General features: G+C 54.0%; 57 protein-coding genes and 1 tRNA gene (2 of these 58 cut by a window edge). 36 read left to right on the forward strand and 22 right to left on the reverse strand.

The window, feature by feature from the left end; all coding sequences use genetic code 11:
• The 3 genes in view from V9K95_RS07735 to V9K95_RS07745 are tightly spaced (at most 32 nt apart) and all read left to right on the forward strand, a layout consistent with a single transcriptional unit that may run on beyond the window.
• Nucleotides 1–419, forward strand: the end of a protein-coding gene (locus V9K95_RS07735; protein WP_115054595.1) for a class I fructose-bisphosphate aldolase. The gene continues 424 nt to the left of window position 1, outside the view; 419 of the gene's 843 nt are visible here — the last part of the coding sequence; its start codon lies beyond the left edge, outside the window; it ends in the stop codon at nucleotides 417–419.
• A gap of 32 nt (nucleotides 420–451) precedes the next feature.
• Nucleotides 452–1,981: an FGGY-family carbohydrate kinase gene (locus V9K95_RS07740; RefSeq protein ID WP_307281747.1), complete on the forward strand. Its 1,530-nt coding sequence runs from the start codon at nucleotides 452–454 to the stop codon at nucleotides 1,979–1,981.
• 2 nt (nucleotides 1,982–1,983) lie between these two features.
• Complete coding sequence (locus V9K95_RS07745) at nucleotides 1,984–3,606, forward strand: GMC family oxidoreductase (RefSeq protein ID WP_336440489.1); 1,623 nt, start codon at nucleotides 1,984–1,986, stop codon at nucleotides 3,604–3,606.
• 17 nt (nucleotides 3,607–3,623) lie between these two features.
• On the opposite strand, the gene V9K95_RS07750 is transcribed toward V9K95_RS07745, so the two are convergent.
• Both V9K95_RS07750 and V9K95_RS07755 read right to left on the reverse strand, forming a co-directional pair.
• Nucleotides 3,624–4,592 carry a complex I NDUFA9 subunit family protein gene (locus tag V9K95_RS07750; RefSeq protein ID WP_115054598.1) on the reverse strand — a complete coding sequence of 323 codons (969 nt, stop codon included), beginning with the start codon at nucleotides 4,590–4,592 and terminating at the stop codon, nucleotides 3,624–3,626.
• 131 nt (nucleotides 4,593–4,723) lie between these two features.
• Nucleotides 4,724–5,752, reverse strand: coding sequence for a substrate-binding domain-containing protein (locus tag V9K95_RS07755; RefSeq protein WP_115054599.1), 1,029 nt, complete (start codon nucleotides 5,750–5,752; stop codon nucleotides 4,724–4,726).
• A 403-nt stretch (nucleotides 5,753–6,155) separates the two neighbouring features.
• Here V9K95_RS07755 and V9K95_RS07760 point away from each other — a divergent pair, with 403 nt between their 5' ends.
• Nucleotides 6,156–6,743, forward strand: coding sequence for a hypothetical protein (locus tag V9K95_RS07760; protein ID WP_336440252.1), 588 nt, complete (start codon nucleotides 6,156–6,158; stop codon nucleotides 6,741–6,743).
• Nucleotides 6,744–6,818: 75 nt separating this feature from the next.
• Here V9K95_RS07760 and rpsA read toward each other — a convergent pair whose 3' ends face one another.
• From rpsA to aroA, 4 genes are all read right to left on the reverse strand, one after another.
• The gene (gene rpsA, locus V9K95_RS07765; protein WP_115054601.1) at nucleotides 6,819–8,519 is read right to left on the reverse strand and encodes a 30S ribosomal protein S1; all 1,701 of its coding nucleotides are present in this window, start codon (nucleotides 8,517–8,519) and stop codon (nucleotides 6,819–6,821) included.
• Nucleotides 8,520–8,657: 138 nt separating this feature from the next.
• The gene (gene cmk / locus V9K95_RS07770; RefSeq protein WP_336440488.1) at nucleotides 8,658–9,296 is read right to left on the reverse strand and encodes a (d)CMP kinase; all 639 of its coding nucleotides are present in this window, start codon (nucleotides 9,294–9,296) and stop codon (nucleotides 8,658–8,660) included.
• A 341-nt stretch (nucleotides 9,297–9,637) separates the two neighbouring features.
• Nucleotides 9,638–9,955: a hypothetical protein gene (locus tag V9K95_RS07775; RefSeq protein WP_336440251.1), complete on the reverse strand. Its 318-nt coding sequence runs from the start codon at nucleotides 9,953–9,955 to the stop codon at nucleotides 9,638–9,640.
• 7 nt (nucleotides 9,956–9,962) lie between these two features.
• Complete coding sequence (gene aroA / locus V9K95_RS07780) at nucleotides 9,963–11,318, reverse strand: 3-phosphoshikimate 1-carboxyvinyltransferase (protein WP_336440250.1); 1,356 nt, start codon at nucleotides 11,316–11,318, stop codon at nucleotides 9,963–9,965.
• 344 nt (nucleotides 11,319–11,662) lie between these two features.
• Between aroA and V9K95_RS07785 the strand changes: the two genes are divergently transcribed.
• Both V9K95_RS07785 and V9K95_RS07790 read left to right on the forward strand, forming a co-directional pair.
• On the forward strand, nucleotides 11,663–12,043 hold the full coding sequence (locus V9K95_RS07785; protein WP_115054805.1) for a TIGR02300 family protein: 381 nt from the start codon (nucleotides 11,663–11,665) through the stop codon (nucleotides 12,041–12,043).
• Between the two features lie 165 nt (nucleotides 12,044–12,208).
• Nucleotides 12,209–12,284, forward strand: a tRNA-Ala gene (locus V9K95_RS07790).
• An 11-nt stretch (nucleotides 12,285–12,295) separates the two neighbouring features.
• Here V9K95_RS07790 and V9K95_RS07795 read toward each other — a convergent pair.
• A complete protein-coding gene (locus V9K95_RS07795; protein ID WP_336440249.1) occupies nucleotides 12,296–13,033 on the reverse strand; it encodes an NIPSNAP family protein in 738 nt (245 codons plus the stop codon).
• 143 nt (nucleotides 13,034–13,176) lie between these two features.
• Here V9K95_RS07795 and V9K95_RS07800 point away from each other — a divergent pair, with 143 nt between their 5' ends.
• Nucleotides 13,177–13,773: a TetR/AcrR family transcriptional regulator gene (locus tag V9K95_RS07800; RefSeq protein WP_115054605.1), complete on the forward strand. Its 597-nt coding sequence runs from the start codon at nucleotides 13,177–13,179 to the stop codon at nucleotides 13,771–13,773.
• Here the strand turns inward: V9K95_RS07800 and V9K95_RS07805 are convergent.
• Nucleotides 13,759–14,130, reverse strand: a complete 372-nt coding sequence (locus tag V9K95_RS07805) for a hypothetical protein (RefSeq protein ID WP_336440248.1) — start codon at nucleotides 14,128–14,130, stop codon at nucleotides 13,759–13,761. The genes V9K95_RS07800 and V9K95_RS07805 overlap by 15 nt on opposite strands.
• Before the next feature lie 193 nt (nucleotides 14,131–14,323).
• On the opposite strand from V9K95_RS07805, the gene V9K95_RS07810 reads away from it, so the two are divergent.
• A complete protein-coding gene (locus tag V9K95_RS07810; RefSeq protein ID WP_336440247.1) occupies nucleotides 14,324–15,274 on the forward strand; it encodes a DMT family transporter in 951 nt (316 codons plus the stop codon).
• Between the two features lie 10 nt (nucleotides 15,275–15,284).
• Here V9K95_RS07810 and V9K95_RS07815 read toward each other — a convergent pair whose 3' ends face one another.
• Both V9K95_RS07815 and V9K95_RS07820 read right to left on the reverse strand, forming a co-directional pair.
• Nucleotides 15,285–15,482, reverse strand: coding sequence for a glutathione S-transferase (locus V9K95_RS07815; protein ID WP_336440246.1), 198 nt, complete (start codon nucleotides 15,480–15,482; stop codon nucleotides 15,285–15,287).
• A 22-nt stretch (nucleotides 15,483–15,504) separates the two neighbouring features.
• Nucleotides 15,505–15,966 (reverse strand): OsmC family protein, encoded by a 462-nt coding sequence (locus V9K95_RS07820; RefSeq protein WP_115054608.1) that lies wholly within the window; start codon nucleotides 15,964–15,966, stop codon nucleotides 15,505–15,507.
• 95 nt (nucleotides 15,967–16,061) lie between these two features.
• Between V9K95_RS07820 and V9K95_RS07825 the strand changes: the two genes are divergently transcribed.
• Complete coding sequence (locus V9K95_RS07825; protein WP_336440245.1) at nucleotides 16,062–16,844, forward strand: SDR family oxidoreductase; 783 nt, start codon at nucleotides 16,062–16,064, stop codon at nucleotides 16,842–16,844.
• 161 nt (nucleotides 16,845–17,005) lie between these two features.
• A complete protein-coding gene (locus V9K95_RS07830) occupies nucleotides 17,006–17,296 on the forward strand; it encodes a Dabb family protein (RefSeq protein WP_115054610.1) in 291 nt (96 codons plus the stop codon).
• A 2-nt stretch (nucleotides 17,297–17,298) separates the two neighbouring features.
• Here V9K95_RS07830 and cueR read toward each other — a convergent pair whose 3' ends face one another.
• From cueR to V9K95_RS07850, 4 genes are all read right to left on the reverse strand, one after another.
• Nucleotides 17,299–17,688 carry a Cu(I)-responsive transcriptional regulator gene (gene cueR / locus V9K95_RS07835; protein ID WP_115054611.1) on the reverse strand — a complete coding sequence of 130 codons (390 nt, stop codon included), beginning with the start codon at nucleotides 17,686–17,688 and terminating at the stop codon, nucleotides 17,299–17,301.
• 7 nt (nucleotides 17,689–17,695) lie between these two features.
• Nucleotides 17,696–20,191: a heavy metal translocating P-type ATPase gene (locus tag V9K95_RS07840; RefSeq protein WP_336440244.1), complete on the reverse strand. Its 2,496-nt coding sequence runs from the start codon at nucleotides 20,189–20,191 to the stop codon at nucleotides 17,696–17,698.
• 97 nt (nucleotides 20,192–20,288) lie between these two features.
• Nucleotides 20,289–21,188: a bifunctional helix-turn-helix domain-containing protein/methylated-DNA--[protein]-cysteine S-methyltransferase gene (locus tag V9K95_RS07845; RefSeq protein WP_337345100.1), complete on the reverse strand. Its 900-nt coding sequence runs from the start codon at nucleotides 21,186–21,188 to the stop codon at nucleotides 20,289–20,291.
• A 76-nt stretch (nucleotides 21,189–21,264) separates the two neighbouring features.
• Entirely contained in the window at nucleotides 21,265–21,771 is a 507-nt protein-coding gene (locus V9K95_RS07850; protein ID WP_115054614.1) for a DUF2244 domain-containing protein, read from the reverse strand.
• Between the two features lie 22 nt (nucleotides 21,772–21,793).
• Between V9K95_RS07850 and nth the strand changes: the two genes are divergently transcribed.
• A complete protein-coding gene (nth, locus tag V9K95_RS07855; RefSeq protein WP_115054615.1) occupies nucleotides 21,794–22,552 on the forward strand; it encodes an endonuclease III in 759 nt (252 codons plus the stop codon).
• Here the strand turns inward: nth and V9K95_RS07860 are convergent.
• The gene (locus V9K95_RS07860) at nucleotides 22,549–23,265 is read right to left on the reverse strand and encodes a sulfate transporter family protein (protein ID WP_336440243.1); all 717 of its coding nucleotides are present in this window, start codon (nucleotides 23,263–23,265) and stop codon (nucleotides 22,549–22,551) included. The two genes, nth and V9K95_RS07860, sit on opposite strands and share 4 nt — an antisense overlap.
• A 173-nt stretch (nucleotides 23,266–23,438) precedes the next feature.
• Here V9K95_RS07860 and V9K95_RS07865 point away from each other — a divergent pair, with 173 nt between their 5' ends.
• Nucleotides 23,439–24,431 (forward strand): adenosine kinase, encoded by a 993-nt coding sequence (locus tag V9K95_RS07865; RefSeq protein WP_115054617.1) that lies wholly within the window; start codon nucleotides 23,439–23,441, stop codon nucleotides 24,429–24,431.
• Between the two features lie 2 nt (nucleotides 24,432–24,433).
• On the opposite strand, the gene V9K95_RS07870 is transcribed toward V9K95_RS07865, so the two are convergent.
• The 3 genes from V9K95_RS07870 to hrcA form a co-directional block, all read right to left on the reverse strand.
• Nucleotides 24,434–25,087 (reverse strand): trimeric intracellular cation channel family protein, encoded by a 654-nt coding sequence (locus V9K95_RS07870; protein ID WP_115054618.1) that lies wholly within the window; start codon nucleotides 25,085–25,087, stop codon nucleotides 24,434–24,436.
• 108 nt (nucleotides 25,088–25,195) lie between these two features.
• Nucleotides 25,196–25,909 carry a nucleotide exchange factor GrpE gene (gene grpE / locus V9K95_RS07875; protein ID WP_115054619.1) on the reverse strand — a complete coding sequence of 238 codons (714 nt, stop codon included), beginning with the start codon at nucleotides 25,907–25,909 and terminating at the stop codon, nucleotides 25,196–25,198.
• Nucleotides 25,910–25,985: 76 nt separating this feature from the next.
• A complete protein-coding gene (gene hrcA, locus V9K95_RS07880; protein WP_307281808.1) occupies nucleotides 25,986–27,053 on the reverse strand; it encodes a heat-inducible transcriptional repressor HrcA in 1,068 nt (355 codons plus the stop codon).
• Between the two features lie 124 nt (nucleotides 27,054–27,177).
• On the opposite strand from hrcA, the gene rph reads away from it, so the two are divergent.
• Genes rph through V9K95_RS07910 form a run of 6 tightly spaced genes read left to right on the forward strand, consistent with a single transcriptional unit; the run spans nucleotide 27,178 to nucleotide 31,412 of the window.
• Nucleotides 27,178–27,894, forward strand: a complete 717-nt coding sequence (gene rph / locus V9K95_RS07885) for a ribonuclease PH (protein WP_336440242.1) — start codon at nucleotides 27,178–27,180, stop codon at nucleotides 27,892–27,894.
• A gap of 11 nt (nucleotides 27,895–27,905) precedes the next feature.
• The gene (locus V9K95_RS07890; RefSeq protein ID WP_307281813.1) at nucleotides 27,906–28,313 is read left to right on the forward strand and encodes a VOC family protein; all 408 of its coding nucleotides are present in this window, start codon (nucleotides 27,906–27,908) and stop codon (nucleotides 28,311–28,313) included.
• Complete coding sequence (rdgB, locus tag V9K95_RS07895) at nucleotides 28,310–28,957, forward strand: RdgB/HAM1 family non-canonical purine NTP pyrophosphatase (RefSeq protein WP_307281816.1); 648 nt, start codon at nucleotides 28,310–28,312, stop codon at nucleotides 28,955–28,957. Before V9K95_RS07890 ends, rdgB begins: the two co-directional genes overlap by 4 nt.
• The gene (gene hemW / locus V9K95_RS07900; RefSeq protein WP_336440241.1) at nucleotides 28,954–30,120 is read left to right on the forward strand and encodes a radical SAM family heme chaperone HemW; all 1,167 of its coding nucleotides are present in this window, start codon (nucleotides 28,954–28,956) and stop codon (nucleotides 30,118–30,120) included. The genes rdgB and hemW overlap by 4 nt, the downstream gene beginning before the upstream one ends.
• Nucleotides 30,121–30,174: 54 nt before the next feature.
• Nucleotides 30,175–31,038, forward strand: coding sequence for a 16S rRNA (cytidine(1402)-2'-O)-methyltransferase (gene rsmI, locus V9K95_RS07905; protein ID WP_440808464.1), 864 nt, complete (start codon nucleotides 30,175–30,177; stop codon nucleotides 31,036–31,038).
• 8 nt (nucleotides 31,039–31,046) lie between these two features.
• Nucleotides 31,047–31,412 (forward strand): YraN family protein, encoded by a 366-nt coding sequence (locus V9K95_RS07910; RefSeq protein WP_336440239.1) that lies wholly within the window; start codon nucleotides 31,047–31,049, stop codon nucleotides 31,410–31,412.
• A gap of 107 nt (nucleotides 31,413–31,519) precedes the next feature.
• On the opposite strand, the gene V9K95_RS07915 is transcribed toward V9K95_RS07910, so the two are convergent.
• The gene (locus tag V9K95_RS07915; protein ID WP_115054625.1) at nucleotides 31,520–31,918 is read right to left on the reverse strand and encodes a VOC family protein; all 399 of its coding nucleotides are present in this window, start codon (nucleotides 31,916–31,918) and stop codon (nucleotides 31,520–31,522) included.
• Nucleotides 31,919–32,266: 348 nt separating this feature from the next.
• On the opposite strand from V9K95_RS07915, the gene cysG reads away from it, so the two are divergent.
• From cysG to V9K95_RS07950, 7 genes are read left to right on the forward strand one after another with little or no spacing between them, the layout of a single operon-like run.
• Nucleotides 32,267–33,727, forward strand: coding sequence for a siroheme synthase CysG (gene cysG / locus V9K95_RS07920; RefSeq protein ID WP_336440238.1), 1,461 nt, complete (start codon nucleotides 32,267–32,269; stop codon nucleotides 33,725–33,727).
• A gap of 18 nt (nucleotides 33,728–33,745) precedes the next feature.
• Nucleotides 33,746–34,060: a DUF2849 domain-containing protein gene (locus V9K95_RS07925; RefSeq protein ID WP_115054809.1), complete on the forward strand. Its 315-nt coding sequence runs from the start codon at nucleotides 33,746–33,748 to the stop codon at nucleotides 34,058–34,060.
• A gap of 20 nt (nucleotides 34,061–34,080) precedes the next feature.
• On the forward strand, nucleotides 34,081–35,751 hold the full coding sequence (locus tag V9K95_RS07930; RefSeq protein ID WP_115054627.1) for a nitrite/sulfite reductase: 1,671 nt from the start codon (nucleotides 34,081–34,083) through the stop codon (nucleotides 35,749–35,751).
• Nucleotides 35,741–36,496, forward strand: coding sequence for a phosphoadenylyl-sulfate reductase (locus V9K95_RS07935; protein WP_307281835.1), 756 nt, complete (start codon nucleotides 35,741–35,743; stop codon nucleotides 36,494–36,496). The genes V9K95_RS07930 and V9K95_RS07935 overlap by 11 nt, the downstream gene beginning before the upstream one ends.
• 5 nt (nucleotides 36,497–36,501) lie before the next feature.
• The gene (locus V9K95_RS07940) at nucleotides 36,502–37,029 is read left to right on the forward strand and encodes a DUF934 domain-containing protein (RefSeq protein WP_370878847.1); all 528 of its coding nucleotides are present in this window, start codon (nucleotides 36,502–36,504) and stop codon (nucleotides 37,027–37,029) included.
• Nucleotides 37,030–37,068: 39 nt separating this feature from the next.
• Nucleotides 37,069–38,097, forward strand: coding sequence for an NAD(P)/FAD-dependent oxidoreductase (locus V9K95_RS07945; RefSeq protein ID WP_336440237.1), 1,029 nt, complete (start codon nucleotides 37,069–37,071; stop codon nucleotides 38,095–38,097).
• On the forward strand, nucleotides 38,098–38,442 hold the full coding sequence (locus V9K95_RS07950; protein WP_307281840.1) for a 2Fe-2S iron-sulfur cluster-binding protein: 345 nt from the start codon (nucleotides 38,098–38,100) through the stop codon (nucleotides 38,440–38,442).
• Nucleotide 38,443: 1 nt separating this feature from the next.
• Here V9K95_RS07950 and V9K95_RS07955 read toward each other — a convergent pair whose 3' ends face one another.
• Nucleotides 38,444–39,382 (reverse strand): nucleoside hydrolase, encoded by a 939-nt coding sequence (locus V9K95_RS07955; RefSeq protein ID WP_336440236.1) that lies wholly within the window; start codon nucleotides 39,380–39,382, stop codon nucleotides 38,444–38,446.
• Nucleotides 39,383–39,515: 133 nt separating this feature from the next.
• Between V9K95_RS07955 and V9K95_RS07960 the strand changes: the two genes are divergently transcribed.
• Nucleotides 39,516–39,938 carry an Hsp20 family protein gene (locus tag V9K95_RS07960; protein WP_115054633.1) on the forward strand — a complete coding sequence of 141 codons (423 nt, stop codon included), beginning with the start codon at nucleotides 39,516–39,518 and terminating at the stop codon, nucleotides 39,936–39,938.
• A gap of 55 nt (nucleotides 39,939–39,993) precedes the next feature.
• Complete coding sequence (locus V9K95_RS07965; RefSeq protein ID WP_115054634.1) at nucleotides 39,994–40,239, forward strand: DUF1150 family protein; 246 nt, start codon at nucleotides 39,994–39,996, stop codon at nucleotides 40,237–40,239.
• A 73-nt stretch (nucleotides 40,240–40,312) separates the two neighbouring features.
• On the opposite strand, the gene pncB is transcribed toward V9K95_RS07965, so the two are convergent.
• On the reverse strand, nucleotides 40,313–41,620 hold the full coding sequence (gene pncB / locus V9K95_RS07970; protein ID WP_115054635.1) for a nicotinate phosphoribosyltransferase: 1,308 nt from the start codon (nucleotides 41,618–41,620) through the stop codon (nucleotides 40,313–40,315).
• A gap of 265 nt (nucleotides 41,621–41,885) precedes the next feature.
• Between pncB and V9K95_RS07975 the strand changes: the two genes are divergently transcribed.
• The 4 genes from V9K95_RS07975 to preA all read left to right on the forward strand — a co-directional run bounded on the left by V9K95_RS07975 (nucleotide 41,886) and on the right by preA (nucleotide 49,340).
• Nucleotides 41,886–43,055, forward strand: coding sequence for an efflux RND transporter periplasmic adaptor subunit (locus V9K95_RS07975; RefSeq protein ID WP_336440235.1), 1,170 nt, complete (start codon nucleotides 41,886–41,888; stop codon nucleotides 43,053–43,055).
• A gap of 7 nt (nucleotides 43,056–43,062) precedes the next feature.
• Nucleotides 43,063–46,200, forward strand: a complete 3,138-nt coding sequence (locus tag V9K95_RS07980) for an efflux RND transporter permease subunit (protein ID WP_115054637.1) — start codon at nucleotides 43,063–43,065, stop codon at nucleotides 46,198–46,200.
• A gap of 360 nt (nucleotides 46,201–46,560) precedes the next feature.
• On the forward strand, nucleotides 46,561–48,018 hold the full coding sequence (locus tag V9K95_RS07985; RefSeq protein ID WP_336440234.1) for an NAD(P)-dependent oxidoreductase: 1,458 nt from the start codon (nucleotides 46,561–46,563) through the stop codon (nucleotides 48,016–48,018).
• A gap of 11 nt (nucleotides 48,019–48,029) precedes the next feature.
• A complete protein-coding gene (gene preA / locus V9K95_RS07990; protein ID WP_115054639.1) occupies nucleotides 48,030–49,340 on the forward strand; it encodes an NAD-dependent dihydropyrimidine dehydrogenase subunit PreA in 1,311 nt (436 codons plus the stop codon).
• 205 nt (nucleotides 49,341–49,545) lie between these two features.
• On the opposite strand, the gene rutR is transcribed toward preA, so the two are convergent.
• A complete protein-coding gene (gene rutR, locus V9K95_RS07995; protein WP_115054640.1) occupies nucleotides 49,546–50,199 on the reverse strand; it encodes an HTH-type transcriptional regulator RutR in 654 nt (217 codons plus the stop codon).
• A gap of 223 nt (nucleotides 50,200–50,422) precedes the next feature.
• On the opposite strand from rutR, the gene V9K95_RS08000 reads away from it, so the two are divergent.
• The 5 genes in view from V9K95_RS08000 to V9K95_RS08020 are tightly spaced (at most 57 nt apart) and all read left to right on the forward strand, a layout consistent with a single transcriptional unit that may run on beyond the window.
• Nucleotides 50,423–51,748, forward strand: a complete 1,326-nt coding sequence (locus V9K95_RS08000; RefSeq protein ID WP_115054641.1) for an aminotransferase class III-fold pyridoxal phosphate-dependent enzyme — start codon at nucleotides 50,423–50,425, stop codon at nucleotides 51,746–51,748.
• 10 nt (nucleotides 51,749–51,758) lie between these two features.
• A complete protein-coding gene (locus V9K95_RS08005; protein ID WP_336440233.1) occupies nucleotides 51,759–53,006 on the forward strand; it encodes a Zn-dependent hydrolase in 1,248 nt (415 codons plus the stop codon).
• 57 nt (nucleotides 53,007–53,063) lie between these two features.
• Nucleotides 53,064–54,530 (forward strand): dihydropyrimidinase, encoded by a 1,467-nt coding sequence (gene hydA / locus V9K95_RS08010; protein WP_307281862.1) that lies wholly within the window; start codon nucleotides 53,064–53,066, stop codon nucleotides 54,528–54,530.
• On the forward strand, nucleotides 54,530–55,369 hold the full coding sequence (locus tag V9K95_RS08015; RefSeq protein ID WP_115054811.1) for an ABC transporter ATP-binding protein: 840 nt from the start codon (nucleotides 54,530–54,532) through the stop codon (nucleotides 55,367–55,369). The genes hydA and V9K95_RS08015 overlap by 1 nt, the downstream gene beginning before the upstream one ends.
• Nucleotides 55,369–55,903: the 5' portion of an ABC transporter permease gene (locus V9K95_RS08020; RefSeq protein ID WP_336440232.1), read on the forward strand. Its footprint extends 362 nt past the window's final position; 535 of the gene's 897 nt are visible here — the first part of the coding sequence; it begins with the start codon at nucleotides 55,369–55,371; its stop codon lies beyond the right edge, outside the window. The genes V9K95_RS08015 and V9K95_RS08020 overlap by 1 nt, the downstream gene beginning before the upstream one ends.

Here is a 55,903-nt window from a genome sequence, read left to right on the forward strand (position 1 = left end):
CCGATTGCGACAAATACGGGTTGCCATTGATGATTGAGCCGCTGGTCATGCAGCCGGTCACCGAGCGGGGAGGCTATATGGTTGATGGCGATGCGGATAAGATCGTAACGCTGACACGGCTTGCCCGCGAGATGGGGGCCGATATCGTCAAGGCTGATCCGACAACCAATGCAGAGGATTTTCATCGCGTTGTTGAAGCCGCCCGCTGCCCGGTTCTTGTGCGCGGTGGCGGCAAAGAAGACTTGAAGAACGTGTTCGTCAAATCGGCAGCTTTAATGCAGCAGGGCGCGATGGGTATGGTCTATGGCCGCAATATCTACCAGCATGCAAATCCGGGGGCTGTGGTTCGTGGACTAATGGCCATAATCCATGACGATGCCAGCGGCGAGGATGCCTACGCGCTTTATCAAGAGGGCTGAGCATAAGCATAGAACCTGAGGAGGGGTTCCGGATGGGAGAATATCTATTAGGGCTCGATGCTGGCAACACGATCATCAAGGCGGTGATCTTTGACAGGCAAGGCCGTGAAATCGCTTCAGCTGCACAGGAAGGGCACAGTGCGATGCCCTTTCCCGGGCATGTGGAGCGGGGTCTCGGGGAACTTTGGGAGAATGCCAAGCTTGTCATCAGAACCTGCATCGAACAGGCCGGGATCGAGCCTGAAGATATCGCAGCAATCGGCTGTGCGGGACATGGCAATGGGCTTTATACGCTGGATCATTCCGGTGAACCATTGTTTGCAATCCAGTCGCTGGACACACGTGCAGCACCACTTGTCGAGTCATTATTGGCTGAAGGCGTCGGAGATCGCACCTATCCGATAGGTTTGCAACGTCCCTGGCCATCCCAAACCCCAACCCTGCTGGCGTGGATCAAGCGTAATCGACCGGAAACCTTTCGTAAGATCGGGACAGTGTTTCTGTGCAAGGATTTCGTGGTCAATCGCTTGACGGGTGCGCGGGTCAGTGAAGTGTCCGACATGACCGGCTGCGGATTGTTGAATGTTGCCGAACGCCGCTATGACCAAGACCTTCTGGACGCGTTCGGTTTGGGCGACTGCATGGACATGCTGCCGCCTTTGATCGAAAGTGCGGACATTGCGGGAACGGTCACGGCGAAGGCGGCTGCTGAAACCGGATTGGCCGCTGGAACGCCAGTCATTGGCGGATTCTTTGACGTGATCGCTTCCGCCATCGGGTCCGGGGTCACGCGCACGGGTGCCGCTTCCATCATTGCTGGAACATGGAGTATTAACCAGGTGATCATTGATCGCCCGCGCCTGGAAGGCCCGGTGTTCATGTCATCGACCTTTGATCGCGATCGCTATATGGCGATTGAATCGAGTGCTACTTCAGCAGCCAATCTTGAATGGCTGGTGCGTGAATTCTTCCATGGCGAGCAGCCGGATGGTCAATCACCATTCGATGTCTGCTGCGAATTGGCATCATCAATTGAGCCAGCGGCAAATGATCCAATCTACCATCCCTTTCTTTATGGCGCGCAACAGGACGGTAATGCGCGGGCGGGTTTCTACGGTGTTGCAGGCTGGCATACAAAAGGCCATATGGTTCGAGCATTGCTGGAAGGCGTAGCTTTCGGCCATCGCCAGCACATCGAAATGATGCGCGCCGCCGGAGCGAGCTTCAACGAGGCCGTGCTCTCCGGTGGCGGTTCGCGCAGCTTGATCTGGCCGCAAATATTCGCCGATGTGCTGGGTTTGCCTGTATCCATTGCCCGCTCAAGCCAGACGGGTGCGCTGGGGGCTGCCATCGCGGCAGGAACGGGAATTGGCATATTCGCAGATTTTTCTGCTGGTGCTGAAGCAATGGTCACCAGTGAGCGGCACTACAAGCCCGATGCAAAACGAGCAAAGCATTATGAACGTCGCTACCAATTATACCTCGAGATTGCCGCAGCTATGGCTCCAATCTGGCGGCAAATGGCGGAAAGCGATGCAGTCGCGACCGAGGTGGCAGCGTGAATATGCATCGCAGCGAGCAAGCCTTCGATGAGGGCGTCTACGACTTTATCATCGTCGGGGCTGGTTCGGCGGGGTGCGTTCTTGCCAACAGGCTTTCTGCCAATCCAAAGCATCGCGTTCTCTTGCTTGAGGCTGGCGGAAACGACCGATACCACTGGATACACGTGCCAATCGGCTATCTCTTTTGCATGGGGAATCCCAGAACCGACTGGATGATGAAGACCGCTGCTGAAGCAGGTTTGAATGGCCGGACGCTACCCTATCCACGCGGCAAGGTGCTGGGTGGCTGTTCGTCGATCAATGGCATGATTTATATGCGCGGACAGGCAGCCGATTACGATGGCTGGCGTCAGGCAGGCAATACTGGCTGGGGCTGGGATGACGTGCTGCCCTATTTTCTCAAGTCTGAAGACAATTATCGTGGAAAGTCCGCCTTGCATGGAGCTGGCGGTGAATGGCGGGTGGAACGTCAAAGATTATCCTGGCCCATTCTCGATGCATTTCGGGATGCGGCGGAAGAGCTTGGCATTCCCAAAACGGAAGATTTTAATACCGGCGATAATGAGGGCTCGGGCTATTTCGAAGTTAATCAGCGTGGCGGCTTACGCTGGAATACCACCAAGGCGTTTCTTCGCCCTGCCATGAAGCGACGCAACTTGCGGGTCGTGACCGGGGCAGAAGTGGAGCGGGTGGAATTCGAAGGCAAGCGGGCCGTGCGGATCGGTTATCGTTTGCAGGGCCGAGCCTGCATTGCACGCGCTTCGGGCGAAATTATTCTGTCGGCAGGCGCAATCAACTCTCCGAAAATCCTGGAACTGTCCGGCATCGGAAACCCTGCCATTTTGAAAGATGCAGGCGCTGCGCCCTTGCACGATCTGCCTGGGGTGGGTGAAAATCTGCAGGACCATCTTCAAATCAGGACAGTGTTTCGCATCGAAGGTGCGCGAACATTGAACCAACTTTATCACAATCTCTTCTCGCGGGCTGCCATGGGGTTCGAATATGCGCTACGCCGCTCAGGACCTTTGTCCATGGCCCCGAGTCAGCTCGGCATTTTTGCAAAAAGCGATCCCGGACTCCTAACGCCTGATATTGAATACCACGTGCAACCGCTCAGCACAGATCGGCTGGGCGAACCTCTGCATCGCTATCCCGCTGTTACCATCTCGGTTTGCAATTTGCGGCCAGAAAGCAGAGGTACAGTCCATATAAGCAAGGCTGATTCCAGCCTTCCACCCAATATCAAGCCGAACTACCTGTCGACGGTGGGCGACAGGCTGCTTGCAGCCCGGTCAATTCGTCATGCCCGAAATCTGATGGCGACCAAGGCTGCAATGAAATACCACCCACAGGAAATGCTGCCTGGAACGCAATATCAAAGCGATGACGAGTTAATTCATCGCGCAGGTGATATTGCGACGACGATTTTTCATCCGGTGGGTACGTGCCGGATGGGCAGTGACAATATGGCGGTCGTCAATACGGACTTGCAGGTGCATGGGCTGGAAAGGTTGCGGATTGTGGATGCATCGGTGATGCCATCCATCGTCTCTGGCAATACAAACTCGCCGGTTATCATGATCGCAGAAAAAGCTGCTGACCTAATTCTGGCAGCAGCCCGCTAGGGCAAACTTTGCTCTAATCAAGCAGGCTTCTGGCTGGAATACTGACCCTGCACGCGGAAGCGCCAAAGATATGACGGCAAAATCGTCTCAATGGTTTGCGGACGAATGCCGAGGCCTTCAAGCGTGCGCCCTTCTGCCTTTGCTTGTTCGGAAACGACATTGTCATTTCTAAGCTGGATCACCTGATCGGAAGTAATCATCGGCTTTGGCAATAGCCCAAGGATCGAGCCTTGTATGGATGCTACCCAGAATGGAATGGGGAGGAATGCCCGCTTGCGGCCAATAACACGGAGCATTTCTTCCATGCACTGGCGGAACGTCAGAACTTCTCCGCCGCCTAATTCGTAAATTCTGCCCTGCTGCAAGGCACCGTCGACAGAACGCGCGATCACCTCGGCCACATCGCCGACATAAACCGGTTGAAACTTTGTATGACCACCGCCGACCAACGGCAGGAACGGGGATATGCGCGCCATGCCCGCAAACTTGTTGAAGAATCCATCCTCCGGTCCAAAAATAACGGACGGGCGGATAATATACGCCTCCGGCAGAATTTTCAGAACGGCTTCTTCAGCGCGCCCTTTCGTACTGGCATATGCGGATTGCGATTGCGAATGAGCACCCAGCGCCGACATATGGGTGAGGGGAACGCCTGCTGCACGGGCAGCTTCAGCAACAGCACGCGCGCCAAAATCATGTACCGTGCTGAAACGCTGGCTGCCCCCCTCATAAAGGATGCCAACCAGATTGATGACATGGTCAGAACCGGCGACTGCGCGATCCACCGACCAACGGTAGCGCAGATTGGCTTGAACTGCCTGAATTTGACCAACGCCACCCAATGGCTGCAGATGAAATGCAAGATCAGGGCGTCGAACCGCGACCCGAACCCGGTAGCCGCGTTTGGCGAGCGCGCGAACCACGTGACGACCGACAAAGCCAGAGCCTCCAAAAACAGTAACCAGTTTTGGTTTGGTGATTGTCATTGAACTCTCCTGAGCAGTCAAAACGTACAACAGCTATTTCTATGCTGTTTAATGCGTTTTGATGTCGACGCAAAGGCCTGTTGTCTCACGAATCTCGCGGCGCGTTGCCGCGCTTTGAACCATATAGATCGTCAGGCCGACATGCGCAGCATGATTTCGGCGTTTAAAAGAATGCGCTCATTTGCCGGTAATACTGTTTTGGTGTCACGCGTTTCGCCGAGCTTCTGAAACATCAATTCGACCGCCAGCCGACCGATTTCCTTATGGTTTTGCGCAACAGTGGTGAGCGGCGGGCACATATAACGAGCAAAGGGCTGGTCATCGTGCCCTGCCAAGCGAAGGTCATCATTCTGACGCCGGCCAATCTTCAGTCCCGCTTGATAGGCCGCGGCCGAAAGGCCTGCCGCTATGCGGTCATTGCCGCATAGCACGGTCTTGGTCGGAAAAGATCCGTTTCGCAGGATTCGAACAGCGGCATCAAAGGCGAATTTTTCAAGGTTCCATGTGTTTTCTGGATCTACGGGCACAAAAAGCGGCTCCAAGCCCAGATCATCCATTGCCGCGACATAGGCGCTCCTGCGACCCTGCACATTATTGTTAAGCGGCGGCATGCCAAAATAACATGGAGCGTCGCCTGATCTGGTTAGATAATCCACGATGAGCTTGACGCTCTGCCTGTTATCGGTTCCCACGAAGGGGGACGTATCATCAAGCGAGGAGTCAATATACACAATGGGTACTGACTCAGCGGCTTTTGCCAGTTTTTCCTGATGTGATGACGAGCCGAGCGCGCCTATGATAACGCCAGCTACATTCATGGATTGGAATGTTTCAAGCGCGCGCTGCTCAAGCTCCGGTCGTCCTTCGGAGCTTTGCATGAAAACCATATAGCCTGCCAAACCCGCCAAATCCTGTATGCGACGTGTCAGCGACATATAGAATGGATCGTTGGAATTAGGCACGATCACGCCAAGAATATGCGTTCTTCGATTGCTGGCAAAAAGGTTGGGCTTGTAACCGGAGCGAAGGATCGCGGCTTCGACAATTTTGCGCGTGCTTTTGCGGACAGACGATGGATCGTTAAAGTATTTCGACACTGTCGGGCGCGAAAGACCAGCAAATTCGGAAAAGTCTTCCATAGTTTTGATGTCTTTGGGCATCGGTTAAATTCCTTTTTGGACCACAGGCAATCCGAAAAAAAGAATTGCAGGCTGAGTCCTGATAAATGAATGAGGTCAAAACTGTGCAACTTTCAGTTGCACAAATATTCGTAAAAGTAGCAATTAAGCGTATAGTGAGATGATATTCATTTGCTAAAGATCTAATGTTAATTCATTGATTGCAAAAAACCATATAAATACTTTTCCGGCCGATTAATGCACGTATCTGAACCAATAGGTTTTAATAATCTATGCTGGAATAAATTTCTAGCTGCCAGATTCGATATTGTTGAAATAGTATTCAAATCCAGACTGCTAAGGAGTGAATATGACATTTGCGCCCATACCATCGCAGCACTACGCAAATGTCGATTTCGTAGAGACATGGCATGGAGATTGACTGATGGAAGGCGCAATACCAAATCCGGAAGTATTCACACACGTACGGGTCATCATAGGCATTATTCTCGGACTCAGCGTATCGCGTCTGCTTACCGGTGTTGCCCGGATCATCCAGCATCCGCAGCACAGAAATATCTATGTCGTTCATTTGGGCTGGGTGCTTTTTACCCTGCTTACGGTGGTCCATTTCTGGTGGTTTGAGTTCTATCTTCACCAGCTGGTGCTATGGAAATTTGAGGCCTATCTCTTCGTCATCTTTTTCGCCAGCTTGCACTTTCTGGCATGCGCTATGCTGTTTCCGGACAGTATGGAGGGCTATGACGGCTATGAAGATTACTTCATGTCCCGCAGAGCCTGGTTTTTCGGCATTATGATATCGATATTTGTTTTCGATTTTATCGATACCGCAATGAAGGGGCACGCCCACTTCCTCTCTCTCGGGCCTGAATATCCCTTGCGTAATCTGGCGCTGATAGGGCTGCTCAGTGCCGGGATTTACTTCAGCAACCGAAGAGCCCGATTTGCAATTCTGGTCGCAGCTCTAATCATTCAAATGGCTTTCATCCTCGTTCAGTTCGATACGATCTAGTTTAGGAACAAGCCCTTGCAACAAAAAACCCGCCGGCGAACCGGCGGGTTTTTTAACTCAAGTCCGAAAGTGGACTTAGTTCTTTTCGCGGTTCTTCAGGGCTGCGCCGAGAATGTCGCCGAGCGAAGCGCCGGAGTCTGTCGAACCATACTGGGCAACAGCTTCCTTCTCTTCAGCGATTTCAAGCGCCTTGATGGAAACCTGCAGCTTGCGGGTCTTCTTGTCGAAAGCGATGACGCGCGCGTCTGCCTTCTGACCAACAGTGAAGCGCTCTGGACGCTGTTCGTCGCGGTCACGGGACAGATCAGCACGGCGGATGAAGGTGTCGAGGTCGTGATCGACCAGACGCACTTCAAGGCCACCATCGGTGATCGCCGTAACTTCTACGGTTACAACGGCGTTCTTGCGCAATTCACCCGAAGTCGCTGCTTCGCCGACCTTGTCGCCGGTAAGCTGCTTGATGCCAAGCGAGATGCGCTCTTTCTCGACGTCAACGTCGAGAACTTGCGCCTTGACCATGTCACCCTTGTTGTACTCTTCGATGACCTGTTCGCCTGGACGATTCCAGTCGAGATCGGAGAGGTGAACCATGCCGTCTACATCGCCATCGAGGCCAATGAACAGGCCAAACTCGGTCTTGTTCTTGACTTCGCCTTCGACGATCGTACCGACAGGGAACTTTTCAGCAAAAGTGGTCCAAGGGTTGTCGAGTGTCTGCTTGAGACCGAGGGAGATGCGGCGCTTGACCGGATCCACTTCGAGAACAACGACTTCGACTTCCTGTGTTGTCGAGAGCAGCTTGCCCGGATGCACGTTCTTCTTTGTCCAGGACATTTCAGAAACGTGGATAAGGCCTTCGATGCCTGGCTCTATCTCAACGAATGCACCGTAATCAGTGATGTTGGTAACCGTACCGGTGATCTTTTTGCCGATTGGGTACTTCGCACCGATACCATCCCAAGGATCGCTTTCGAGCTGCTTCATGCCGAGCGAAATACGATGTGTTTCCTGGTTGATACGGATGATTTGAACCTTGACCGTCTGGCCAATGCTCAGGATCTCCGAAGGATGGTTCACACGGCGCCATGCCATGTCTGTTACGTGCAGAAGACCGTCAATACCGCCGAGATCAACGAACGCACCGTAATCGGTGATGTTCTTGACAACGCCTTCAACAACCTGACCTTCTTCGAGGTTCTGGACGATTTCAGAACGCTGTTCCGCACGGCTCTCTTCGAGAACTGTACGACGCGATACAACGATGTTGCCGCGACGCTTGTCCATCTTGAGGATTTCGAAGGGCTGCGGATTGTGCATAAGCGGGGTAACATCGCGGATCGGACGGATGTCAACCTGTGAGCGCGGCAGGAAGGCTACGGCGCCATCGAGATCGACAGTGAAACCACCCTTGACCTGATTGAAGATCACGCCATCGACACGTTCGCCGCGGTTGAACTTCTCTTCCAGGCGAACCCAGCTCTCTTCGCGGCGTGCTTTTTCGCGCGACAGAACAGCTTCACCCAGCGCATTTTCGATGCGCTCAACATAAACTTCAACGATATCGCCTGGCTTGAGCGAACCGTCCTTGGCTTTCGCGCCGAATTCCTTCAGCGGAACGCGGCCTTCAACCTTGAGACCGGCATCAATGATCGCCATGTCTTTTTCGATGGCAACAACACGGCCCTTTACAACATAACCTTCTGCAAGGTCGTTGGTGGCAAAGGACTCGGCGAGAAGAGCTTCGAAATCTTCGCGCGATGGATTGGCTTGAGACATATATACTCCTGAAGTGTCCGGCTTTCCGCTTTTAGGAAAGGTTTTTGGACACAGGCACCGGTGGTTCGAGTTACGGATCATTCACATGCCAACCCGCCCTATGAGGGCAATCCGGTGCGAGGGCTGACTGCAAATGTATTACTTGGTATTACGGGCTTCCCGCGCCAAGGCCTGATCGATCAGAGTTTTGGCATTAAGAAACGCGGTCTCTATATCCATTTCTGTCGTATCAAGCAAGTGCGCGTCCGCTGCCGGCTTCAACGGAGAGTCTGTGCGCCCCATGTCACGCGCGTCGCGACGGGTAAGGTCGTCGAGAACATCCTGATAATTTACGTCCTTGCCGCTGGCTTTGATTTCATCATGCCGCCGCTTGGCGCGCGCTTCCGGCGAGGCAGTAATGTAAAGCTTCACGGGAGCATCAGGGCAGACAACGGTACCGATATCGCGCCCATCCAGCACTGCACCCGGCGATAGCAAGGCAAATCCCTGCTGTGCCGAGACTAGCGCCCGGCGTACGGCCGGCATGACGGCGACTTTTGATGCTGCTTCACCAACATCGTGTGCGGACAGAACGGTACGATCCAATGTCGACAGATCGATTGAACGTGCGGCTTTCTCGGCCAAAAACTCATCGTCGAGCGGCATGCCCTGATCGAGCAAGGTTTTGGCCACCGCGCGGTAGGTAAGACCCGTGTCGAGATGATGATATCCGTAAAATTGGGCGAGACGCCGTGCAAGCGTGCCCTTGCCTGAGGCCGCTGGACCATCAATGGCGATGGTGAAATGTTTCGGCGGCGATAATTCGAGTTCATCCTTGTCGAAGAACCACTGCCAGAGCGCAAAAAGCAGATAGGCTGCGGCCAGAACCAGCGTGATGAGCGGTGTAATGCCGATGGTTACAAAGGCAAAGCCGCCAAGTGTCGTCATCATCGATTCGAGCCACTCGGGCAGATAAGTGGCCAGATTTTGCAGGAATGTATCAATTGCGAGGATGAGAAACAGCTGGAAAACAAATAGCCAGAATAGCAGCGCGAACAGCCCGAAGCGAACTTTGAGTCCGATGCGCTCTATAGCGTAGGGGATAGCCGTAATCGCAATTGATGCCAGCAGGAAATACATCAGTTGGTTGTCCTGTTGCCTGTAAAGAACCCTATACCGTAACCGGCTATCGACCCAAGTGCTGGTGGCAGCAGGAGAAACTGGTAAGGCATCCACTCGCTCGCAACTGCAGCTTCGGAGATGTTCCACGCATAGAGGAAGATCAGCAGTAAAGGAAGAACGATACGAAAAATCGTACAGCTTATACCCGGCCACCGCCGGTCGGACCTGCTGGCGAGCGTGCCGGCATGGGCATTCTTTGCGGCCCACACGATGAATGGGATACTGGACATTCCGTAAAGCCCATAAACTGTAATAGCCGAAAAAAATGAATTCATTGGGTCGTCATGCTGGCGCAGCAAGTTCAGTGATCTGTGCCCCCATGCCAGCCATCATCGCCATGAATTCAGGGAAACTTGTCGCAATCATGGTCGAATCATCGACGGTAACCGGTTTTTCTGAAACCAATCCCATGATGAGGAAGCTCATTGCGATACGATGATCAAGGTGGGTTTCCACTATACCGCCGCCGATCGTCTTGCCGTCCGGTCGTCCGCGCACACTCAGTGTTTCGGTGCCTTCCGTGCAATCGACGCCATTGACCTTCAAGCCATTGGCCACGGCAGAAAGCCGGTCAGACTCCTTCACCCGCAATTCTTCCAGCCCGTTCATCACCGTCTCACCGCTGGCAAAACTCGCCGCAACAGCCAGAACGGGATATTCGTCGATCATCGACGGCGCACGGTCTGCCGGTACCTCCACGCCCTTCAGTTCAGAATATCTCACACGCAGATCGGCAACATCTTCGCCCCCTGCAAGTCTGGCATTCATGATTTCAATATTCGCACCCATTTCCTGCAAGGTCAGAATCAGCCCGGTGCGGGTCGGGTTCATCAGAACGTTGCGGATGGTGACATCCGAGCCGGGAACCAGCAGAGTGGCGACCAGTGGAAAAGCTGTCGAGGAAGGGTCACCCGGTATATCGATTGTCTGGCCGGTCAATGTGCCCTGGCCTTCAATGCGTATATGGCGCACATTATTCTTGTCAGTTTCCACGGAGAGATTCGCGCCAAAGCCTTGCAGCATCTTTTCCGTATGGTCGCGGGTCATCACCGGTTCAATCACTGTGGTTATGCCGGGTGTGTTCAAACCAGCGAGCAAAACAGCTGATTTCACCTGCGCCGAAGCCATTGGGACCCGGTAAGTGATAGGAGCGGCTACTTTGGGGCCGCGTAAGGTGAGCGGCATCCGGTCGCCATCGGCAGCGGAAACCTGAACGCCCATTTCGCGCAGTGGATTGAGGACGCGGCCCATCGGCCGCTTTGATAGGGATGCATCGCCGATGAAGGTGGTTTCCATGGCATAGGTCCCGACAAGCCCCATGGTAAGACGTGCGCCGGTGCCGGCATTGCCGAAGTCGAGAGGCGCTTCAGGCTGCAACAGACAGCCATTGCCCGTTCCCTTGATAATCCAAACGTCGCCTTCTTTGGCAATTGTTGCACCCATGGCCTGCATGGCGCGTCCTGTATTGATAACGTCTTCACCTTCAAGCAGGCCGGTAATGCGGGTTTCGCCGGAGGCCAGACCGCCAAACATGAAAGAGCGATGCGAGATCGATTTGTCGCCGGGAATACGGATATCGCCTGTAAGGGCGTTTGAGCGGCGAGATATTGCAGGTTTTGGCAGCGAATCGTGGGACATGATTAAGGGTCAATCGCGAAAAATAGGGTGGGCGGGGCAAACTCGGTAGGCTCTAACACAGCTTGGTTCCTTGGTCATCTTGCAAATTCAATCCTCACGCAGTGCTTTTTTCGCTTTGACAAATGCGGCGAATTGCGTTTATGGGACCACGAATTTTTTTATGAGGTGCGGTCGGCAAAGCTGCGTCTTCAGGAAACAAGCGTATAACCCCAAAAATCGATTCGATTTTGGATAAGGATTATGCGCCAATACAAAGTGTTATTGCGTGCACGTGGGTCCCTGGGAGCACATGGCGCAATGATTGTCAGCCGAATGCAGGCAAGCGCAGCAAGACGAGGCAGAACGTGGCTAATCCAAAACTTGGCACCAAGCGTGTTGACCCGGAAACCGGGCAGAAATTTTATGACCTGAACCGCGACCCCATTGTTTCGCCGTTCACAGGCAAGACCTATCCACTCAGCTATTTTGAGACGACGGTCTCTGCCCGGGAGGAAGAGGAAGAAGTAGAAACTGAAGAGCTGGATGTAGCACTGGAGAAGCCGGAATTCGTGGCTCTCGAAGAAGCTGATGGCGACACAGACAGTGATGTTCCGGATTTGGGCGACGATGTTGAAGTCGATGATTCGGACGATGACGATACATTCCTCGCGACCGACGAAGAAGACGAAGATGACGACGTCACTGACATTCTTGGCGGCGGCATAGGCGACGACGACGAGAATTGATTCTAAAAATAAGTTCCGTTCGCCGAGAAATAAGCGGCGAACGGGGCTTGATCTTCGCGTGAGCGGAAGCTAATAACCCGCCATCTTCGGATGGCATAACAAGGTTACCAGTCCTTGTTGAATATAAGCCGGTTTACCGGCACGGCCCAATGGGTCGATTGGAATGGGGCCATAGCTCAGCTGGGAGAGCGCTTGCATGGCATGCAAGAGGTCAGCGGTTCGATCCCGCTTGGCTCCACCAAATTTCTCAATTTACCGCAATAATGAACCGGCAGTCGGTTTCAATCGCGCAGTAACGAGCGGTGCGATAAGCCAAGTCGCAAGTCTGGCTTGGTCAAAATCCATGCGGTCAGCCAAAGCACGATCAAAATCTGCCTCCTCCGCAGCAGAATCAAACCGCGAGACGCTGACGAGGACATTCTCTCCGAGACGCACCGGGAGGCGGGTGAAGCTGTTTTCACTGTGTTCAGAAGCCAGAAGGGCGATCCGTCTATCGCCAGAATCGTCAAGAATAGGTGCGAGCTCAGTCTTGTAGAATTCGAGAAAACCTGTCTCCGCGGGGGCTCGGAGCTTGTATGTTGCGATCCGGAATATGCTTGAAGCAGGTGCGGCCTTTTGATTTGCATTGCGGCTCACAGGCAGCTCGAAATCCGAGCCGTCATAAGCAGGATGCAGCAACAGGACATCATCTGAATCCACCATCGTTGCATTGGCCGTATGGCGATGCTCGCTCCAGACTGGTCCGTCGTAGAACGCGGTCAGAGCCTTCTGCCTTGCCCGCATATCATCAAACCCACGAAACCAGACAAACGCATCAGGATCGTCCATATCTGTAAACTGACCAATGATCTTCATGCCGCAATGCTCTTGGCCTTCAAGGAAATGCTCATCGAAAACGCCAATCAGCTCGTCGCGCCGGTTGGGATGAAGTGTATAGCGCCGCAGCTCGATAATGGGGCTGTAGTTCGATGTCTTTGCTGGTTCAGTCATCGCCTTCTCCAAAAACAGGTCAGTCATCCTGTTTAATAAAACCGGTTGTCCTGTTTTGTCAATCTGATAGTCTGGAACGGAGAATCACGGAGCCGTCCGAATCCGGTCACAGCGATTGAAATTTGCGCGCAGTGAGAGATTTGATGCAAAAAGAGAAGCCGAAAAGAACTAACAATCCGCTGGCCATGCGAGCGCGGATTTTGGACGTGGCTGCCGCTCTTTTTCAACAAAATGGATATAATGGTACCAGCATTCAGGATGTGGTGCAGGCGGCGACAACCACCGGTGGGGCCTTGCACCATCATTTCGCGACAAAGAAAGCGCTCGGCCTGGCGGTGATTGCCGAGCGTGTTGCGGCAGAGGTTCAGGAAACTGCAATCAAGCCAGTCTCGACAGCCGCATCGGTCGGCGAGGGTGTCGCGACTTTTCTCGATAATGTCGCCACGACTTTGGATCGCAATCAGGTGGTGTCCGGCTGTCCGCTTAACAATCTGGCTCTGGAGCTCTCCTTGGCTGATAGTGATTTTCGCCAAGCGGTGAGCACGGTGTTCGATGAATGGCGCGAGGCGATTGTCGTGCGGCTTAAAACCGACAGGCCGGCAATGAGTGCATCTGATGCGCAAGATTTGGCGACGCTGGTCGTTGCCAGCTATTCGGGTGCAATGGCGATGGCAAAGGCGAGCCAGAGTGCGGAGCCGCTGCGTGCCAGCGCCCGGCAATTGGCCCTAGTTCTTGCTTGAGAAAACCACAACCGCGAAGAGTAGAACGCCGGCAAACACGATCAATGAGCCTATGCCTACGAGGGGCTCCAAAGCTGCGTTTCCCAGCGCCATGAAATAGAGCGAGGGGATCATCACCACGATCCCGGTCGTGTAGACAGCAAACTGCCACATCACCAGTTTCCCCTCTGTCTTCTTGGGGTTAAGGGCGTAGTAGGTTGCAAAGATGGCGCTGCTTACCCAGCCTAAAAGATTAAGGTGGGCATGCGCGGGGACAGGGCTGTGATCACCAGAAAACCCCATATGAAGCCCCATCATGACTCCAATGATGAAGAAAATCGTCGCCGATTTGAAAAAGAGCTGAGAAATCTTAGGCATAATTGTCCCCCCGGAAGCCCAAGCCAAGAACATACTCTCAAATCAAAAACCATTCCAGCCAGCCAATTGAGCGTATTCTAAGCAATTCGGTCGGGATTCTTCGTAGCCAAAAGCAAAAGTGGCGTTTTTATACTGGATTGAAAGCCGAAAATGGCTCAGAGCTTGGACAAAAGACTTAATTCAGGAAATGCTCATGCCCTCGACTCCGGTAACCGTAGCCCACTCTCCCGAAGCATCAACAGCACGTACCGGGATATTGCTCATGTTGCTTGGCATGTTAATGTTTTCGCTTAATGACGTCATGGGAAAGTGGTTGGTTTCGACTTATTCGGTTGGGCAAGTTGTATTCATTCGCAGCATTGCCGCCTTGGTCGTGCTGGCGCCATTTATATGGTTCAATGGCCCCAAGAAGATTGTGCAGGTCGACCAACCATGGACACAGGCAGCGCGGGTCATTCTTTCGACGGCTGAAGTTTTCGCATTCTACTTCGCAGTCATTTATTTGCCCTTGGCCGATGTCATGACCTACTGGCTCGCTGCGCCAATCTATGTGGCGGCGATCTCTCCCTTCATTTTGAAAGAGCCGGTTGGCTGGCGGCGCTGGAGCGCTATCATTCTTGGCTTTGTCGGGGTGATAATTGCACTTGAACCATCGTCGCAGGCACTTACGCCGCAGGCGGTCATTTCGATATTTGGCAGTATTGCCTTTGCGTTCATGCTGCTGCTGGGCCGCACATTGCGCAGCACGCCGGATACGACTTTGGTGTTCTGGCAGATTATTGGAGCAGGATTGGCGGGACTCGCCTGGATTTGTTTCGAGTGGACACCGGTGACGATGCGCGATCTATTATTGCTCGGACTACTTGGGATTGTCGCCATGCTTGCCCATGTGCTGGTCAACCGGGCATTGAAACTTGCCGATGCAGCCACGGTAGCGCCGCTGCAATATACGTTGCTCTTCTGGGCCATCCTGTTTGGTTGGATGGTGTTTGGCGACGTACCGCGCATGTCGATGCTCGTAGGCTCTGGATTCATCATCGCATCAGGCCTGTTCATCTTCTTCCGCGAACAGCAATTAAAGCGGCAAGGCCGGATGAAGCGACCAGCAGAAGCAGTTGTGGCCGGTTCAGGCGACGGTGCCTGAACCAATAAGATCAGAGACTTTCATGCCGGCGATGGACCAGTTCCGTGTCGAAGTGGTTGATCGCTTTTTCGAATTTGTCCCGGCAGCCAGTATTGCAGAAGCCGACAACGGCTCCATTATAAAGCGTCAGGCTGTCTTCCTTGATGGCATCGCCCGACCAAGGACAGGTCGTGTTTATCGCGTCCGCGATCTTGAGTTCGGTGTGCATTATATTCCTCCAACGTCAACGGTCAGGCAGGTTCAACATCGACTTTTGTAATCACTGAATTGGCAATAAAACATTGCTCATGGGCCGCGTGGTGAAATTCCGCTTCGGCGGCTTTGTCCGGTGACTGTCCGGCATAGGTCACATGCGGACGCAGAACCACGTGGCTGATATAGACTTTCCCCTTTTCGTTCTTTGCCAGTTCGCCTTGCGCCTCATCGCGGTATTCATCAATGACAAATCCGGCTTTTGCCGCACCGGCAAGAAAGAACAGCATGTGGCAACTCGAAATCGAGGCAACGAAGGCTTCCTCAGGATCGACATTCTCGGCCACGGAATAGGGCAGGCGCACAATATGCGGTGAAGACGAGGCTGGGACCTCTGCGCCGCCATCGAATTGCCAGAGATGGGCCCGGCTATATTTGTTGTCGGTGAAAGCAGTGCCTTCATCCCTATTCCATAAAATAGTCGCTCCGAATGTTGCCATGATCTGATTCCCGGTTTTGATCTGCGTTGCGGGAGCTTGTCAAAGCATGCCGGAATTGTCGATAAGGGATCATCGATAATAAGGATAGTAATGGTATGGATCTGGGTATCAAGGGAAGGCGCGCAATTGTTTGCGCAAGTTCGAAGGGGCTTGGCCGGGGTGTTGCTGAGAAGCTGGCAGAAGCAGGTGTCAATCTCACGCTTAATGCCCGCACGGAATCGACCTTGCGCGCCACAGCGGATGAAATCGCAGGAATGTATGGCGTTGCGGTTCAGATTGTTGCGGAGGATGTAACAACGGAAGCAGGGCGCTTGGCCCTGTTGCGGGCGGAACCCAACGCCGACATCCTGATAAACAATGCGGGTGGCCCGCCTCCCGGTGTCTGGTCTGATTGGGGCGAAGAAGAATGGCTGCAGGCCGTCAATAATAATATGCTGACGCCGATCCTGCTCATGAACGCAATTTTACCCGGCATGATCGAACGCAAATGGGGCCGCGTCGTCAATATTACGTCGGGCTCGGTGAAGTCGCCTATCGCACAGCTTGGCTTGTCCAACGCAGCGCGCAGCGGTCTCACCGGTTTCGTCGCGGGAACTGCAAGGCAGGTCGCCCGACACGGTGTTATCATCAACAATTTGTTGCCCGGATCTCACGATACCGATCGGACCAAAGGTTTTATCGAGCGCACCGCCGCTGCCAAGAAAATTTCCTTGGAGGAAGCTCGCGCAGAAGCATATGCGGGAAATCCGACTGGGCGTTACGGTACTGCAGAAGAGTTCGGCGCTGCTGCCGCCTTTCTGTGCAGCCAGTTCTCCGGCTTCATTGTAGGCCAAAATCTTTTGCTGGATGGCGGGGCGTTCAACTCAACCTTGGGCTAGGGTCTGGACCCTAGAACCTATCGGGGTCACGGCGAGCATCGTGCAAACGAAGTCGTGACCCACTCCATCAACTTTGAGACCAACCTGCGACAGCGCATCTATTGACGGGCGGGGGTCAGATATGAAAAGTCCTGCGCAATCCATTGCATCAGGAAACAGCTATGATCCGCCATATTGTATTCTTCAGCGCCCGTAACAAAGATGATGTTGAAGCAATCATCACCGGGCTGAAACAGCTTGGTGAAATACCGCACTCAACCGCCTTCGAGGTGATGAAGAACACAAAGGTAGATCCGGTTTCCGATGAGATCGATGTCGTCGTCTATGGCGAGTTTGAGGACGCCGCCGCGCTCGCAGCCTACAAGGCCCACCCCATATATTCGGCAACGACCGCGCTGGTAAAACCCATGCGCGAGCTGCGCATCTCTGCGGATGTCGTGTCGACGCTTTAGCTTTAAGCTTCGCCTGAAATATTTTCGAGTATCGGACAGTCTGGCCTCTGGTCGCCATGGCAATGGGCGACCAGATGGTTCAGCGTATGCTGCAATTCACGAAGTTCAGTGATCTTACGCTCAACTTCCTGGAGTTTGGATTGCGCCATTGATTTGACATCGGCGCTGGCACGATCCTTATCCTCGTATAATGCCAGCAACTGGCGGCACTCTTCCACAGAAAATCCAAGCCCCCGCGAACGTTGCAAAAAGCGCAGCTTGTGGACGTCGGACATTGAGTAGTCGCGATAGCCATTATCGGCCCGGTCTGGTTTTAGCAGGCCGATATCCTCGTAATACCGGATTGTCTTTGCCGGCAGGCCGGAGCGTTCGGAAGCGTTGCCAATATTCATGGAAACCTCACAGTTTGATAGTGCGTAACCGCAACGCATTGGCGATTACGGAAACAGAGGAAAGACTCATCGCTGCGGCAGCGAGCATCGGCGATAATAGGAGGCCGAAAACCGGATAGAGCACGCCGGCCGCTACAGGTACGCCAAGCACATTGTAGATGAAGGCGAAGAACAGGTTTTGCTTGATATTGCGAATGGTGGACGTAGCCAGCAACCGGGCGCGAACGATACCGTTGAGGTCTCCTTTTACCAAGGTTATTCCGGCGCTTTGCATTGCGACATCTGCTCCGGTTCCCATTGCGATGCCAACATCGGCGGCTGCAAGCGCAGGGGAATCATTGACGCCATCACCCGCCATGGCGACCTTCGATCCCTTGGCATGCAATTCGTCGATTAACTGTTTTTTGGTCTCGGGCAGCATATCGGCGCGAACCTCATCAATGCCTAGCTCTTTGGCGACCGCCAGCGCTGTCACCTTGTTATCGCCCGTCGCCATAATGATGCGAAGTCCTGCATCATGCAGTTTTCGTATGGCCTCGATGGTCGTTGATTTGATGGGATCGGCGACCGCAAGAATACCAGCGGCCTTGCCGTCGACGGCAATAAAGAGCGCGCTTTTGCCTGCTGCTCTCAGGGCATCAGCCTGTTGGGTAAGGGCAGCGATATCGACGCCGATATCCTGCATCATGGCAAGGTTACCAAGCGCAACATTGCTGGCGCCGATTTTGCCCGATATGCCTTTGCCGGTGACAGCATTGAAGTCAGCCGCGTTCTGAACCGTCAGATTTCGTGCTTTTGAACCTTCAATAATGGCTTCGGCCAAAGGATGCTCGGAGCCCTTTTCAAGGCTTGCCGCAAAGCCGAGCAAATCATTTTCGGAAATGCCACCGACGGTTACAATATCCGTCAATTTCGGTTTCCCCTCCGTCAGTGTTCCGGTTTTATCGACAATGAGCGTGTCAACATTGGCAAAGCTTTCAAGCGCTTCTGCGTCTTTGATGAGAACGCCGGCCTGGGCACCGCGCCCTGTGGCAGTCATAATTGACATTGGCGTTGCCAGCCCAAGCGCACAGGGACAGGCTATGATAAGCACCGAAACGGCTGCAACGAGGCCATAGATCATGCCAGGTTCTGGTCCGATGAGAGCCCAGACAGCGAATGCGACGAGAGCAACAACAACCACGGCAGGAACGAAGTAACTGGCGACACGGTCTGCCATGCCCTGAATCGGCGCACGCGAGCGCTGTGCCGACGCGACCATGCCAACGATCTGGGACAGAACAGTATCCGCCCCCACCTTTTCCGCCGTGATCAGCAAAGTGCCATTCCGATTGAGCGTGCCGCCTGTGACAGTGTCCTCGACGTTCTTTTCAACTGGAAGCGGTTCGCCGGTCAGCATGGATTCGTCAATTGACGAACGGCCCTCAACAACAATGCCATCCACCGGCACGCTTTCGCCGGGGCGAACACGAAGACGATCACTCACCATCACGTCATCCAGCGGGACATCTGTTTCCGTGCCATCCTTGGCAAGGCGTCTGGCAGTCTTTGGCGCAAGGTCAAGCAGGGCACGGATCGCCGAGCCGGTTCGCTCGCGCGCCTTTAACTCAAGAATTTGACCAAGGAAAACAAGCGTAACGATAACCGCTGCCGCTTCAAAGTAAACCGGCACCGAACCGCCATGCATGCGGAAGGAATGGGGAAAAATATCCGGCAGAAATGTTGCAACGACACTGAACGCATAGGCCGCACCAACGCCAATGGCGATAAGCGTCCACATGTTCGGGCTGCGATGGACGAAGGACGACCAGGCGCGTTCGAAGAAGGGGATTGCCGCCCAAAGGACGACTGGCGTTGCTAAAGCAAATTCCAGCCAGATCGCAAGTTCCTCTCCAATCCACGAACGCAAGGGCAGTCCGAGCATTGGTCCCATTGTCATGAGCAAAAGCGGCACTGAACAAAGTGCACTGATCCAGAAGCGCTTGGTAAAATCGACAAGTTCGGGATTGGGTCCCTCATCACCCGTCGGTATTCCCATTGGCTCCAGAGCCATTCCACAAAGCGGGCAAGAGCCGGGAACATCGCTGATGATTTCCGGATGCATAGGGCAGGTATATTGCGTTCCGGCAGGCATTGGCTTCGGCGCAGGGCGGTCACCAAGATAATCTTGCGGGGCCTTTTCAAACTTCGCCATACAGCTGGCTGAGCAGAAATAATATTTCTCGCCCTCATGCCGCAGAAAATGTTTGGCGCTGGCGCGGTCGACCTTCATACCGCAAACAGGGTCTGTGGCTTCAAGATAGTTTGCCGGCTCTTTTGTGAATTTTGCATGGCAAGATGCGGAGCAGAAATGAAACACCCGTCCGCCATGCGTGGCCGACAGTTTGCCAGCATTCGGGTCCACAATCATTCCGCAAACGGGATCGCGTATAACCGCATCCAATGGAGGCTGAGATCCTCCGCAGCAGGAGTGATTATGATGATGGCTATGATCGTGTTTCATGATGCAGCTTTCGGTTAGAAACCAGATAGTGCATCAAAGATAATCTTTCCAGTAACTGGAAGGTCAAGGGCAGGATGACCGGGAATTGCTTAATTCGTCATCCTGCTTGGCTTATCTCTTCTCCGGTGCCAAGCTGCCCTGCCTCCCAGCCAAGAATTGCCCGCTTGCGGGTAAGGCCCCAATGATAACCCGTCAAAGCTCCGGATTTCCCCACTGCCCGATGGCAAGGCACGACGAAGGAAACCGGATTGGCTCCTACCGCCGCGCCAACGGCGCGCGATGCTTTGGGTGATCCGATATCGGCAGCAATGTCGGAATAGGCAACGCATTTGCCCATAGGAATCTTTAACAGCGCTTCCCAAACGCGAAGTTGAAAGTCCGTACCAATGGTTACGACCTTTAGGGGTTTGTCGGCGCGCCATTCTGCCGGATTGAAGACCCGTGCCGCATAGGGGGCAGTCGCGCCCAGATCTTCGACATAGGTGGCATTCGGCCAGCGCGATGACATATCAGCAAAGGCATCGCGTTCCTTGCCAGGGTCGGCAAAGGCCAGACCAGCCAATCCCCTTTCGGTCACCATGATCAGAGCTTGACCAAAGGGTGAGATGAGGAAACCGTAACGGATGGTAAGTCCTGCACCGCGCGATTTGTAATCACTGGGCGACATGCCTTCATGGGTTACGAACAGATCATGCAGGCGACCTGGTCCTGAAAGGCCGGTTTCATACGCTGTTTCCAGCAGAGGCATCCCGTCATCGAGCAGGCGTCGCGCATGGTCGATAGTCACTGCCTGCAAAAAACCCTTTGGTGACAGACCTGCCCATCGCGTGAAAAGCTTTTGCAGTCCCGTTGGTGAGAGGCCAGTGTCGCGCGCCAGTGTCTCAAGCGAAGGCTGGTCACGATAATCCTTGCTGATGCGCTCTATGATATGGCTCACAATGGCGTAATCATCACCCTTCGGCGTAATGTCCTTTTGAAGTATGGCCTGTGGTTTCATGGTTCTGTACCTCGTTGTTGAGGCTATATGACCATTGATAAGCCTTTGCCGCCACCCGATTCTTGCACGCTCTGCACTACCGGCTTTTGGCGGTCGCCAGCGCCCTTTGAAAAGCGGAAGCAAAGCTTTCGCGATCATCCGGATTAAGGAATGAGCCTATGGTCAAAGCTTTACCACGGCTCTCGACCCGCATCGATGTAATACCAATCTCCGAGTGACGAGACACGAGAAACCTTGTCCAGAAGGGGTTGAACTCATGCAACTTGCTTCGCCCTGATGGCGCAACCTGACGGACCTGCAAAGCGATGCGCGAAATGCTCACTTCCTCATGTGCACGCGCAGACCGGTAGTTCAGACGGAACGCAATATAGACGAGCAGAACATCAAGACCGAAAAACCCGAATACCGGCCAAGCGCCCAGCATCAGGAAGAAAATACCGGTTACAAAGCTGCTGATCCCCAGCGCTCCCATAACCACGAGAAACCCCATTTTTCCGAGCGAACGGTGCGGCACCAGAAGAGCGCGAAAAATCTCTTCTTCGTTGTGGGCGCCAGCGTCAATTGGGTCGATTGTTTGGCTCATGGTGTATAAGTATAGAAGGCAAATGGAAAATCCCAAGCATAAAATTGATCAGATTAGCGTGAGTAGCCCTGTATCAGCCAAGCCTCGCCGCGTGGCTGGTACGAGCTATACTGCAGCGGAAATCCATGAAATTTTCAGGCGGTTTGCGGTTCAGAGGCCAGAACCAAAGGGGGAGCTTGAGCACGTCAATCCCTTTACGCTGCTTGTTGCTGTGGTGCTTTCGGCACAAGCGACGGATGTCGGTGTAAACAAGGCGACGCGTGCGCTGTTCAAAATTGCCGATACGCCTGAAAAGATGCTGGCGCTTGGCGAAGAAAAAGTCGGCGAATATATCCGAACAATAGGCCTTTGGCGTAACAAGGCAAAGAATGTCATTACGCTCTCACAAACGCTGATCACCAAATATGGCAGTGTTGTTCCGAATGACAGGGATGAACTGGTCAAGCTGCCGGGTGTAGGGCGCAAAACCGCTAATGTCGTGCTTTCAATGGCTTTCGGTCAGGCAACGATGGCGGTCGATACCCATATTTTCCGCATAGGCAATCGCCTTGGTCTGGCACCCGGCAAAACCCCTGAACAGGTGGAAGACAAACTGATGAAGATTATTCCTGCGGAATATCTTTATCATGCTCATCACTGGCTTATTCTGCACGGGCGATACACTTGCAAGGCCCGCAAACCGGAATGCCCTGCCTGTGTCATCGCCGATATCTGCAAGGCCGCCGAAAAGACGTCGGAAATACCCGCGCCCCTGGTGCCTCTGCCGCCTCAGGTTTTCTAACTCACCGCCGCAGGAGGCTCGGACTGTGCAACGGCCTTGTGCAGATGCACCATCATTGCTGCTGCAAACAAGGGTGTCAGCAGGTTCAAAATCGGAATGGCCATGAAAGCTGCAATCACCAATCCTGCCAGAAATACCGTGGTCGAATGTTTGGAGCGCAAAGCCTTTGCTTCCATTTCAGGGCGGAATCGCATGGCGGCAAATTCAAAGAATTCTCGGCCCAGCAAATAGCCGTTCACCATGAAGAACGCGATAATGTTGACGCCAGGGATCAGCAGCAGAAGCAATGCAATGAAATTGCCGACGATGACGACACCCAGAAACTTTGCCGAAAGAATAAAAGAGCGCAATGCAGGAAGAGGCTTTCCCTTGGGATCAAGCGGGTAATCTTCTTTTTCCACGACTTCAGCAACATCATCGAGAAACAGGCCTGCAACGATGGCGGTCACTGGCGCGATCAACAAGGCCAGTCCGAGAGCCAGTCCCAGACTTGCCAGAATCCCAGCGATAAAACCGATCCAGCCAGCCCAGGAAGGCAGGTCCGGCATCATTTGGTCAACAAATGGCCAAGCCAGAATTTCAAAGAGTTCGCGCAAGCCAAACCACACCCCAGCAAGCAGCAGAACTGTCAGTCCGATCGATTTCCACAGCACGGAGCGGAACTCCGGCCTGAATAGATGCCCAGCAGCAGCGCGAGCGCTTTCGAGTATCATGGCGTTCCGTGCTCCAGTTGTTCCTATATAGGGGACATAGGTTCGGTAATGGTTGATGACAAGGCAACATGCAACGGAGGGGGTGGTAAAGCCGTTGCTGACGCGCTACCAAGTGCTCCGGAATATTCACTTAAGGTGTAATCGCCGCTAAGGCCTCGCAATCCGGAGAATTCATGTCCAGCTATGACGTGCTTTGCATCGGCAACGCTATTGTCGATATCATTGCCCGCACCGATGACGATTTCATCGTGAAGAACGGCATCATCAAAAATGCAATGAACCTCATTGATGCCGAGCGTGCGGAATTTCTCTACGGGCGTATGGGCCCCGCGATCGAAGCTTCGGGCGGAAGTGCCGGCAATACCGCCGCTGGCATCGCTAGCCTTGGAGGCCGTGCTGCTTATTTTGGCAAGGTTGCCGATGATCAGCTTGGCCATATTTTTACCCATGATATCCGCTCGCAAGGCGTAGCATTCGACACGCGCGTGTTACAGGCGCCGCCCCCCACGGCCAGATCGATGATCTTTGTAACGCCCGATGGCGAACGTTCGATGAATACCTATCTCGGCGCCTGCATTGAGCTTGGACCGGAAGATGTCGAAAGCTCGAAAGTTTCTGAAGCAAAGGTAACCTATTTCGAAGGCTACCTTTGGGACCCGCCCCGCGCGAAGGAAGCGATCCGGCTTTCCGCAAAAATCGCCCACGAATATGGCCGCGAAGTATCGATGACGCTTTCGGATCCATTCTGTGTAGACAGATATCGTGACGAATTTCTTGATTTGATGCGTTCAGGCACGGTCGACATAGTCTTTGCCAATGAAGCCGAGTTGAAATCATTGTACCAAACCGATGATTTCGAAACCGGTTTGGAGTTGATCCGCAAGGATTGCAAGCTGGCTGCGATCACACGCTCCGAAAGAGGCTCGGTCGTCGTGTCGGGGGATGTAACCGTTTCAGTTCCGGCAATAGCAATTGAAGAATTGGTGGATACAACCGGGGCAGGTGATCTTTATGCTGCGGGCTTTCTGTTTGGTTATACCAGTGGCCGGTCATTGACCGACTGTGCAAAACTTGGCTCGCTGACAGCTGGACTCGTAATCCAGCAGATCGGTCCTCGCCCTCAACAAAATCTGAAGACGGCAGCTGAACAGGCGGGGTTGCTATAAACCTATTCCGAGCGGATATATCCGTCCCGCTTGAGTTCCTCATCGGTGCGGCCGGGCTTGTGATAGTTGGGTAATATCCAGCCGAAATATAGCGCTCCGCCGCGAACGGCAAAAGCGGCGAGCGCGGCTGCAACTGCTGCGATCTCGGGAGCAACGGAGAGTTTGTACAAAAGCGTATACGCGCTGGAGCCAGCCAATGCCGCCGTGACGTAAATCTCGCGGCGCATGAGCACCGAGGGTTCACCAGAAACGATATCACGCAATATACCACCAAAGGTTGCGGTCAAAATTCCTGTTACAACTGCGATTGTGGAATCGAAGCCCAGAGCCAGTCCTTTGGCAGCACCAAGAACACTATAGGCCGCAAGGCCCATCGCATCGAGCCACAACAGCAAGCGATAGCGCGACTCCAGTAAGTTTGCCGAGAAGTAGACAATGAAGGCAGCTGCCATGCAGACGAGCAAATTGCCCGGGTCCTCAACCCAAAACACCGGAACGCCCAAAATGAGATCGCGTAACGTGCCGCCGCCGATCCCGGTAACAGCAGCCAGAAAGATAAAGGCTATAATATCGAGTTGTCGCCGGGAAGCGGCAAGCGCGCCCGTGGCAGCAAACACAAACACGCCCGCATAATTGAATATCTGAATCATGGTCATGGGCAGTGCTCCGCGCATTTATTTGGCTGGAAGATACAGCACGCAGCGGCCAAAATGAAAAGAGCCGCGTCCCTTGGGAACGCGGCTCTTTCAATCACTCAGATTGGCTCAGGCGTCTTTTTCCGCTTGTGGATTAATTGGGCCGGGTTCAGGTTGACCTTCAGCCGCGGCCTGCTTGGGGCCACCTTTGGAAACGCCAACCAGAGCCGGGCGCAGCATGCGGTCGCCAATAACGAAACCGGACTGTGCTACCTGCAACACTGTGTTGTGCGGTACGTCAGCATTGGGAATTTCAAACATTGCCTGATGGAAATTCGGGTCAAATTTTTGGCCCTGCGGTTCAATCTTCTTAACGCCGTGGCGCTCCAGAGCCGACATCAGCGAGCGTTCGGTAATTTCCACACCCTCTGCCAGTGCCTTGAAGCCAGCATCACCCTGCGCCAGCGCATCAGCGGGAATCGCCTCCAGCGCGCGCTTCAGATTGTCTGAAACCGAGAGTACATCGCGCGCAAAGTTTGCAACCGAATAGCTGCGCGCATCATGCACGTCACGAGCGGTGCGCTTGCGCAAATTTTCCATGTCGGCGGCAAGGCGGAGAAGCTGATCTTTCAGGTCGCCATTTTCCGCGCGCAGCTTGTCCAGCTCAGCCCAGTTTTGAGCATTTGTCTCGACTTCGTCTTCATTGGCCAGAGCATATTCCTCTGCCTTGCGCGATTTCAGAAAATCATCGGCAGCGCGTTTCAGCGCATCGCGATCACGCGGATTTTTCAGATCGCGCTGATCGAGATCAGGTGTGTCGTGATTGTTCTTTTCGTCAGTCATCTATCCAGTCCGTCCTATATTCGTAAGTTGCGCTGGATATCGAGGTTTAGCATCCGAAAATCAAGTGCAAACCGCGCTAACGCAAGAGTCTTGAGACAAGTTGTGCCGTATAGTCCACCATCGGTACGATGCGGGCATAGTTCAACCGGGTCGGACCAATGACACCAAGCGCACCGATGATACGCTGTTCGGAATCCCGATAGGGCGCAATTACCAAAGAGGACCCGGATAGCGAAAACAGCTTGTTTTCTGAACCGATGAAAATACGCACACCAGGTCCGGCTTCGGCTAGATCGAGCAGTTGCAGCGTGCCTTCCTTGGTTTCCAGATCATCGAAAAGATGCCGCAGGCGTTCCAAATCAGCTTCGGCGTGGATGGAATCGAGTAGATTACCCCGGCCCCGGACAATCAGGCGTGCCGGCTGGCCAGCTCCGTCACCACCCCAGACAGCCAGACCCTGCTGCACCAGATGCTGCGAAAGACTATCGAGAGCCTGTTGCGTCTCATCCTTCAGGCGGGCGATTTCCTGCCTTGCCTCGGTAATGGTACGCCCCTGAATATGCGCATTGAGAAAGTTGGATGCTTCGATCAGTTGTGAGGGCGTGACACCGATTGGCAGGTCAATGACACGGTTTTCCACATCGCCATTCTGCGTCACGAGAACCGCCAGGGCTTTGGTTGGTTCCAGCCGCACAAATTCGATGTGTTTCAACGCGCCTTCCACCTTCGTCGCGAGCACAAGGCCCGCGCCGCGCGACATGCCGGACAGGATCTGGCTGGCCTGTGTCAGTACGTTCTCGGCGGTCTGCGCATCACCGGCACGAACCTGCGCCTCAATGGAATTGCGTTCGGAAGATGAAAGATCGCCGACCTCCATGAAGGCATCCACGAAAAAGCGCAGCCCAAGCTGTGTGGGCAGGCGTCCTGCGGAAATATGCGGCGCATAAACGAGACCGAGATGTTCAAGATCGCTCATCACATTGCGGATCGTTGCCGGCGACAAGGCGACGGGCAATATGCGGGACAGGTTTCTCGATCCGACAGGTTCACCGTCGCCTAGATAACTTTCGACGATGCGCCGGAAAATATCGCGTGATCTCTGATCGAGCGATTGGAGTGCTTCCGGGGCGACTGCTTTGTTCATTATGCCTCATCTATCTCATGACTGTGCCATAGATATAAGCATTGTTAGAGCAATCATCAAAGCCTTTGCTTCATAACATCATCGCGGTTAAAAGGCGGAAAGCTTATCAACAAGAGGTCTATCCATGCGTCACTCCAAACGAGCCCCCGACGAAATGCGCGCCATTTCCTTTGAGCGCGGCATTTCAAAACATGCCGAGGGCTCGTGCCTGGTTAAATTTGGCGATACCCATGTTTTGTGTACAGCCAGCCTTGAGGAAAAAGTACCGGGTTGGATGCGTAATACCGGCAAGGGCTGGGTGACAGCGGAATATGGCATGCTGCCCCGTTCGACGGGTGATCGCATGCGCCGTGAGGCATCTTCGGGTAAACAGGGCGGCCGAACGCTTGAGATTCAGCGGCTGATCGCGCGTTCCTTGCGTGCAGTCATTGATCTGCAGGCGCTGGGCGAAGTGCAGATTACGGTTGATTGCGATGTGATTCAGGCCGATGGCGGCACGCGAACTGCGGCAATCACCGGAGGCTGGGTTGCCTTGCATGAATGCTTGCGCTGGATGGAGACACGCCAGATGCTGAAAGTTGACAAGGTTCTCAAGGATCATGTTGCCGCGATTTCATGCGGTATATCCAACGGAACGCCCGTCATTGATCTCGATTATCTGGAAGATTCCACGGCACAGACTGACGCCAATTTTGTCATGACCGGCAAGGGTGGAATTGTTGAGGTGCAGGGTACTGCCGAAGGTGAACCGTTCTCACAGGAAGAATTGCTGGCGCTGATGGATTTGGCCCGTAATGGCATTACGCGGCTGGTCTCACTGCAAAAAATGGCGGTTAGCTAAGAGTAATGACCATGCAGCCATCATCTATTCTGGAAACAGCGCTTTATGTTGATGACGTCGAGGCTGCGGCGCAGTTCTATAGTGGCGTTCTCGGGCTTGAGTGCATTTTGCGGGCAGGGGAAGAATCTGCATTCTTCGTCTGCGGGGCAGGTGTACTCATCGTTTTCAACGTGGAAAAGCTGAAACAGCGCCCCGCTGGTGGGCTGCCCATTCCAAAGCATGGAGCGGAAGGTCCGGGTCATGTGTGTTTTCGCGCCACACGGGATGAAATTGCTGCATGGAAATCCCATCTCGAGAAACATGGCATTGCCATCGAAAGCGAATTCGATTGGCCAAGTGGCGCACATTCGCTTTATTTTCGTGACCCCGCCGGTAATTCGGTCGAGTTCGCCGAACCAAAATTATGGAATCTGAAATGAGAACACTCGAAAAGGGCAAGCTGCTGGTTGCCAGCCACAATCAGGGTAAGATCAACGAAATGATTGATCTGCTTGGTCCTTTTGGTTTTGAGGTCGTCTCTGCCGCAGAGCTAGGTCTGCCCGAGCCGGATGAGACAGGCACGACCTTTGAAGAGAATGCCTATATCAAGGCCTTTGCCGCTGCCAAAGCCACTGGGCTGGTGGCGCTTTCTGACGATTCCGGCCTGTGTGTCGATGCTTTGGACGGCAATCCCGGCGTCTACACGGCCAATTGGGCTGAATTGCCGGATGGCAAGCGCGACTTTGCGCATGGTATGCAGAAGGTCGAAACGGCGCTTCAGGATGCGGGTGTGACCAAGGCTGAAGACCGTAGCGGTCGATTTGTTTCTGTCATTTGCCTTGCTTGGCCCGATGGCGAAGCAAATTATTATCGCGGTGAAGTGGAAGGCGAAATCGTCTGGCCGCCGCGTGGCACAGCTGGCTTCGGTTTTGATCCCGTTTTCAGGCCAGAAGGCTACGCGACGACATTCGGTGAAATGACCGCAGAACAAAAACATGGCTGGAAACCTGGCGATGAATTGGCGCTCTCCCACCGTGCCCGCGCTTTTCAGCTATTTGCCAAAGATTGTCTGGACGTTGCATGAGTCATAGCGACCATAGGTCCGAATCCGGCTTCGGGATCTATGTCCACTGGCCCTTTTGCATGGCGAAATGCCCCTATTGCGATTTCAACTCGCATGTCCGGCATCAAGCTGTCGACCAGCCACGCTTTGCAGCGGCATTTGCCCGCGAAATGGCAACCATGCGCGAGCGTACGGGCCAGCGCAAAGTCTCCAGCATATTTTTGGGTGGTGGCACACCATCATTGATGCAGCCGGAAACCGTAGCCTCTGTCCTGAACGAGATCGCGCGCAACTGGCATGTGCCGGACGATATTGAAATTACGCTGGAGGCTAATCCAACCAGCGTTGAGGCGGATCGTTTTCGTGGCTATCGCGCGGCTGGTGTCAATCGGGTGTCCTTGGGGGTTCAGGCGCTGAATGATCCTGATCTGCGTCGTCTTGGCCGCATGCATAATGTTGACGAAGCGCTGGTTGCGATCAAGCTTGCGCGGGAGATTTTTCCAAGGCTCTCATTTGATCTCATCTATGCAAGACCGGACCAGACCATCGAAGCGTGGCGGGACGAGCTTGCCAAAGCAATTTCCTATGCGGCAGATCATCTGTCGCTTTACCAGCTGACAATTGAAGAGGGCACGCCTTTCTACAATCTATGGAAGGCAGGAAAACTGATAACGCCCGACGGCGACCACGCGGCGGCACTTTACGCTGAAACGCAAGAAGTCACTGCAAAGTATGGTCTGCCAGCCTATGAGATTTCAAACCATGCCGCGCCGGGCGCAGAATCCCAGCATAATCTCGTTTATTGGCGCTATGGTGAATATGTTGGAGTTGGTCCGGGCGCCCATGGGCGTTTTATCGAAAATGGTACGCGTGCTGTAACCATCACCGAGCGTCATCCTGAAACATGGATGCAGAAGGTCGAGGCGGATGGCCATGGCATTGTCGAAGAAGAGTTTCTGACGGGCGAGCAGGAGGGAGACGAGTTTCTGCTGATGGGCCTGCGTCTGGTAGAGGGTATTGATCTTTCCCGTTATGAGCGCCTGACCGGCCATGGTGTCAAGGAAAGCCGTGTAATCTCTTTGGCGGAACAGGGGCTTATCGAATATATCGGTAATAGTCGCATCCGCACAACACCCGAAGGCGCTATCGTGCTCAATGCCGTTATCGCTGATCTCGCAGCTTGAGGATAAAGCGTGTCTGAGGCCCACCAACCTGATGAAAAGGACCGGAGCTACCAGATTGGCAGTTCGTCCTATCGTGCGCGGCCTCTTGAGCCTGCGCTCTACATCGTGGCGACACCCATAGGCAATCTTGGCGACATGACCCTTCGCGGTATTGAGACCTTGGCGGCAGCCGACATTATCGCTTGCGAGGACACGCGCGTCAGCCGCGTCCTGCTTGATCGCTATGGTATTTCCCGCCGTCCCTACGCCTATCACGAGCACAATGCCGAGATGGCAGGGCCCAAAATTATCGAGGCACTCCTTGCCGGAAAGAGCGTTGCGCTCATTTCCGATGCCGGTACGCCGCTGGTTTCAGACCCAGGCGGGCGGCTTGTTCCTGAAGCCAAAGCGGCTGGCATTCGTGTCGTGCCAATCCCTGGCGCATCCTCTGTCCTTGCAGCCTTGACTGCTTCTGGCCTGTTCAAGGATGCGTTTTACTTTGCCGGATTCCTTTCCTCCAAACAGGGCCAGCGCCGGGCAAAGCTGGAACAGTTGAAGACATTGGATGCCGCGCTGGTGTTCTTCGAATCGCCCAATCGCGCCGCAGCGACCCTGGCCGATATGGTTGAGACTTTCGGACCTGAGCGCCAAGGCTCGCTCTGCCGCGAGTTGACCAAGGCATATGAGACGGTGACTACATTGCCTTTAAAAGAACTTGCTGCGGAGTTCGATGGTGAAGACCGTATTCGCGGTGAGGTTGTTCTGGTGATCGGACCACCACGGCAAGATGAACATGTGGCGCGCAGCGATGAGGATATTGACGCATTGCTGAAAGCCCTCAGTCAGGAAATGTCGCCTGCAAAGGCGGCGGGGGAAGCCTCCCGCATGACAGGCCGCCCAAAAGGCGAGCTTTACCAACGTTTGCTGGCGATGAAGTAGGAATGCCGATGGGCGCGAAGGACAAGCGTCATAAAGCTTACCGTCGCGGCCACTCTGCCGAACGCCTAGCCGCATTTGCTGTGGTTCTGAAAGGCTATCGGATTGTGGATCGCCGCTATCGCACGAAGCTCGGAGAAATCGATCTGATTGCGCGACGCGGCAATATTGTCCTCATCATTGAGGTCAAAGCGCGGCGTACGCTTCAGCAGGCGATGGATTCGGTCAATCCGCTCGCCATGCGCCGAATAGAGGCTGCCGCTGACCAATGGCTGGCCCGTCAGCCGGATCATGACCGCCTTTCGCTTCGCTTTGATCTGGTTGCGATCTTGCCTTGGCGTTGGCCCGTTCATGTTCCGGCTATATTTACTGCCTGATACCAAGGCGCTGAGATGCTGACGCATCACGCCTTGAAGATGTTCAAGCGCCACACGGGCTTTACCAAAATGCGAAGAGTCAAGATTATCGCATTTTGGTATGAGCATCATTGGGCTTGCGGCACCATGTGGACGATTTCCCAGACATGGCCGTCAATATCCTGAAAGCTGCATCCATACATGAAGCCTTCATAGTCTTGCTTTGGCTTCCATTCCTTGCCCCCCGCAGCAATCGCCTTTGCAAAAGTCTCATCGACTTCTTCCTTGCTTGCTGCCGAAAGCGCAATGAGCACTTCCTGAGATTTCGTTGCGTCGCTAATGCCGTTATTGATGAAGTCCTTGAAGCGGTCTTCTTCCATCAACATTGCAAAAATATTCTCTTCGATAATCATGCAGGTTGTTTTCTCGTCAGAGAAGTCCGGATTGAAGCTAAACCCTAAAGCCGCAAAAAAGGCTTTTGAAGCAGCAAGATTCTTGATCGGCAGGTTTACGAAAATCATACGCATCGGGATAAAATCCTCTCTATTTGATAACTCACTTCCGAATGACGAATAGAATTGTCAGATCCCGACAGTCATGAAAAAATAAAAAACAACTTGCAATCGGATTTAAACCCGATAAGAATGGTCGTGTATCGAGCGCCGTTCATTTGCGGCTGCGTTCCTTTGGCCTTTCCCACCTCCTTTTATGGAGCGAGGGGAGGTGCAACTATGTATGGCGCAGAAAGAGAATCCGATTACCTTCGGTTTTTCAGAAATTATATGCTCCTGCGCGTGAAACGGCGCATTTCTGTTTCTTATAATCAGGTCATTGATATCGGATAATTCCCATAGCCATTGGGATACCCACGATTCATGCCTATTCGTTCCAACCAGCTATCTGTCTTTCCAGCCTTCTTCCGTGTTCGGAACGAGGTGCTTGTGGTTATAGGCAATGGGGAAGAGGCCTTGAACAAGGCCCGTCTTCTGACACAAACCAGTGCCACCATCCGCATAGTCGCTGCCGAACCGGAACCAGAACTTGCCGCCTTTTTGCGGAGCGGCAACTACGACCATATTGTAGAAAAATTTGCTCCCAAGCATCTGACCGGCGCAAAGCTGGTCTTTGTCGCCACTGGCGATGAAGATCAGGATATTGCCATTGCCGATGAAGCGCACCGCCAGAATATTCCTGTTAATGTCGTTGACCGTCCTGATCTGTGTGACTTCTACACACCTGCCATTGTCAATCGCGCGCCTATCGCCATTGCCATAGGCTCTGAGGGTACGGGCCCTGTACTGACCCAGCTCATCCGTGCGCGCATTGATGCGGCTTTCTCCCCGCGTCTCGGGGATCTGGCCCGTCTCGCCAATGCCTACCGGCCTGCCGTTGAACGACTGGTGAAAAAGGGACTGTCGCGGCGCATTTTCTGGCGCTCATTCTTTTCGGGCGATGTAGCAAGCAATGTTTATAAGAATGATCTGATCGGAGCCCATGACGCTGCCGCAAATCTGCTCGAAAATCAGGGTTCTCCCAAAGGCTATGTCTGGTTGGTTGGGGCGGGTCCGGGCGTTGAGGATTTGCTGACCTTGCGTGCGCACCGCGTCCTGATGGAAGCTGATGTGATTGTTTATGATGCGCTGGTGCCGGAGGCTGTTGTTGCCATGGGCCGCCGCGATGCCACGAGACTGTCTGTGGGCAAGCGCAAGGGTTGCCATTCCAAGAGCCAAAGCGAGATCAATGATCTTCTTGTAACGCTTGGCCGCGAAGGCAAGCGCGTCGTTCGATTGAAATCTGGTGATCCGCTGGTTTATGGACGTGCTGGCGAAGAAATGGCCGCTTTGCGCGATGCCGGTATCTCCTTTGAGATTGTCCCTGGTATTACATCTGCCTTCGCTGCCGCAGCAGATATGCAGCTTCCGCTCACATTGCGCGGCGTTGCGTCCTCGCTGGTCTTTACCACTGGCCACGATATGACGGGCGATATACTGCCGGATTGGGCACGCCTGGCTATTTCCGGTGCAACCATCGCCGTTTATATGGGCCGGAGTGTTGCTGCTTCCGTTGCCAATCGCCTGATTGAGGCGGGCCTTCATGCGGATACCGGCGTTGCTGTGATTGAAAATGCCGGACGTGCGGAACGTCGCATGTTCCACGGGACATTGAAAGATCTGCCAGCACTTGAACAGCGCAGCGATCTGGAAGGGCCGGTCATGGTTGTTATTGGCGATGCTGTCGCCGGTGCCGCCATTCATCTGGCAGAACCGCTTTCTGCAACGAAGACAAAGTTTGAAGATTTCGTGGCTGAGCGCCACATGGCAGCGCATGCTGTCTGAACCGCAAGGATGATGATTATGAGTGTCAAAGTTTTAACAGCGAACCGCCTGACCGATGGCGAAGCAGTTTGGCTTGGTGCCAATGGTGAGTGGCTCGACCATATTGATGGTGCCCTTGTCGCACGTCATGCCGAGGCTGTGGCAGCGCTTGAGGAAGCCGGTAAAGCCGCGATAAAGTCCAATCTCGTCATCGACGTTAATGTCATTGATGTTGAGGAACGCGGTACAAACCTATATCCGCTACGCCTGCGCGAACGTATCCGCCAGCTCGGCCCGACAATCCGTCTTGATCTTGGCAAGCAAGCCGAGAAAACCAGCGCCAACGCCGCCTAATTTCTGAAGGTCCGCATAGAATGTATCGTTACGATGAGTTTGATCACGCGTTTGTCTCTGCCCGCGTCGAGCAGTTCAAGGATCAGGTTGAGCGGCGTCTTGCTGGCGAGCTGACTGAAGAGCAGTTCCGCCCGCTGCGTTTGATGAATGGTGTCTATCTTCAGCTGCATGCCTATATGCTGCGTGTTGCGATCCCCTATGGCACATTGTCAGGTCGGCAGATGCATAAATTGGCGCATATTGCGCGCCGTTATGATCGCGGTTATGGCCATTTCACCACACGACAGAATATCCAGTATAATTGGCCGGCTTTGAGCGATATGCCAGCGGTGCTTGATGAATTGGCCTCTGTCGAAATGCATGCTTTGCAGACATCGGGCAATTGCATCCGCAATGTCACAGCGGATCATTTTGCCGGTGCCGCCGCTGATGAGGTTGCCGATCCGCGTCCCTATGCGGAGATTCTCCGTCAGTGGTCGTCAATGCATCCGGAATTTTCCTATCTGCCACGCAAATTCAAGATCGCAGTCACCGGTGCTGATCGGGATCGCGCAGCCATTCAGGTCCATGATATCGGGCTTCATCTGAAAAAGAATGAAGCCGGAGAACTTGGCTTTGCTGTCTATATTGGTGGCGGCCAGGGTCGCACACCTATGGTTGCCAAAAAGATCCGGGATTTTCTGCCCATTGAGGACTTGCTGACCTACACGACGGCAATCGTGCGTGTGTATAATCTGCATGGCCGCCGCGATAACAAATACAAGGCACGTATTAAAATCCTAGTGCATGAAACCGGCACCGAGGAAATTACCCGTCAGGTCGAGGCTGAATGGCAGGCAATCAAGGATACCGACTTGAAGATGCCGCAACAGGATGTTGATGCCATCGACAATTATTTCCGCATGCCAAACCTGCCGCAGCGTCCCGAAGGCTGGTCGCAGCTTGCGATCTCGCGTAAGGCCGATCCTTCCTTTGCGCGCTGGGTCGATCAAAATGTAACGCCGCACAAGAATCCGGACTACGGGGTCGTCACAATCTCCTTGAAGCCGATTGGTGGTATTCCAGGTGACGCAACAGACGCGCAGATGGATCTGGTGGCAGATATCGCCGAGAAGTTCTCAAATGATGAGATCCGCGTCAGCCATGAGCAAAATCTGGTTCTGCCGCATGTAGCCATTGCTGACTTGCGCATTGTCTATGACCTGCTGCTGACAGACGGCTTGGCGACAGCCAATGCCGGGCTGATCACGGATATTATTGCCTGCCCCGGTCTCGATTATTGCGCTTTGGCCAATGCCCGATCCATTCCCGTAGCACAGCGCATTTCAGAGCGTTTCGGCCAGCCGGAACGTCAGGCGGATATTGGTGAACTCAAGATCAAGATTTCCGGTTGCATCAATGCCTGCGGCCACCACCATGTCGGCCATATCGGTATTCTGGGCGTCGAGAAGAAGGGCGAAGAGCTTTATCAGATTTCGCTCGGTGGCTCCGGTGATGAGATTTGCACGATTGGCGATATTACCGGTCGCGGCTTCTCCTCCGAAGAAATCGTCGATGCGGTGGAAACCATAGTTGACCGCTATCTTCAGGTGCGGACAGACAAGGAAGAAAACTTCCTTGCAACCTATCGCCGTCTGGGCGCTGCACCGTTCAAGGACGCGCTTTATAACGAGACTGCAAATGCTGCTTGAGACAAATGAACGTACCGTGGCGGACGAAGCGCGCGCGCTTCAAGCCCGCTATGGGAATCTTGAACCGGCCGATATTATCGAGCTGGCGATAGATCATTTGTTCAATGAAGAAATTGCTGTTGTCTCCTCTTTTGGCGCCGAATCCTCTGTGCTTTTGCACCTGATCGCGCAGGTGGATCGTGCTACGCCGGTTCTGTTTCTGGAAACGGGCAAACATTTTCCGGCAACCTTGCGTTATCGTGACGAGCTTGTTGGCGAATTGGGCATGACAGATGTTCATGACATTCATCCCTTGCAGCAGACGCTCAAGGATGAGGATCCCTATGGCGCCATGTCGATGACCAATAAGGATCGCTGCTGCTATATCCGTAAAGTGGAGCCGATGGCCCGGGCTGTTGCGCCTTATCGGGCATGGATGACCGGTCGCAAACAGTTTCAGGCATCGACGCGTAATGCATTACCTGTGTTTGAATCGGTGGGTGAGCGTATTCGCATCAACCCGCTGGCCCAATGGACATCAGCGGACCTTCAGAACTACATGGTCGCTAATCACTTGCCTCCGCATCCATTGGTTGCGGAAGGCTATCGTTCGATCGGCTGCATGCCCTGCACGCAGCCGGTGAAAGAAGGTGAAGATGCGCGTTCCGGTCGTTGGGCTGGCAGCGACAAAACAGAATGCGGTATCCACCTGACGGGACTTACCGATCAATTGAGCAATATTTCCCTGACGGATTCGAGCCTATGAGTGACATTTCTGAAAGCGTAGCTGGTGAACTTTGGGGTCGCGAAGGATTTCGTGAAGATCCTTACATTGCCGCTGAGACACTCGAAGAAACAGGTGATGCGCCGGCTGTAATTCTTCCTCTGGCTGCATGGCTGGGCCTTGATGAGAGCATCCGCAACAATACCAACCGCAAGATCGGGGTATCGGTCGCGCCGGGCGAAAGTATCGACCCTCTTCTGCCATTGCTGGATACAATACCGCTTATTGCGCTGCAGTTTCCGGCTTTCAACGATGGCCGCTCTTATTCGAAGGCGGACATCTTGAAAAACCAACATCAGTTCAAGGGAGAGCTGCGTGCGGTGGGCGATGTGCTGATCGATCAGGTCGCCTACATGTTGCGTACCGGTTTCGATACGATGAAGGTTACACATGCCGTAACGCTGACACGCCTTGCGGAGCACAATCTGCATGATGCACCCGGCTATTATCAGCCCGGCAGAGGTTCGCACACCGTACCGGGCGCCTATAGCTGGCGCCGGGTTCCGGGCGCCTGAAACAATAAAATTCAATTCGGTTTGTTGGAAAGCACTTATATGTCAGAACTTATTGAAACAGATGTCGTTATCGTCGGTGCCGGTCCTGTTGGCCTCTTTGCCGTATTCGAGCTTGGCCTTTTGGACCTGCGCGCCCATGTCATCGATATTCTTGATCGTCCGGGCGGCCAATGCGCCGAACTCTATCCGGAAAAGCCGATTTATGACATTCCGGGTCTGCCGGAAGTGACAGGGCAGGATCTGACCGATAATCTGCTGAAGCAAATTGCGCCGTTCGATCCGCAGTTCCATTTTTCGACGATGGTGACCGCGCTCACACGTTTGGAGGATGGCCGGTTCCGTGTCGAGACTGATGCGGATGAAGTCTTCCTGACCAAGGTCATTGTCATTGCAGCCGGTGGCGGTTCGTTCCAGCCCAAGCGTCCTCCTGTGCCAGAAATCGAACATTATGAAGGCGTCAGCGTTCACTATGCCGTTCGCAAGATCGAGGCTTTCCGCGATCATGATGTTGTCATCGTTGGCGGCGGTGATTCGGCGTTGGATTGGACGTTGAATCTTGAACCCGTAGCCAAGTCCGTCACGCTGGTGCATCGCCGCCCGGAATTCCGTGCCGCTCCCGACAGTGTCAACAAGATGTGGGCGCTTGAAAAAGAAGGCCGTGTAAAATTCCGCATGGGGCAACTTGGTAGCCTTGAGGGCGCGGATGGCCAGATATCAAAGGTGCTGCTGAAGGGCGGCGAGGCCGGCGAAGAAATTATCGAGGCCAGCCGTTTGCTGCCATTTTTTGGCCTGACAATGAAGCTAGGTCCAATCGCGGATTGGGGTTTGAACCTCGATCAGAATCTGATTGCGGTCGATACGGAGAAATTCGAGACATCAGAGCCCGGTATTTTCGCGATTGGCGACATCAATACCTATCCGGGAAAGCTGAAGCTTATCCTGTCAGGTTTCCATGAGGCGGCTTTGATGTCCCATGCAGCAAAACGGATCGTGGCCCCTGGCGAACGTATCGTTTTCCAGTATACGACGTCCTCAACATCCCTCCAGAAGAAACTGAAAGCAGCTTGAGTGTCTGATTCTCTTTACATCCACGTCACCGATCAGAAGGGCGAACGTCATACGCTGGAGGCCTTGGAAGGCTTCCGTGTCATGGAAGTCATTCGGGATTGGGGCCTCGACATCAAGGCGGAATGCGGCGGCGCTGCTGCTTGCGGCACCTGCCATTGCTATGTCGAGGAGGAATGGACTGAGAAGCTTTTTGCACCGCTGGATGAAGAAATCGATCAGCTCGACGTGACATTTCACGTCGAGGAGAACTCCCGCCTCTCATGCCAGCTGATCATGACGGAAGAACTGAATGGCCTGGAGATTACTCTCGCTCCAGGCACTCAGAAGGACAGCGTTGCAGCCTGATTTATGGCAGCGTTGCTATGCGGGTGGTCAAAAGCTCGAAGAAGCCATCAGAATCCACGTTCCGAATGTAAAAAGCATTCTTCGGGCGGTCAGTAATCCCCCACCAGTCAACCACCGTCATGCCGAACGTCAATTCGTTAGCTGCATCCACTTCGACATTGCAGTGACGCCCCGTATAGAGCTCCGGCTTGAGCAAATAGGCGATCACATTGGGATCATGCAAAGGTCCGCCATCGCTGCCATATTTTTCTTCGTCGAAACGTTCAAAAAACTCAAGCAGGGCGACTGATGCGTCGCCGCATCTGGTGCCCAAAGCGCGGAACCGATCGATGCGTTTGGCAGTGGTCAGGGCCTGGTGTGTCACATCCAACGGCAGAATTACGATTGGAACGCCTGACTGCAACACGATTTGCGCAGCCTGTGGGTCGACATAGATATTGAACTCGGCAGTCGGCGTTATGTTGCCACCCTCAAAAAAGCCACCGCCCATCAGGACGATTTCCTTGATCCTCGGTGCAAGTTCTGGCGCGCGCAACAGAACATGGGCGATATTGGTAAGTGGTCCAAGCACGCAAAGCGTGACAGTTCCCGCCGGTTCACTGAGTAAAGTCTCGATAATGAAATCGACCGCGTGCTGATCCTGCAAAGGCATGGACGGTTCAGGCAGGTCGGGACCATCGAGGCCGGTCTTGCCGTGAACATGTTCGGCCGTGATCAAGTGGCGCATCAACGGACGATCCGCACCGGCAAAGACACGCGTATCGGAGCGCCCGGCCAATTCGGAGATTTTACGCGCATTCACTTCGGTCAAGGCAAGCGGCACATTGCCGGCAACGGCTGTAATACCCAGCACATCCAGTTCCGGGCTGGCAAAAGCCAAAAGAATCGCGAGAGCGTCGTCCTGCCCCGGATCTGTATCGATTATGATTTTACGTGCCATTTGTCGGTTTCTCTCATCTATATGCCGCACTCTCTTGAAGTCTCAAGGTCGATAGACCATATCTGAGTACAGGAGCGAAATGCTGTTGAATTACGGGTTTTGCTTTAGGTCGCTTTACTAAAGGACTGCTTGGATGACACGAATGACACCTTTTTCAAGCCCATTGCTGCTTGGATTCGATTCGATGGAAAAGACGTTGGAGCGTATCGCCAAATCCGGCGACGGCTACCCGCCATATAATATTGAGCGTATCCGTTGCAATAACGATCGTGAGCAGTTGCGTATTATTCTCGCCGTGGCGGGATTTTCCAGCGACGATCTCGAAGTCACCACTGAGGATAACCAGCTGATTATTCGCGGTCGCCAGACCGATGAAGAAACGCGCGAATATTTGCATCGCGGCATCGCGGCCCGCCAGTTCCAGCGCATATTTGTTCTTGCCGATGGAATGCGGGTCAGCAATGCCACTTTGAAGAATGGGCTACTGTCGATCGACCTCGACCGGCCGGAACCTGAACGATTGGTCAAGCGCATCAATATTGCGGTCGAAGACTGATCAGGGCTCTAACAGGACAGGGCTCACCAGAGACTGTCCAAATAAGGAGGCTATAATGCAAACGAATCCTTTTACCGAACTTGAATTCTCCCGTCTCGGCGCCGGTCAGGTAGCTTATCTGCGCAAGGTAAAGACCGATGATCTCGCCACCAGCTTTCCGGCTCTTCCGCCGATGGCGCCTGGTGTTGAGCTTTGGGCGCTCTTTGCAGCCAATGGAGATCCTATTGTGCTTTCCGATGAACGCGAAAACGTTCTTGTCGGCGCGCAGGAGCATGAATTGCGCACGGTGATGCTGCAGTAGTTGTAAAAGCAAGCTCAGGAAAAGTGGGCACCGGTTTTCCGTTCGAGCTTGCAAAGCCAACCGATCGCGTGGGTCAGACTTTTACAGTCTGCTCCACGCGATCTTCCGCGCCAAAAATCTCCAAATATCGTTTTATCTCCGCAGGCTCGCCAGTGGCTTTCTTGGGATTATCCGAAAGCTTTACAGCCGGGCGGCCATTGGCGTAGCTGACTTTGCACACCAGCGAAATCGCATTTAACTGGTCGTTGAACCGTGGCGCACAATCTTCGAAATCATTGGTGAGATTGGTGCCCCAGCCGAAGCTCATACGCACTTTCCCATCGAAGTGGCGATAGGTTTCCTCAATCGTATCGACGTCAAGCCCATCGGAAAACACCAGCAATTTTTCGCGCGGGTCCTTACCCTTGGCTTTCCACCAAGCAAGGATTTTCTCGCCGCCTTCAATGGGCGGCGCGCTATCGGGTCGAAAGCCCGTCCAGTCTGCAACCCAATCCGGCGCATCGCGCAGAAACGCCGCTGTACCGAAGGCGTCGGGAAGTACTATCAAAAGATTACCGCCATAATAGCGGTTCCAGTCCTGAAGCACCTTATAGGGCGATGCCAGAAGTTCTTCTTTGGTTTTGCTCAGTGCTGCCAGAACCATCGGTAGTTCGTGAGCGTTTGTTCCAAGCGCTTCCAGATCATTATCCATCGCCATCAACACATTACTCGTGCCGGTAAATGAAGCGCCAATCCCTTCCTTCAATGCCTCAACACACCAGCGCTGCCACAGAAATGAGTGGCGGCGTCGGGTGCCGAAATCGGAAATTCTGATGTCGGGGAGAGCTTGCAAGCGCTCGACCTTAGTCCACATTTTGGCCTTCGCACGGGCATAAAGCACATCAAGCTCAAACCGCCCCAAACGCTTCATCGCCGCGCGGGAGCGCAATTCGTTGATGATTGTAAGCGCGGGAATTTCCCACATGGTGGTGTACATCCACGGCCCGTGAAAATTGAGTTCATATTGGCCATCGCGCTTGATCAGCTCATATTCGGGTAGTTGGAAATTTGCCAGCCAACTCAGGAAATCCGGCTCGAATATCTGGCGCTTGCCGTAGAACGTGTTACCGCCGAGCCAGATCATCTCTTTCTTTGTGAAACGCACTTCCCGCGCGTGATCAAGCTGTTCGCGTAATTCCTGCTCGTCAATCTCGTCACTCAGCCGCACTTTAGTGGTGCGGTTGATGAGCGTGAAGGTGGCATCCACTTTGGGATAAACGCCCCAAATCATCTGAAGCATCAGGAGTTTGTAAAAATCCGTGTCGAGCAGGCTGCGGACGATGGGGTCCAATTTCCACGTATGGTTGAAAACACGCCGCGCTATATCGGTTTTGGTCGCCATCGAATGCCATCCTTACGAATATGTCGCCCGCCATGTTGCACGGCAGACCCCACTCATCAAGAAGAGCGACGGAGAAACTTCATTTCACGGGCAAAGTTGATTTGGACCGTTCAATTAAATCTTTGTAATCTCACCGATTTGTCATTAACGGCGACATCAAAGCGCTTTATTCTCTGCAACAGATAGAGTTGCTCTCTGCGGATCGCAGATGCACTTGACGAAAGTATTCGCTGGCTCCTTACCGGAACCGGCCTTGGAGTGTTGGATGAAGGCCTGGAAACAAATTCTGATTGCCATATTGGTTCTGGTTGGTGCTGGAGCTGGCTGGTTGTATTTTTCCCCAGGTTCCAATGAGCTGTTAAAGAAGGCCGGAGTTGTTCCGCCCTCCAATGCAACCGCCGAAACCGCGGCAGGCTCCGGCAGGCGGGGTGGCGGACAGAGTTTGCCGCTTGTCGTTGTGAAAACGGCAACTGAAGCCAAGATCAATGACCGGCTTTCAGCAATCGGTACCGGAAAAGCCAAAAGCTCCGTTTCAGTTACACCATTTGCAGCTGGCAGAATGACGGAATTGCTTGTCCAGTCCGGGTCAAAAGTCATGGCCGGTGACGTCATCGCCAAGCTTGATTCAGAAGCCGAGACGATTATTGCGGAAAAGGCTAGAAGTGCGCTCAAAGACGCGCAAAACAAGCTGAAGCGCGCTGAAAACCTCAGTACAACCAATACGGTGTCAGCCGTTCAGGTCTCTGATGCCGAACTTGCGGTGGAGAACGCGGCATTGGATTTGCGCGAGGCAGAGCTGGCCTTGGACCGGCGCGATATCAAGGCGCCCATCAGCGGCATAATCGGTATTCTACCTGTCAATGCGGGCAATTATATTACCGTTTCTACGCAGGTCGCTACGATTGACGACCGCTCAGAAGTTCTTGTCGACTTCTGGGTTCCAGAGCGTTTTGCGCCGTTGATTGCCGTTGGCGCTCCCGTATCTGCGAACTCAATTGCGCGCCCCGGCGAAACATTTCAAGGCTCGGTAAGCGCGATCGACAGCAGGGTTGATCCCGCCAGCCGTACCCTGCACGTGCAGGCACGCATCACCAATCCGAAAGATACGCTACGCGAAGGCATGGCTTTCCAGATATCCATTGTATTCCCGGGCGACATTTATGCTGCGGTGGACCCACTCTCGATCCAGTGGGGCACTGACGGTGCCTATGTCTGGAAGATTGCAGACGACAAAGCGAGCCGCGTTCCGGTTCGTATTGTCCAGCGCAATGCCGCCAATGTTCTGGTTGATGCGAATATTAAGCTGGGCGACGCGATTGTTACCGAAGGTGTCCAGTCGGTCCGCGAAGGTGGCACCGTTCACATTAAAGGGCAACCTGCGCCCAAACAAAACAGCGAAGAAGGTCCTCTCGCCTCCGCCGGCAAAGCTGGCTGAGGACGTCATGACAAAACAGAACGACAATCTCGATACAAGTTTTACCGCCCTTTTCATTCGCCGTCCGGTCATGGCGCTGGTGCTCAATGCCTTGATCGTGGTGGCTGGTTTGGCCGCCTATTATGGCGTTGACGTCCGCGAGCTTCCCGATGTGGACAGGCCGGTGGTCACCGTCTCCACAATATTTGAATCGGCTGCCGCCGAAACAGTTGACCGGGAACTGACCTCTGCAATCGAAGGCGCCGTGTCACGTGTCTCCGGTGTTAAATCCATCTCCTCGAGTTCTTCGTTCGGTAGCAGCCGCGTCACAGTCGAATTCAATGATGGCGTTGATCTGAACGTTGCCGCTGCCGACATGCGCGACGCAATCAGCCGTATCACCAACACGCTGCCCGAACAGGCCGATCCTCCGCAGATCGTCAAGGCGGATGCGAATTCCGATGCAGTTATGCGGCTTGCCGTGACTTCCGATACGATGGCGGTTGAGGATATGACAGTGCTGGTCGAAGATCAGATCGAAGATGTGCTGGCCTCTGTCCCCGGCGTTGCCGATGTGCAAATCAACGGCGATCGCAACAAGATTTTCCGGATCGATATCGATCAGGGCAAGCTTGCAAGCCTTGGCATGAACGTCGCCGACATCCGCAATGCGCTGACGACCATGGCCTTTGATACTCCGGCAGGCCAGCTGAACAGCAATGACCAAAGCATTGTTGTGCGGGCGACCGCACCCGTTACCACGCCTGAAGAGTTCGAAAACATCATCATTAAAGGCCGCACGAAAATACGTGACGTTGCCACGGTGACACTTGGCCCCGACATTGGCACGTCAAGTTTGCGTGCCAATGGCAAGACCGGTATCGGCCTTGGTATTATCCGCCAGGCACAGTCCAATACGCTGGATATTTCGACAGGTGTCCGCGCTGCAGTCGCTCAGCTTCAGCAGACCTTGCCGGAAGGTGTTGATATTCGCGTTACCAGCGATGATGCAGATTTCATCAACGGCGCTGTCCATGAGGTGGAAATAGCGCTGGGCGTTTCGGTTATCATCATTATCGCCATCATCTACCTGTTCCTGTGGGACATCAGGGCGACTTTGATTCCGGCGGTCAGCATGCCGGTTGCATTGATCGGCACAATATCGGCGATCTATCTGGCAGGTTTTTCCATCAATATTCTTACGCTTTTGGCTCTGGTTCTGGCGACAGGTCTTGTGGTGGATGATGCGATTGTCGTGCTGGAAAATATTGTCCGCCGCCGTAATCAGGGCATGGGCCCACGCGCCGCTGCTGTTCTTGGCACGCAGGAAGTGTTCTTCGCGGTCATCGCGACAACGGTCACATTGGCGGCGGTGTTTGTGCCATTGTCGTTCCTTCCCGGCCAGACAGGCGGTCTGTTTCGCGAATTCGGCTTTGTTCTGGCCATCTGCGTGCTTCTCTCGGCGGTCGTGGCGCTTACGCTGTGTCCCATGCTCGCATCCCGTCTGCTGAGCGCGAGCGAGGCAAGTCATCATGAAGTTGCCCATGCACCGGGTGTGGTTGGCCGTATGGGCAATCGCTTTGGCGGCTGGTACAAATGGTTGCTGCATGCCTGTCTTGCTGCGCCCTGGATCGTGGTCATCGTGTCGATCCTTTTTGCCGGTGCCGCCTTTGGTGCATTCTCCCTGCTCAAACAGGAGCTAACGCCGACAGAAGATCGTGCGGCGACCTTCCTGCGCATAACGGCGCCCCAAGGTGTCAGTCTCGAATATCTCAATGATGAGATGCGCCAGATCGAAACCTTGATCCAGCCTTTGCGTGATTCGGGAGAAATCGAGAATACGTTCTCCATTGCCGGGCAGAATGGCAACACCAATCGCGGCTTCATGGTGCTCAGCCTTGCCAAATGGAATGAGCGTACAAGGACGCAGCAAGAGATCGTGGCCGATGTTTCCAAGCGTGTGCGCGCAGTGCCGGGCATTCAGGTTTTTGCCTCGCAACCCAATTCGCTCGGTATTCGCGGCGCAGGCAACGGTCTCCAGTTTGCTGTCGTGGGCACCAGCTACGCCGAATTGGGCACGACTGCCGCCAAGATCGTTTCCGAACTGGAAAAAGATCCAAGATTTGACAGGCCGCGTCTGACTAATGAACCAACCCAGCCGCAATTGGCTGTTACGATAGACCGCGAACGGGCCTCGGATCTGGGCATAGACATCACAGGTCTGGCACAAGCATTGCAGTCGGTACTGGACGGCTACAAGATCGGTTCCGTATACATCGAGGATCGCAGCTTCGACGTCAAACTCGTCTCCACCACTGATCCGATCAATGATCCAACCGATCTGGAAAATGTGTTCTTGCGAACCCAGGATGGCCGCTTTGTACCGATGTCGACGATTGCGCGACTGACGGAAGTCGCTGTGCCGCCCGCACTGACCCGTGAACAGCAAATGCGATCCGTAGCCATCACGGCAAGCCTGTCGCCTTCTTTCGCCCTTGGCGATGCCTATGCGCAGGCGCAGGCAATTGCCGAGCCATTGCTGCCAGCTGGATATCGTCTCATTCCTCTGGCCGAAGCTGCCACACTTGGCGAAAATTCCTCAAGCATGATCATCACATTTGGCTTCGCCATCCTGATCATCCTTCTGGTGCTCGCCGCCCAGTTCGAAAGCTTCATCAGCGCTGTGATCGTTATGGCCACAGTTCCGCTTGGGCTTGCCTGCGCGGTGTTTGCCATGGTGATCACCGGGACCAGCATGAACGTCTATAGTCAGATCGGCCTGGTGCTGCTTGTCGGTATCATGGCAAAGAATGGTATTCTTATCGTCGAGTTTGCCAACCATCTGCGTGATCAGGGCCGCAATGTCCGGCAAGCCATTGAGGAAGCGGCAACGATCCGCCTTCGCCCCGTTGTCATGACAATGCTCTGCGCGATTCTTGGCGGTGTCCCGCTGGTTCTCGCCAGTGGTGCCGGCGCGGAAGCCCGTATTGCGCTCGGTTGGGTCATCGTCGGTGGTCTTGGTCTGGCTACAGCCTCAACGCTGTTTCTCACACCAGTCGCTTATCTTCTTTTGGCGGGATTCTCCAAGCCAAAGGCCGAGGAAGAAGCAAGGCTCCAGCGTGAATTGCTGCAGGTCAGTACAAAAGCACAACTGCCTGCCGAGTAAATATTTCGTCCAGTGCCCACAAACTTTAACTCTGACTGCAGGACGGCGTTGTGCATGGTTCGACGGGGCTCACCATGAGGAATGTGGTTGCTCGCAAGATAGTCGCTAGCTCGCCGAGCCTGGCTCATTAACATCTATTATCTTACCCATGGTGAGCTTGTCGAACTACGCACAGTAGGAGTGTAGTGAGACCGACAACACCCTCATAAGAATATGATTCTTGACCATTTGATAAAAAATTTGACCTTTTGTAAAAATATGCCATTCTTTCCATAACGGAGCCGGACGAACCGGCTCATCTGCAAATGGCTGTGATCCACGGGAACCGGACGCTGCCACAGATATGGGAGATGCCATTTCATGGGATCGATGGATTCAGGAATCCGTGACGTCAGGGCTGGCCGGCTCGCGAGCAGTGAGTATAGCGAGGTCTTTTCCGATCTGCATCCGCCGCTTTCGCGGCATGAGGCTTTCGTTGAGTCTGACCGTTGCTACTTCTGCTACGATGCGCCTTGCATGAATGCCTGCCCTACGGGGATAGACATTCCGCTTTTCATTCGCGAGATCGCCGCGGGAAATCCCACCGGATCGGCCAAGACCATCCTGAGCGAGAATATTCTTGGTGGTATGTGCGCCCGCGTATGCCCGACGGAAACGTTGTGCGAGCAGGCCTGTGTGCGTGAAGCGGCCGAAGGAAAGCCTGTAAAGATCGGCCTGCTGCAGCGTTACGCAACAGATTACCTGATGGAAAACGGCCAGCACCCTTTCACCCGCGCGGCTCCTACCGGCAAGTCTGTGGCAGTGGTCGGCGCAGGTCCGGCAGGGCTTTCTGCCGCTCATCGTCTGGCCATGCATGGCCATGATGTGACGATTTTCGAGGCCCGCCCAAAGGCTGGCGGCCTCAATGAATATGGTATCGCCGCCTATAAGAGCGTCGATGATTTCGCCCAGAAAGAACTGGATTTTATTCTGGAGATTGGCGGTATCACCATTCAGAACGACAAGGCACTTGGCAGGGATATCAGCCTTGATGCGTTGCGTGCCGGTTTTGATGCTGTTTTCCTTGGAGTGGGTTTGCCGGGTGTCAATGAGCTTGGCCTTGATGGCGAGGATGCGGCAGGCTGCATCGACGCTGTGGACTACATTTCCGTTCTGCGTCAGAGCAACGACCTTTCGGAAATCGCCGTTGGACGGGATGTCGTCGTCATCGGTGGTGGCATGACTGCTATCGACGTTGCAGTCCAGACGAAGCTGCTCGGCGCGGAGAACGTCATCATTGCCTACAGACGCGGTCCGGAAAGCATGAATGCCAGCGAGTTCGAACAGGAACTTGCATTGAAGAATGGCGTGATTATCCGCCATTGGCTGCAGCCGCGCGCATTGACACGCAATGAACGTGGCGAGGTTTGTGGCATCACCCTCGACTACACGACCATGAATGATGGCAGGCTGGAAACAACCGGCGAAAGCGTCACATTGGCCAGCGATCAGATTTTCAAGGCAATCGGCCAAATGCCCGCGGAAAAAATTCTTGCAGAAGCAGGTATGGCGCTTTCGCGTGGCCGTATCAGTGTCGATGAGGAGCGCCGTACATCAATTCCAGGAATTTGGGCGGGCGGCGATTGTATTGCCGGTGGTCAGGATTTGACCGTTGCAGGTGTGCAGGATGGCAAGCTCGCGGCTGAGTCGATTCATCGCGCTTTATCGATGCAGCCGGAAAAGGTCAGCGGCTTTGCCGAGGCAGTCATTGCCGGTAATTCCGAACCCGCGACCACCTCTGCGCAACACACTGCCAATCCAGGCCACATTAGCGGCTAAAGGAAACCATCATGGCTGATCTTTCATCGAATTTCCTTGGTATCAAATCTCCAAATCCATTCTGGCTGGCCTCTGCGCCACCGACGGACAAAGCATATAATGTCGAGCGCGCCTTTAAAGCAGGATGGGGCGGTGTTGTCTGGAAAACCCTTGGTGAAGAAGGGCCTCCTGTCGTCAATGTCAACGGCCCGCGTTATGGCGCAATCCATGGTCCCGACCGGCGCTTGCTTGGTCTCAATAATATCGAACTGATCACGGACCGCCCACTGGAGGTCAATTTGCGCGAGATGACCGAGGTCAAGAAGAAGTGGCCGGATCGTGCGTTGATTGCATCTATCATGGTGCCTTGTGAGGAAGAGGCTTGGAAGGCCATCCTTCCACGTGTCGAAGAAACCGGATGCGATGGGATTGAGTTGAATTTCGGCTGTCCGCACGGCATGTCCGAGCGTGGCATGGGCGCTGCGGTTGGGCAGGTACCGGAATATATCGAGATGGTGGTGCGCTGGTGCAAGCAATATACGCGCATGCCCGTCATCACCAAGCTTACGCCAAATATCACCGACGTGCGTAAGCCAGCCCGTGCTGCCAAATCTGGCGGAACCGATGCCGTCTCGCTGATCAATACGATCAACTCCATCGTGTCGGTCGATCTTGATACATTTGCGCCCAATCCATCCATTGATGGACGCGGTTCGCATGGTGGCTATTGTGGCCCGGCAGTCAAACCGATTGCCCTGAATATGGTTGCGGAAATTGCCCGTGATGCGGAGACGCGTGGCCTGCCTATCTCGGGGATTGGCGGCATCACCACATGGCGCGATGCGGCAGAATTCATCGCGCTCGGCTGTGGCAATGTGCAGGTCTGTACCGCTGCCATGACCTATGGCTTCAAGGTTGTGCAGGAGATGATTTCGGGCCTGTCCGACTGGATGGATTCACGCGGTTTTCGCTCCATCGAAGATTTCCGCGGTATGGCTGTACCCAATGTCACCGATTGGCAATATCTGAATCTGAATTACATCACCAAGGCGCAGATCGATCAGGACCTATGCATCAAATGTGGTCGTTGTCACATCGCCTGCGAAGACACATCGCATCAGGCGATTACATCCATGGTCGATGGTGTGAGGCACTTCGAAGTCATTGATGAAGAGTGTGTTGGATGTAATCTGTGTGTGAATGTCTGCCCTGTAGAGAACTGCATCGATATGGTGCCTATGCTCTCGGGAGTCGATCCGCGCACCAAAACACCGGTTCAGCCAGACTATGCCAACTGGACGACGCACCCTAACAATCCAATGGCAAAAGTTGCGGCGGAGTGATGGGTTAGCCGTAGTTCTATTTAAACTTATGTTAACCCAGTTTGTGCGTGGTTCGACAAGCTCACCATGAGAAAAGTCGTAATTGGCAAGGGAGCCCAGCTCTGTTGCGATGAAGGCGGGCTTTGCAGCACCTACAACTTTCCTCATGGTGAGCTTGTCGAACCACGCAGGAGAGCGATGCAATCGAACGCGGCACTATCTTATTTCAATCGCGCGGGCGGATGCCGTTGAGAATTATGCTCAGAACTGCCTGCGCGGTTTGTTCGCGAAAGCCTGGACGGCCAACTTGGCTACCCATAATAGCGCGAACCTGTACGTCAAAATCCGCATAATGCTGGGTGGTTGCCCAAATCATGAAAATCAGATGATAGGGGTCAACCGGAGCAAGTTTGCCTTCGCCAACCCAGCGCCGAATGACGACGGCCTTTTCGTCGACCAGCGGTTTCAAATGCTTGGCCAGAAAGTCACTGATTGCCGGTGCGCCATGCAGCACTTCATTGGCAAACAAACGCGATGCTTCCGGATGGCTTTCGGACATTTTGATTTTGAGCGTGATGTATTTGCGCAATTGCTCGATCGGGTCGCCCGCCGGATCAATATCAGCGAGCGGGGCAAGCCATTCCGTCAGCGTTTCTTCCAGCAGCGTCACATAGATATTTTGCTTGCGTGGAAAATAATAAAGCAGATTGGGTTTTGACATGCCGGCCTTGTCGGCAATCTGGTCGATAGTCGTGCCGCGGAACCCATAAGTGGAAAAAACATCAAGCGCCGCATCAAGGATCAAACGGCGGTTTATTTCCTGGATACGGGTTGTTCGTTCCGGGCCGCCATTCGTTTTCTGCTTCGCAGCTTTCGCCATTTGCTAATTGCTCCACCCACCCGCGACAAAATGGCAATTCCGCTTGTCCCGGCAACGGGTTGAAATGCCTATAAAGCGCTTGACCACCTAACTATGCTCTTCTAGCCTGCATTTTGACCAACTAGTCAAGTTTTTGGCAATTGGTTTTTGAATCCCCTTAAAGGTTCAATCATTCGGGAACACAAAACAAGCGGTAATATCCGCAATCAGGAGGCTTCGTCACATGTCTAAAACGGCAATGGGGACAAACAATCTCGACGCGTTCTGGATGCCTTTTACGGCAAACAAGCAGTTCAAGCAAAATCCCCGCCTTCTCGTCAGTGCTAAAGACATGCACTATAAGTCTCATGATGGGCGCGAGATCCTCGATGGAACTGCCGGTCTCTGGTGCTGCAATGCGGGCCATGGCCGCCCCAAGATCGTCGAAGCCGTTCAAAAGCAAGTTGCAGAGCTTGATTATGCGCCTGCATTCCAGATGGGGCATCCCAAGGCCTTTGAACTAGCCGCGCGCTTGGCTGCTATGCTGCCATCGCCGCTTGACCATGTGTTTTTCACCAATTCCGGTTCTGAATCGGTTGATACGGCGCTGAAGATCGCGCTAGCCTATCATCGCGCTAAAGGCAATGGCACCAAGGTCAAGCTGATTGGCCGCGAGCGCGGCTATCATGGCGTTGGCTTTGGCGGTATTTCCGTTGGTGGTATCTCCGGAAACCGTAAGACTTTCGGCAATGCGCTGAGCGGCATTGACCATATTCGCCATACGCATGATCTGGCACGAAATGCCTATACGCGTGGCGAGCCAGAATATGGCGTTGAATTTGCCGATGATCTGGAAAAGGTCATTGCGCTGCACGACGCGTCAAATATTGCGGCCGTCATTGTAGAGCCGGTGGCGGGTTCGACTGGCGTTCTCATTCCGCCAAAGGGCTATCTCAAGCGCCTGCGCGAGATTTGCACTAAGCACGATATTCTCCTGATTTTCGATGAAGTAATCACCGGCTTCGGCCGTCTTGGTGCACCATTTGCGGTAGATTATTTCGGCGTGGTGCCTGATTTGGTGACAACCGCCAAGGGTATCACCAGTGGCGTTATTCCGATGGGCGCGGTTTTCGCTTCGTCGGACATCTATCAGGCCTTCATGAATGGTCCGGAAAATCTGATAGAGCTTTTCCATGGCTACACCTATTCCGGCCATCCGGTCGCTTGCGCAGCGGCTCTCGCAACGCTCGACACCTATGAGGAAGAAGGCTTGTTAACCCGCGCCTCGGAACTGTCCGATTATTGGGAGAATGCTCTGCATGCGCTGAAGGGACTGCCGAATGTCATAGACATTCGCAATCTCGGGTTGATCGGCGCCATCGAACTTCAACCCATCGACGGCGCCCCGACAAAACGGGCATTCCAGGCTTTCCTTAATGCATACGAAAAGGGCGTGCTGATCCGCACGACTGGCGACATCATCGCCTTGTCTCCGCCTCTGACAATCAGCAAAGGACAGATCGATCATCTGTTCGATACGCTCGCCGATGTGTTGAAGAACTTGGCATAGGAGCGGGCAAATGTCGCTGACAGGAAATCTTCGGATCAATGGCGACCGCCTTTGGGATAGCCTGATGGAGATGGCCAAAATCGGGCCGGGTCTGCGCGGTGGCAATAATCGCCAGACCCTGACCGATGAGGATGGCGAGGGCCGCAGGCTGTTTCAATCCTGGTGTGAGAAAGCCGGCATGACCATGGGCGTAGACACCATGGGCAACATGTTTTTCACGCGTGAAGGAACAGACCCGGATGCGCTGCCGGTCTATGTCGGTAGCCACCTCGATACACAGCCGACGGGCGGAAAATATGATGGTGTGTTGGGGGTTCTCGGCGGACTGGAACTGATCCGCACGCTCAACGATCTTAATATCAAGACCAAGCATCCTATTGTTGTTGTCAACTGGACCAATGAGGAAGGTACGCGCTTTGCCCCGGCCATGCTGGCTTCCGGTGTATTCGCCGGTATTCATGATGAGCAATGGGCCTATGTTCGCGAAGATGCCAAGGGCAAGAAGTTTGGCGACGAACTGGAGCGAATCGGCTGGAAGGGTGACGAGAAAGTCGGCGCCCGTAAGATCCATGCGCTGTTCGAACTGCATATTGAGCAGGGACCCATTCTGGAAGCTGAGGGCAAGGATATCGGCGTTGTCACCCATGGTCAGGGCCTGTGGTGGTTGCAGATCACATTGACGGGCAAGGAAAGCCACACAGGCTCAACCCCAATGCCTATGCGCAAGAATGCGGGCCTCGGCATGGCGCGCATTACCGAACTGGTTCACGCCGTCGCTATGGCCCACCAGCCAAATGCCGTAGGGGCAATCGGCCATGTCGATGTTTATCCCAATTCCCGCAATGTCATTCCGGGCAAAGTCGTGTTCACGGTTGATATCCGCTCGCCAGACCTTTCGACGCTTTCCGCAATGAAAGCGGAAATTGAGGCGAAGGCACCAAAGATTGCCAAGGAGCTTGGCCTCGGCATCGAGATTGAAGAAGCCGGGCATTTTGATCCCGTTACCTTCGACGAAGGCTGCGTCACTGCCGTGCGCAATGCTGCGGAGCGGCTTGGCTACAGTCACCGCAATATTGTTTCCGGCGCCGGACATGATGCCTGCTGGATCAACCGCGTTGCGCCGACGGCAATGGTAATGTGCCCTTGCGTGGATGGCCTCAGCCACAATGAGGATGAAGAGATTTCGAAGGAATGGGCTGCTGCCGGTACGGATGTCCTGTTGCATGCGGTTCTGGAGACGGCGGAGATTCAAGCCTGACCTAGCAACCACATATGCAACATGTTCGGCAAAAGACCAAAAAGGGGAACGAACACAATGCTTGCGAAACTGATCAAAGGCGGAACAATTATTGCCGCTGACCGCACTTATAAAGCGGATGTGCTGATTGATGGCGACAAGATCGCTGCCATCGGCTCAGATCTTTCCGGCCAGGACGCCAATTGCGAAATTATTGATGCAACCGGTTGCTTTCTCATGCCCGGCGGTATCGACCCGCATACGCATCTTGAAATGCCTTTCATGGGCACCCATTCCAGCGATGATTTTGACACCGGCACCGCCGCGGCGCTGGCAGGCGGAACAACGATGGTTGTCGATTTTGTGCTCCCCGGCGAAGACGGGTTGCTTGCCGCCTTGCAGGACTGGTTCCAGAAGGCTGGCAAGGCGCGCACCGACTATTCCTTCCACATGGCGATAACCGGATGGAACAAGCAGATCTTCGACGAAATGCCCAAAGTCGTTGAACGCGGCATCAATACGTTCAAGCACTTCATGGCCTATAAGGGCGCATTGATGGTGGACGACGATGAAATGTTCGCCTCCTTTCTGCGCTGTGCCGAGATCGGCGCCATGCCGCTTGTCCACGCGGAAAATGGCGATGTGGTTGCCCATCTCCAGCAGAAGCTCCTCGCCGAAGGCAATACCGGTCCTGAAGCTCACGGCTATTCGCGCCCGCCCGAAATAGAAGGTGAGGCGGCTAACCGCGCCATCATGATCGCCGATCAGGCAGGCGTGCCGCTCTATATCGTGCATGTTTCCTGCGAACAGTCCCATGAAGCCATTCGCCGCGCGCGTGCCAAGGGTATGCGCGTCTATGGCGAACCTCTGATTCAACACCTTGTTCTGGATGAGAGTGAATATAAAAATGAGGACTGGGACTATGCCGCGCGCCGGGTCATGTCGCCGCCTTTCCGTGACAAGATCAACCAGAATGGATTGTGGGCTGGCCTTGCATCGGGAAGTCTTCAGGTCGTGGCGACAGACCATTGCGCCTTTACCACCGAGCAGAAGCGTTTTGGTGTCGGCGACTTTACCAAAATCCCAAATGGCACTGGCGGTCTGGAAGATCGCATGCCCGTGCTTTGGACCAAAGGCGTGCGTACCGGCCGCCTGACGCCAAATGAGTTTGTCGCGGTAACGTCGACCAATATCGCCCAAATTCTCAATATCTACCCGCGCAAGGGAGCGATCTTGCCGGGTTCCGATGCGGATATTGTTATCTGGGACCCCAATGCAACCAAGGTCATTTCTGCAAAGTCGCAGAAGTCGGCCATCGACTATAATGTCTTTGAGGGCATTGAAGTGACGGGCCTGCCGCGCATCACTATTTCGCGTGGAGAGATTGCCTATAGGGATGGCGAAGTGCTTGCGCCGACGGGCAGCGGACGCTTTGTCGAGCGTGAGGCCAACCCCTCTGCCAGCCGCGCACTTTCCACTTGGAAGGAACTAACCGCACCGCGTAGAGTGGATCGCGATCCGAAGAACATTCCGGCAGGCGTATGATGACAGTCGTCGCGCTCCGACCCAAGGCGAAAATAATGGCTGATGCGGCGCCAAAAAATGTAATTGATGTCAAAGACCTTTCGCTGGTCTTCCAGACCAATGATGGCCCCGTCAATGCTTTGTCGAACATCGACCTTGCAGTTAACAGCGGCGAGTTCGTTTCCTTTATCGGCCCTTCCGGTTGCGGAAAGACCACCTTGTTGCGCGTGATTGCCGATCTGGAGCAGCCCACCTCGGGTAGCATATCGGTCAATGGAATGACGCCATCGCAGGCGCGCGAAAAACGTGCCTATGGATATGTTTTCCAAGCGGCCGCGCTCTATCCTTGGCGCACCATTGGCGGCAATATTTCCCTGCCACTGGAAGTGATGGGCATACCCAAGGAGGAGCGCAAGGCGCGGATCGCCAAGAATCTCGAGCTGGTTAATCTGGCCGGTTTTGACAAGAAGTTTCCATGGCAATTATCAGGCGGCATGCAGCAACGCGCATCCATTGCCCGCGCCCTGTCTTTTGATCCCGATATGCTTTTAATGGATGAGCCCTTCGGTGCGCTGGATGAAATTGTCCGCGATCACCTCAACGAACAATTACTGAAGCTTTGGGCCAAAACGCAAAAGACAGTCATCTTTGTAACGCACTCGATTCCCGAGGCAGTTTTTCTCTCGACAAAGATCGTTGTGATGAGTCCGCGTCCGGGCCGGATACACGAAATCATCGATTGCAATCTCGGCTCTGAGCGGACGTTGGATATTCGCGAAACACCGGAATTTCTGGAAATCGCTCACCGCGTACGTGAAGGCTTGCGGCACGGTCATTCCTATGATGAGGCTCATCTGTGATGAAGGAGCGTCAAGGCCTTGCAGCCGTGCTCCACGACAGGGTGATCCCGGTCGGAACCATCCTTTTGGTCATCATCGCGCTCTGGTATGTTTTTGCCATCATTCTCAACGCGCCATTCGAACGCGACCAGGCGGCGCGTGCCAATACGACCATCTCCACGAGCCAGTTAATTGCCAATACGATGGCGCAGGAGCGGCCGGTTTTGCCTGCGCCGCATCAGGTCGCTGCTGAAATTCGCAAGACAGTTTTCGATATTGCACCAACGTCAAAGCGTAGCCTGATCTATCATGGCGGTGTCACTCTATCGTCCACGCTGCTCGGTTTCGCATTCGGCACTTTGCTTGGTATTCTTCTGGCGATCGCTATTGTGCATTCGCGCACGCTCGACAAAAGCCTGATGCCTTGGATCATCACCTCGCAAACCGTGCCGATCCTCGCCATTGCCCCGATGATTATCGTCGTGCTCAACGCGGTCAATATTACCGGGCTTTTGCCAAAGGCAATGATCTCGACCTATCTGTCGTTCTTTCCGG

This window comes from Phyllobacterium sp. CCNWLW183 (assembly GCF_037203775.1).
Taxonomy (GTDB): Bacteria; Pseudomonadota; Alphaproteobacteria; order Rhizobiales; family Rhizobiaceae; genus Phyllobacterium; species Phyllobacterium ifriqiyense.

Coding starts and splice junctions, on each gene's coding strand:
- rph (WP_336440242.1), top strand. CDS start 27,178: ATGCGTCACTCCAAACGAGCCCCCGACGAAATGCGCGCCATTTCCTTT.
- V9K95_RS07840 (WP_336440244.1), bottom strand. CDS start 20,191: ATGAAACACGATCATAGCCATCATCATAATCACTCCTGCTGCGGAGGA.
- V9K95_RS07755 (WP_115054599.1), bottom strand. CDS start 5,752: ATGCCCAAAGACATCAAAACTATGGAAGACTTTTCCGAATTTGCTGGT.
- cueR (WP_115054611.1), bottom strand. CDS start 17,688: ATGAATATTGGCAACGCTTCCGAACGCTCCGGCCTGCCGGCAAAGACA.
- V9K95_RS08015 (WP_115054811.1), top strand. CDS start 54,530: ATGACAGTCGTCGCGCTCCGACCCAAGGCGAAAATAATGGCTGATGCG.
- pncB (WP_115054635.1), bottom strand. CDS start 41,620: ATGGCGACCAAAACCGATATAGCGCGGCGTGTTTTCAACCATACGTGG.
- V9K95_RS07825 (WP_336440245.1), top strand. CDS start 16,062: ATGGATCTGGGTATCAAGGGAAGGCGCGCAATTGTTTGCGCAAGTTCG.
- rutR (WP_115054640.1), bottom strand. CDS start 50,199: ATGGCGAAAGCTGCGAAGCAGAAAACGAATGGCGGCCCGGAACGAACA.
- V9K95_RS07945 (WP_336440237.1), top strand. CDS start 37,069: ATGTCAGAACTTATTGAAACAGATGTCGTTATCGTCGGTGCCGGTCCT.
- rdgB (WP_307281816.1), top strand. CDS start 28,310: ATGAGAACACTCGAAAAGGGCAAGCTGCTGGTTGCCAGCCACAATCAG.
- V9K95_RS07980 (WP_115054637.1), top strand. CDS start 43,063: ATGACAAAACAGAACGACAATCTCGATACAAGTTTTACCGCCCTTTTC.
- aroA (WP_336440250.1), bottom strand. CDS start 11,318: ATGTCCCACGATTCGCTGCCAAAACCTGCAATATCTCGCCGCTCAAAC.
- hydA (WP_307281862.1), top strand. CDS start 53,064: ATGCTTGCGAAACTGATCAAAGGCGGAACAATTATTGCCGCTGACCGC.
- V9K95_RS07775 (WP_336440251.1), bottom strand. CDS start 9,955: ATGAATTCATTTTTTTCGGCTATTACAGTTTATGGGCTTTACGGAATG.
- V9K95_RS07960 (WP_115054633.1), top strand. CDS start 39,516: ATGACACGAATGACACCTTTTTCAAGCCCATTGCTGCTTGGATTCGAT.
- hemW (WP_336440241.1), top strand. CDS start 28,954: ATGAGTCATAGCGACCATAGGTCCGAATCCGGCTTCGGGATCTATGTC.
- V9K95_RS07965 (WP_115054634.1), top strand. CDS start 39,994: ATGCAAACGAATCCTTTTACCGAACTTGAATTCTCCCGTCTCGGCGCC.
- V9K95_RS07805 (WP_336440248.1), bottom strand. CDS start 14,130: ATGCCTAAGATTTCTCAGCTCTTTTTCAAATCGGCGACGATTTTCTTC.
- V9K95_RS07860 (WP_336440243.1), bottom strand. CDS start 23,265: ATGATACTCGAAAGCGCTCGCGCTGCTGCTGGGCATCTATTCAGGCCG.
- V9K95_RS07975 (WP_336440235.1), top strand. CDS start 41,886: ATGAAGGCCTGGAAACAAATTCTGATTGCCATATTGGTTCTGGTTGGT.
- hrcA (WP_307281808.1), bottom strand. CDS start 27,053: ATGAACAAAGCAGTCGCCCCGGAAGCACTCCAATCGCTCGATCAGAGA.
- V9K95_RS07795 (WP_336440249.1), bottom strand. CDS start 13,033: ATGACTGAACCAGCAAAGACATCGAACTACAGCCCCATTATCGAGCTG.
- nth (WP_115054615.1), top strand. CDS start 21,794: ATGGAAAATCCCAAGCATAAAATTGATCAGATTAGCGTGAGTAGCCCT.
- V9K95_RS07810 (WP_336440247.1), top strand. CDS start 14,324: ATGCCCTCGACTCCGGTAACCGTAGCCCACTCTCCCGAAGCATCAACA.
- V9K95_RS07740 (WP_307281747.1), top strand. CDS start 452: ATGGGAGAATATCTATTAGGGCTCGATGCTGGCAACACGATCATCAAG.
- V9K95_RS07760 (WP_336440252.1), top strand. CDS start 6,156: ATGGAAGGCGCAATACCAAATCCGGAAGTATTCACACACGTACGGGTC.
- preA (WP_115054639.1), top strand. CDS start 48,030: ATGGCTGATCTTTCATCGAATTTCCTTGGTATCAAATCTCCAAATCCA.
- V9K95_RS07800 (WP_115054605.1), top strand. CDS start 13,177: ATGCAAAAAGAGAAGCCGAAAAGAACTAACAATCCGCTGGCCATGCGA.
- V9K95_RS07935 (WP_307281835.1), top strand. CDS start 35,741: ATGCTGCTTGAGACAAATGAACGTACCGTGGCGGACGAAGCGCGCGCG.
- V9K95_RS07865 (WP_115054617.1), top strand. CDS start 23,439: ATGTCCAGCTATGACGTGCTTTGCATCGGCAACGCTATTGTCGATATC.
- V9K95_RS07915 (WP_115054625.1), bottom strand. CDS start 31,918: ATGCGTATGATTTTCGTAAACCTGCCGATCAAGAATCTTGCTGCTTCA.
- V9K95_RS07820 (WP_115054608.1), bottom strand. CDS start 15,966: ATGGCAACATTCGGAGCGACTATTTTATGGAATAGGGATGAAGGCACT.
- V9K95_RS07985 (WP_336440234.1), top strand. CDS start 46,561: ATGGGATCGATGGATTCAGGAATCCGTGACGTCAGGGCTGGCCGGCTC.
- V9K95_RS07890 (WP_307281813.1), top strand. CDS start 27,906: ATGCAGCCATCATCTATTCTGGAAACAGCGCTTTATGTTGATGACGTC.
- V9K95_RS07930 (WP_115054627.1), top strand. CDS start 34,081: ATGTATCGTTACGATGAGTTTGATCACGCGTTTGTCTCTGCCCGCGTC.
- V9K95_RS07870 (WP_115054618.1), bottom strand. CDS start 25,087: ATGACCATGATTCAGATATTCAATTATGCGGGCGTGTTTGTGTTTGCT.
- V9K95_RS07925 (WP_115054809.1), top strand. CDS start 33,746: ATGAGTGTCAAAGTTTTAACAGCGAACCGCCTGACCGATGGCGAAGCA.
- V9K95_RS07815 (WP_336440246.1), bottom strand. CDS start 15,482: ATGCACACCGAACTCAAGATCGCGGACGCGATAAACACGACCTGTCCT.
- V9K95_RS07750 (WP_115054598.1), bottom strand. CDS start 4,592: ATGACAATCACCAAACCAAAACTGGTTACTGTTTTTGGAGGCTCTGGC.
- V9K95_RS07850 (WP_115054614.1), bottom strand. CDS start 21,771: ATGAGCCAAACAATCGACCCAATTGACGCTGGCGCCCACAACGAAGAA.
- V9K95_RS08000 (WP_115054641.1), top strand. CDS start 50,423: ATGTCTAAAACGGCAATGGGGACAAACAATCTCGACGCGTTCTGGATG.
- V9K95_RS07845 (WP_337345100.1), bottom strand. CDS start 21,188: ATGAAACCACAGGCCATACTTCAAAAGGACATTACGCCGAAGGGTGAT.
- V9K95_RS07830 (WP_115054610.1), top strand. CDS start 17,006: ATGATCCGCCATATTGTATTCTTCAGCGCCCGTAACAAAGATGATGTT.
- V9K95_RS07745 (WP_336440489.1), top strand. CDS start 1,984: ATGCATCGCAGCGAGCAAGCCTTCGATGAGGGCGTCTACGACTTTATC.
- V9K95_RS08005 (WP_336440233.1), top strand. CDS start 51,759: ATGTCGCTGACAGGAAATCTTCGGATCAATGGCGACCGCCTTTGGGAT.
- grpE (WP_115054619.1), bottom strand. CDS start 25,909: ATGACTGACGAAAAGAACAATCACGACACACCTGATCTCGATCAGCGC.
- rpsA (WP_115054601.1), bottom strand. CDS start 8,519: ATGTCTCAAGCCAATCCATCGCGCGAAGATTTCGAAGCTCTTCTCGCC.
- V9K95_RS07910 (WP_336440239.1), top strand. CDS start 31,047: ATGGGCGCGAAGGACAAGCGTCATAAAGCTTACCGTCGCGGCCACTCT.
- cysG (WP_336440238.1), top strand. CDS start 32,267: ATGCCTATTCGTTCCAACCAGCTATCTGTCTTTCCAGCCTTCTTCCGT.
- V9K95_RS07955 (WP_336440236.1), bottom strand. CDS start 39,382: ATGGCACGTAAAATCATAATCGATACAGATCCGGGGCAGGACGACGCT.